The 57671-nt window shown below is 72.9% G+C and carries 45 protein-coding genes and 2 pseudogenes (1 of these 47 running past the window's edge); 28 read left to right on the forward strand and 19 right to left on the reverse strand.

The features are described 5' to 3' along the window. Positions 1–249: 249 nt before the first annotated feature. From I8N68_RS24720 to I8N68_RS24740, 5 genes are all read left to right on the forward strand, one after another. Positions 250–720, forward strand: a complete 471-nt coding sequence (locus tag I8N68_RS24720) for an FHA domain-containing protein (RefSeq protein WP_200214730.1) — start codon at positions 250–252, stop codon at positions 718–720. Positions 721–859: 139 nt separating this feature from the next. Beyond that, positions 860–1924, forward strand: a complete 1065-nt coding sequence (locus tag I8N68_RS24725) for an alpha/beta fold hydrolase (RefSeq protein WP_200214733.1) — start codon at positions 860–862, stop codon at positions 1922–1924. A 122-nt stretch (positions 1925–2046) separates the two neighbouring features. After that, entirely contained in the window at positions 2047–3837 is a 1791-nt protein-coding gene (locus I8N68_RS24730; protein WP_200214735.1) for a 3-hydroxyacyl-CoA dehydrogenase family protein, read from the forward strand. Positions 3838–3923: 86 nt separating this feature from the next. Beyond that, positions 3924–4250: an Rv1322 family protein gene (locus tag I8N68_RS24735; RefSeq protein ID WP_307812962.1), complete on the forward strand. Its 327-nt coding sequence runs from the start codon at positions 3924–3926 to the stop codon at positions 4248–4250. Positions 4251–4316: 66 nt separating this feature from the next. Then, positions 4317–5126 carry an alpha/beta hydrolase gene (locus I8N68_RS24740; protein ID WP_200214739.1) on the forward strand — a complete coding sequence of 270 codons (810 nt, stop codon included), beginning with the start codon at positions 4317–4319 and terminating at the stop codon, positions 5124–5126. Positions 5127–5325: 199 nt separating this feature from the next. Here the strand turns inward: I8N68_RS24740 and I8N68_RS24745 are convergent, their stop codons facing one another. The 5 genes from I8N68_RS24745 to mce all read right to left on the reverse strand — a co-directional run bounded on the left by I8N68_RS24745 (position 5326) and on the right by mce (position 12873). Next, a complete protein-coding gene (locus I8N68_RS24745; RefSeq protein WP_307812968.1) occupies positions 5326–6387 on the reverse strand; it encodes an AI-2E family transporter in 1062 nt (353 codons plus the stop codon). Between the two features lie 589 nt (positions 6388–6976). Further along, a complete protein-coding gene (locus I8N68_RS24750; RefSeq protein WP_200214742.1) occupies positions 6977–9082 on the reverse strand; it encodes a coiled-coil domain-containing protein in 2106 nt (701 codons plus the stop codon). Positions 9083–9249: 167 nt separating this feature from the next. After that, on the reverse strand, positions 9250–10503 hold the full coding sequence (locus tag I8N68_RS24755) for a DivIVA domain-containing protein (RefSeq protein WP_200214745.1): 1254 nt from the start codon (positions 10501–10503) through the stop codon (positions 9250–9252). A 277-nt stretch (positions 10504–10780) separates the two neighbouring features. Beyond that, positions 10781–12136, reverse strand: a complete 1356-nt coding sequence (gene ccrA, locus I8N68_RS24760; protein ID WP_200214928.1) for a crotonyl-CoA carboxylase/reductase — start codon at positions 12134–12136, stop codon at positions 10781–10783. A 263-nt stretch (positions 12137–12399) separates the two neighbouring features. Beyond that, positions 12400–12873, reverse strand: coding sequence for a methylmalonyl-CoA epimerase (gene mce, locus I8N68_RS24765; protein WP_200214757.1), 474 nt, complete (start codon positions 12871–12873; stop codon positions 12400–12402). Positions 12874–12935: 62 nt separating this feature from the next. Here mce and I8N68_RS24770 point away from each other — a divergent pair, with 62 nt between their 5' ends. The 3 genes from I8N68_RS24770 to I8N68_RS24780 all read left to right on the forward strand — a co-directional run bounded on the left by I8N68_RS24770 (position 12936) and on the right by I8N68_RS24780 (position 15741). Beyond that, positions 12936–14135: an acetyl-CoA C-acetyltransferase gene (locus I8N68_RS24770; RefSeq protein WP_200214760.1), complete on the forward strand. Its 1200-nt coding sequence runs from the start codon at positions 12936–12938 to the stop codon at positions 14133–14135. A gap of 47 nt (positions 14136–14182) precedes the next feature. Then, entirely contained in the window at positions 14183–15187 is a 1005-nt protein-coding gene (meaB, locus tag I8N68_RS24775) for a methylmalonyl Co-A mutase-associated GTPase MeaB (RefSeq protein ID WP_200214763.1), read from the forward strand. Between the two features lie 140 nt (positions 15188–15327). Further along, the gene (locus I8N68_RS24780) at positions 15328–15741 is read left to right on the forward strand and encodes an Asp23/Gls24 family envelope stress response protein (protein WP_200214765.1); all 414 of its coding nucleotides are present in this window, start codon (positions 15328–15330) and stop codon (positions 15739–15741) included. Between the two features lie 54 nt (positions 15742–15795). Here I8N68_RS24780 and I8N68_RS24785 read toward each other — a convergent pair whose 3' ends face one another. Beyond that, positions 15796–16416, reverse strand: a complete 621-nt coding sequence (locus I8N68_RS24785) for a TetR family transcriptional regulator C-terminal domain-containing protein (RefSeq protein ID WP_200214768.1) — start codon at positions 16414–16416, stop codon at positions 15796–15798. A gap of 106 nt (positions 16417–16522) precedes the next feature. Here I8N68_RS24785 and I8N68_RS24790 point away from each other — a divergent pair, with 106 nt between their 5' ends. The 5 genes and pseudogenes from I8N68_RS24790 to I8N68_RS24810 all read left to right on the forward strand — a co-directional run. Next, positions 16523–17236, forward strand: a complete 714-nt coding sequence (locus I8N68_RS24790) for an SDR family NAD(P)-dependent oxidoreductase (protein ID WP_234040539.1) — start codon at positions 16523–16525, stop codon at positions 17234–17236. Positions 17237–17268: 32 nt separating this feature from the next. After that, positions 17269–17508 carry a tautomerase family protein gene (locus I8N68_RS24795; RefSeq protein ID WP_200214772.1) on the forward strand — a complete coding sequence of 80 codons (240 nt, stop codon included), beginning with the start codon at positions 17269–17271 and terminating at the stop codon, positions 17506–17508. A 168-nt stretch (positions 17509–17676) separates the two neighbouring features. Further along, positions 17677–19365, forward strand: a complete 1689-nt coding sequence (icmA, locus tag I8N68_RS24800; RefSeq protein ID WP_200214774.1) for a coenzyme B12-dependent isobutyryl-CoA mutase large subunit — start codon at positions 17677–17679, stop codon at positions 19363–19365. A gap of 212 nt (positions 19366–19577) precedes the next feature. Further along, positions 19578–20495, forward strand: a complete 918-nt coding sequence (locus I8N68_RS24805; protein WP_200214776.1) for a tetratricopeptide repeat protein — start codon at positions 19578–19580, stop codon at positions 20493–20495. Positions 20496–20561: 66 nt separating this feature from the next. After that, positions 20562–21776: pseudogene (locus I8N68_RS24810) on the forward strand (arginase family protein); the annotation flags it as partial. Positions 21777–22002: 226 nt separating this feature from the next. Here I8N68_RS24810 and I8N68_RS24815 read toward each other — a convergent pair. Further along, the gene (locus I8N68_RS24815; protein ID WP_200214779.1) at positions 22003–23970 is read right to left on the reverse strand and encodes a penicillin-binding transpeptidase domain-containing protein; all 1968 of its coding nucleotides are present in this window, start codon (positions 23968–23970) and stop codon (positions 22003–22005) included. Between the two features lie 286 nt (positions 23971–24256). Here I8N68_RS24815 and I8N68_RS24820 point away from each other — a divergent pair, with 286 nt between their 5' ends. Next, positions 24257–29314, forward strand: coding sequence for an NAD-glutamate dehydrogenase (locus I8N68_RS24820; protein ID WP_200214782.1), 5058 nt, complete (start codon positions 24257–24259; stop codon positions 29312–29314). Positions 29315–29384: 70 nt separating this feature from the next. Here I8N68_RS24820 and I8N68_RS24825 read toward each other — a convergent pair whose 3' ends face one another. Together I8N68_RS24825 and I8N68_RS24830 are read right to left on the reverse strand one after the other, a co-directional pair. Continuing rightward, positions 29385–30134: a class F sortase gene (locus tag I8N68_RS24825; protein ID WP_200214785.1), complete on the reverse strand. Its 750-nt coding sequence runs from the start codon at positions 30132–30134 to the stop codon at positions 29385–29387. After that, on the reverse strand, positions 30121–30963 hold the full coding sequence (locus I8N68_RS24830) for a hypothetical protein (RefSeq protein ID WP_200214787.1): 843 nt from the start codon (positions 30961–30963) through the stop codon (positions 30121–30123). Before I8N68_RS24830 ends, I8N68_RS24825 begins: the two co-directional genes overlap by 14 nt. A gap of 399 nt (positions 30964–31362) precedes the next feature. On the opposite strand from I8N68_RS24830, the pseudogene I8N68_RS24835 reads away from it, so the two are divergent. Next, positions 31363–31908 (forward strand): annotated as a pseudogene (locus I8N68_RS24835) (glycoside hydrolase family 6 protein); the annotation flags it as partial. Between the two features lie 136 nt (positions 31909–32044). Here the strand turns inward: I8N68_RS24835 and I8N68_RS24840 are convergent. The 3 genes from I8N68_RS24840 to I8N68_RS24850 all read right to left on the reverse strand — a co-directional run bounded on the left by I8N68_RS24840 (position 32045) and on the right by I8N68_RS24850 (position 34195). After that, entirely contained in the window at positions 32045–32419 is a 375-nt protein-coding gene (locus I8N68_RS24840) for a hypothetical protein (protein ID WP_200214790.1), read from the reverse strand. Positions 32420–32622: 203 nt separating this feature from the next. After that, the gene (locus I8N68_RS34315) at positions 32623–33588 is read right to left on the reverse strand and encodes a hypothetical protein (RefSeq protein WP_200214792.1); all 966 of its coding nucleotides are present in this window, start codon (positions 33586–33588) and stop codon (positions 32623–32625) included. 13 nt (positions 33589–33601) lie between these two features. Beyond that, positions 33602–34195, reverse strand: a complete 594-nt coding sequence (locus tag I8N68_RS24850; RefSeq protein ID WP_200214794.1) for a hypothetical protein — start codon at positions 34193–34195, stop codon at positions 33602–33604. Positions 34196–34588: 393 nt separating this feature from the next. Here I8N68_RS24850 and I8N68_RS34320 point away from each other — a divergent pair, with 393 nt between their 5' ends. From I8N68_RS34320 to I8N68_RS24890, 8 genes are all read left to right on the forward strand, one after another. Next, positions 34589–34669, forward strand: a complete 81-nt coding sequence (locus tag I8N68_RS34320; RefSeq protein WP_200214929.1) for a hypothetical protein — start codon at positions 34589–34591, stop codon at positions 34667–34669. Positions 34670–34902: 233 nt separating this feature from the next. Next, complete coding sequence (locus I8N68_RS24860) at positions 34903–37230, forward strand: sensor histidine kinase (protein WP_200214796.1); 2328 nt, start codon at positions 34903–34905, stop codon at positions 37228–37230. Further along, on the forward strand, positions 37230–37652 hold the full coding sequence (locus I8N68_RS24865) for a roadblock/LC7 domain-containing protein (RefSeq protein ID WP_200214798.1): 423 nt from the start codon (positions 37230–37232) through the stop codon (positions 37650–37652). Before I8N68_RS24860 ends, I8N68_RS24865 begins: the two co-directional genes overlap by 1 nt. Continuing rightward, the gene (locus I8N68_RS24870) at positions 37642–38031 is read left to right on the forward strand and encodes a DUF742 domain-containing protein (protein WP_200214800.1); all 390 of its coding nucleotides are present in this window, start codon (positions 37642–37644) and stop codon (positions 38029–38031) included. Before I8N68_RS24865 ends, I8N68_RS24870 begins: the two co-directional genes overlap by 11 nt. Continuing rightward, positions 38012–38614, forward strand: a complete 603-nt coding sequence (locus tag I8N68_RS24875; RefSeq protein WP_200214802.1) for a GTP-binding protein — start codon at positions 38012–38014, stop codon at positions 38612–38614. The genes I8N68_RS24870 and I8N68_RS24875 overlap by 20 nt, the downstream gene beginning before the upstream one ends. A gap of 96 nt (positions 38615–38710) precedes the next feature. Next, positions 38711–39757 (forward strand): lactonase family protein, encoded by a 1047-nt coding sequence (locus tag I8N68_RS24880; protein WP_200214804.1) that lies wholly within the window; start codon positions 38711–38713, stop codon positions 39755–39757. Between the two features lie 187 nt (positions 39758–39944). After that, complete coding sequence (locus I8N68_RS24885; RefSeq protein ID WP_200214806.1) at positions 39945–41693, forward strand: VWA domain-containing protein; 1749 nt, start codon at positions 39945–39947, stop codon at positions 41691–41693. 212 nt (positions 41694–41905) lie between these two features. Continuing rightward, positions 41906–43390 (forward strand): sugar transferase, encoded by a 1485-nt coding sequence (locus I8N68_RS24890; RefSeq protein WP_200214808.1) that lies wholly within the window; start codon positions 41906–41908, stop codon positions 43388–43390. A 45-nt stretch (positions 43391–43435) separates the two neighbouring features. On the opposite strand, the gene I8N68_RS24895 is transcribed toward I8N68_RS24890, so the two are convergent. Then, the gene (locus I8N68_RS24895) at positions 43436–44566 is read right to left on the reverse strand and encodes a PP2C family protein-serine/threonine phosphatase (RefSeq protein ID WP_200214810.1); all 1131 of its coding nucleotides are present in this window, start codon (positions 44564–44566) and stop codon (positions 43436–43438) included. Between the two features lie 95 nt (positions 44567–44661). Between I8N68_RS24895 and I8N68_RS24900 the strand changes: the two genes are divergently transcribed. Then, on the forward strand, positions 44662–45213 hold the full coding sequence (locus I8N68_RS24900; protein WP_200214812.1) for a MarR family winged helix-turn-helix transcriptional regulator: 552 nt from the start codon (positions 44662–44664) through the stop codon (positions 45211–45213). Positions 45214–45539: 326 nt separating this feature from the next. On the opposite strand, the gene I8N68_RS24905 is transcribed toward I8N68_RS24900, so the two are convergent. Further along, positions 45540–46796, reverse strand: coding sequence for an ROK family protein (locus tag I8N68_RS24905; RefSeq protein ID WP_200214815.1), 1257 nt, complete (start codon positions 46794–46796; stop codon positions 45540–45542). A gap of 48 nt (positions 46797–46844) precedes the next feature. On the opposite strand from I8N68_RS24905, the gene xylA reads away from it, so the two are divergent. From xylA to I8N68_RS24920, 3 genes are read left to right on the forward strand one after another with little or no spacing between them, the layout of a single operon-like run. After that, positions 46845–48032 (forward strand): xylose isomerase, encoded by a 1188-nt coding sequence (gene xylA, locus I8N68_RS24910; protein ID WP_200214818.1) that lies wholly within the window; start codon positions 46845–46847, stop codon positions 48030–48032. Positions 48033–48044: 12 nt separating this feature from the next. Beyond that, complete coding sequence (gene xylB, locus I8N68_RS24915) at positions 48045–49496, forward strand: xylulokinase (protein WP_200214822.1); 1452 nt, start codon at positions 48045–48047, stop codon at positions 49494–49496. 24 nt (positions 49497–49520) lie between these two features. After that, positions 49521–50933 (forward strand): MFS transporter, encoded by a 1413-nt coding sequence (locus I8N68_RS24920; RefSeq protein ID WP_200214825.1) that lies wholly within the window; start codon positions 49521–49523, stop codon positions 50931–50933. A 105-nt stretch (positions 50934–51038) separates the two neighbouring features. On the opposite strand, the gene I8N68_RS24925 is transcribed toward I8N68_RS24920, so the two are convergent. From I8N68_RS24925 to I8N68_RS24945, 5 genes are all read right to left on the reverse strand, one after another. Then, positions 51039–52694, reverse strand: a complete 1656-nt coding sequence (locus I8N68_RS24925) for a glycoside hydrolase family 13 protein (protein ID WP_200214930.1) — start codon at positions 52692–52694, stop codon at positions 51039–51041. An 83-nt stretch (positions 52695–52777) separates the two neighbouring features. Further along, positions 52778–53851: a LacI family DNA-binding transcriptional regulator gene (locus I8N68_RS24930; protein WP_200214827.1), complete on the reverse strand. Its 1074-nt coding sequence runs from the start codon at positions 53849–53851 to the stop codon at positions 52778–52780. Positions 53852–53913: 62 nt separating this feature from the next. Further along, positions 53914–54876, reverse strand: a complete 963-nt coding sequence (locus I8N68_RS24935) for a carbohydrate ABC transporter permease (RefSeq protein ID WP_200214829.1) — start codon at positions 54874–54876, stop codon at positions 53914–53916. A 1-nt stretch (position 54877) separates the two neighbouring features. Beyond that, positions 54878–55927, reverse strand: a complete 1050-nt coding sequence (locus I8N68_RS24940; RefSeq protein WP_200214831.1) for a carbohydrate ABC transporter permease — start codon at positions 55925–55927, stop codon at positions 54878–54880. A 69-nt stretch (positions 55928–55996) separates the two neighbouring features. Beyond that, entirely contained in the window at positions 55997–57337 is a 1341-nt protein-coding gene (locus tag I8N68_RS24945) for an ABC transporter substrate-binding protein (RefSeq protein ID WP_200214834.1), read from the reverse strand. Between the two features lie 260 nt (positions 57338–57597). On the opposite strand from I8N68_RS24945, the gene I8N68_RS24950 reads away from it, so the two are divergent. Further along, a protein-coding gene (locus tag I8N68_RS24950; RefSeq protein WP_200214837.1) for a M23 family metallopeptidase crosses the window boundary here: on the forward strand, positions 57598–57671 show its start. It continues 700 nt past the right edge of the window; only the first 74 of its 774 coding nucleotides appear in the window; its start codon is at positions 57598–57600; its stop codon lies beyond the right edge, outside the window.

Genomic DNA, 57671 nt, shown 5'->3' on the forward strand with positions numbered 1-57671 from the left:
CACCCCCGGCACGGCCGCGCCGCCCGCCCCGGGTGCTCGGTATCGTGCCTTCGGCGTCGACGCCCGTCGGCCCCGTCGATGTCCGACATCGACGGAGACGTACCGTGGCGGGACGCTGCGTGGCCGCCGAACCGGCGAACGGGAGTTGACCGCGCGGGGTCGCGGAGGTGACCACCCGGTGGTGGGGCCGACTACGGTGAGGTGGCACGCTGACCCGCGGAGCGATGGTGGGGTGGAGGGCGACGGTCCATGGAGGATCATCCGGAACTGATGCCGCTGTTGACGGTGGCGGGCGGCACGACGCGGGGGTTGAGCTTCCGGGTCGGCCGTGACCCGCAGGTGATCGGCCGCGCGCCGACCGCCGGGATCGTCCTCGACGATCCGCACCTGAGCCGGCGGCACGCCGCGGTCCAGCTCATCGGCGAGGGGGTGTCGCTGGTGGACCTGGGCTCGACCAACGGCACCTGGCTCAACGACCGCCGGATCGCCGGCATCGAGCTGCTCTCCGACGGCGACGTGATCCGGCTGGGCCGTACCGAGCTGCGGTTCTTCGACCCCGGGGTGGCCCGGACCGACCCGGTCGGGCTGAGCTTCGCGGCGCCGCGCCGGGACCACCGGCCCACCCTGCCGCTGCCCGTCCCCCCGGCGCCGCGGGTGTCGGTGGAGCCGCGCGGCGGGGTCCTGCCGCTCCCGCCGGCCCCGGTCGACGCCCACCGCTGACAGCCCCCTGCGCAGCGCGGCCGCGGCTCGTGCCGCTGGGCCGCCGGTACGGGCGATGGCGTGCCGACACAACCGCCGGTGGCGGCGGGTGGGTGCCGGCCACATGGACCCGGGCGGCGGGACGTGCCAGCATGCGCCGATGGAGAGCGCACAGCGGATCGTGTCGGCGAACGGCGTCAGCCAGGCGGTGCGGGTGGCGGGGCCGCCGGACGGCGTGCCGCTGCTGCTGATCCACGGCAACGCCTCCTCCTCGGCCTTCTGGGAGCCGCTGCTCCGCCGGCTGCCGGCGACGCTCCGGGTCGTCGCCCCCGACCTGCGCGGGTACGGCGACACCCAGACCGCCCCGGTCGACGCGCGGCGCGGGCTGGGTGACTTCGCCGACGACCTGGCCGCCCTCCTCGACGTGCCGGGGCTCTTCGCCGCCGGGGCCCGGCCGGTGGTCGTCGGGCACTCGCTCGGCGGGGGCGTGGCGATGCGGCTGCTGGTCGACCGCCCCGAGCGGGTGGCCGCCCTGCTGCTGGAGGCGCCGGTCTCCCCGTACGGCTTCGGCGGCACCCGGGACGTCGCCGGCACGCCGACCACGCCCGACTTCGCCGGCACCGGAGCCGGCACGGCGAACCCCGACTTCGTCGCCCGGCTCGCCGCGAAGGACCGCGGCGCGGCCGGCCCGACCAGCCCGCGCAACGTGCTGCGGGCCACCTACGTCGCCGACCCGGCGTCGCTCGGCGAGGACGAGGAACTGCTGCTGGACAGCGTGCTGTCCACCGCCACCGGGGACGACAACTATCCGGGCACCGCGGTCGCCTCGCCGCACTGGCCGGGGACCGCACCGGGGGAGCGCGGCGTGCTCAACGCCCTGGCGCCGGCCCACTTCCGGGTCGCCGACGAGCTGGTCGCCGTCCCGGTCCGGCCGCCGATCACCTGGGTACGCGGCGACGCCGACGTGATCGTCTCGGACACCTCCCTGTTCGACCTGGCGTACCTGGGGTCGCTCGGCGCGGTGCCGGGCTGGCCGGGGGCGGCGGACTGCCCGCCGCAGCCGATGATCGGGCAGACCCGGGCGGTGCTCGATCGGTACGCGGCGGCCGGCGGGACGTACCGGGAGGTGGTCCTGGCCGGCTGCGGGCACACCCCGCACCTCGAACGGCCGGTCGAGTTCGTGGCGGAGCTGCTGGCGCTCACGGGGGTGCGGGCGACGGCCTGAGGCGTACTGCGTGAAATATCCCACGGCGTCTCGACAACGCAGCGTCACGTGGCAGACTCCGGCGCATAACCTTAGCGGCCGTTCATGTCGGCAACGGCGGAGTCAACCAGGGGAGGCCGGTCGTGGCGCGCGAGTTCACCAGTGTGGGTGTGGTGGGTCTGGGCACCATGGGTGCCGGCATCGTCGAGGTCTTCGCCCGCAACGGCATCGACGTGGTGGCGGTGGAGATCTCCGAGGCCGCCCTGGAGCGCGGCCGGGCCAACCTCACCGGCTCCACCGATCGCGCGGTCGCCAAGGGCAAGCTGGCCGCGGCCGACCGGGACGCCCTGCTGTCCCGGGTGCACTTCCAGGTCGGGCTGGACGCACTGCACGCGGTGGACCTGGTCATCGAGGCGGTGCCCGAGCACCTCGACCTCAAGCAGCGGATCTTCGCCGAGCTGGACCGGGTCTGCAAGCCCGAGGCCATTCTGGCCACCAACACCTCCTCGCTGAGCGTCACCGAGATCTCGGTCGCCACCACCCGGCCCAACCAGGTCATCGGCATCCACTTCTTCAACCCCGCGCCGGTGATGAAGCTGGTCGAGGTGGTCCGCACCGTGGTCACCTCCGCCGAGGTGGTGGCCGACGTGGAGGCGCTCTGCGAGCGGCTGGGCAAGGTCGACGTGACCATCAGCGACCGGGCCGGCTTCATCGCCAACGCGCTGCTCTTCGGCTACCTCAACCACGCCGTCAGCATGTTCGAGGGCCGGTACGCCACCCGCGAGGACATCGACGCCGCGATGAAGCTCGGCTGCGGCCTGCCGATGGGCCCGCTCGCCCTGATGGACCTGATCGGCCTGGACACCGCGTACGAGATCCTGGACACCATGTACCGGCGGGGTGGCCGGGACCGCCGGCACGCGCCGGTGCCGCTGATCAAGCAGATGGTCACCGCCGGGCTGCTCGGCCGGAAGTCCGGCCGCGGCTTCTACACCTACGAGCGGCCGGGCTCCCCGGTGGTCGTACCGGACGACCAGACGCCCGTGGCGGCGCAGGCCGCGCTCGCCGACGGCGCGCGCGCCATCGCGAAGGTCGGCGTGGTCGGCTCCGGGACGATGGCCACCGGGATCATCGAAGTCTTCGCCAAGGCCGGGTACGAGGTCGTCTCGGTGACCCGGGGCGCGGAGAAGTCCGCGAAGGTCTTCGAGGCGGTCAAGACCTCGCTGAACAAGGGCGTGGTCCGAGGCAAGCTCAGCGAGGCCGATCGGGACGCCGCGCTGGGCCGGATCAACTGGTCGGCGGTGCTGGAACACCTGGCCGACGTCGACCTGGTGGTCGAGGCCGTGGTCGAGGAGTTGAGCGTCAAGAAGGCCCTCTTCGCCAGCCTGGACGAGATCTGCAAGCCGGGCGTCTTGCTCGCCACCACCACCTCGTCGCTGCCGGTGATCGACGTCGCGATGGCCACCCAGCGACCCGCCGACGTGGTCGGGCTGCACTTCTTCAACCCGGCGCCGGTCATGCCGCTGGTCGAGGTGGTGCAGACCATCCGGACCTCGGGCGAGACCACCGCCACCGCCCGGGCGGTCTGCGCCACGTTGGGCAAGACCGGCGTGGTGTGCGGCGACCGGTCCGGCTTCATCGTCAACGCGCTGCTCTTCCCGTACCTGAACGACGCGGTGAAGATGCTGGAGGCCAGCTACTCCACCGCCGACGACATCGACTACGCGATGAAGCTGGGCTGCGGCTACCCGATGGGCCCGTTCGAGCTGCTGGACGTGGTCGGGCTGGACGTGTCGCTGGCCATCCAGCGGGAGCTCTACCTGGAGCTGCGCGAGCCGGGCTTCGCCCCCGCGCCGCTGCTGGAGCACCTGGTCACCGCCGGTTACCTGGGCCGCAAGAGCGGCCGCGGCTTCCGCGACCACACCAACCGCTGATCGGCGTCAACACCGGACGCCGGTGACGGCGTCGGGGCCGGCCCGTCCCCGGCCGGTCCCGGCGGCGGACCGTACGCTTGGTGACCGTGAGCCCCCGTCGCAACCGACCCCGCCGGGACGAGACCGTCCACCTGGACTCCGACCGGGCCCGGCAGGGCGTACCCACCGTGCAGCAGTGGCGCGACGGCGACTGGCAGGTACGCGCAATCAGCGGCGGGGCCTCGACCAAGACGTACCGCTGTCCGGGCTGCGACCAGGAGATCCGCCCGGGTGTGGCGCACGTGGTGGCCTGGCCGGCGGACGACCGGGGTGATCTCACCGACCGCCGGCACTGGCACAGCGGCTGCTGGCGGGCCCGGGACCGGCGCGGCCCGGTGATCCAGCGCGGCCGGAGCGCCCCCCGGCACGGCTGAGCGATCTGGATCACCCTGTTTCCGCCCCGGCGGGCGACGCAGGCGGCGGCGCGCCAGACTGGGACGGTGAGCACACCAATCCGCGCGTCGTCGATCCTGCCCGGTCGCCGGGAGGACATCGAGCTGCACACCGCCGACGGGCTGCGCCTGGTCGGTGAGCTGGCCCGGCCGCTGGACCGGGAGCCGGTGGGCACCCTGGTCTGCCTGCACCCGCTGCCCACCCACGGCGGGATGATGGACAGCCACGTGTTCCGCAAGGCGGCCTGGCGGCTGCCCGCGCTGGCCGACCTGGCGGTGCTCCGGTTCAACACCCGGGGCACCAGCAGCGTCCGGGGCACCAGCGAGGGAGCCTTCGACAACGCGGTCGGCGAGCGCTTCGACGTCGCGGCCGCCATCGAGTACGCCGAGTTCGCCGAGCTGCCGAACATCTGGCTGGTCGGCTGGTCGTTCGGCACCGATCTGATCCTGAAGTACGGGTGCGACCCGGCGGTGGCCGGGGCGATCCTGCTCTCCCCGCCGCTGCGCTACTCCACCGCCGACGACCTGACCCCGTGGGCCGAGAGCGGCAGGCCGCTGACCGCCCTGGTCCCCGAGTTCGACGACTACCTGCGCCCGGCGGAGGCCCGGGAGCGGTTCGCGGCGGTACCGCAGGCCGAGGTGGTCGGGGTGCCCGGCGCCAAGCACCTCTGGGTCGGTGACGCCGAGACCGTGCTCGATGAGATCGTCCGGCGGGTCAACCCGGCGACGCCGCTGCCGCTGCCGACCACCTGGGACGGCCCGGTGGAGACCGGCGACGTCAGCGCGTACGCCGACCGGACGGTGGCCTCGTTCGCCGACACCCCGGTCCCCGGGCCGCAACAGCGCCGGGCCGGCTGACGGGGGCCGCCGGTCCCACGGCGGCTACGGCGGCTACGGCGAACGCCCGGCCGGGCCCGGTTGTCCCCGCGAGCGAGATGACGGTGAGGCACAAATATGCCTGACAGTCATCTTGCTGCCGGCAGTGGTCGCGCCCGGCCTGACCGAGGCGGCACGCCGGGCGGCGGATTTTGCTCCGGGCCGGAGGTCCGACCGGGGATCAGCGGGACTCCTGCCGGGGGAGGACCACTTCCCGGAGGATCAGCTGGAGGGCGGCCACCATCGGGATCGCGATCAGCGCGCCGACGACGCCCAGCAGCGCGACCCCGAGCAGGGCACCCAGCAGGGCGGCCACCTCGTTGACCGCGACCGCCCGGCGCATGATCTTGGGATAGATCAGGTAGTTCTCCACCTGCTGGTAGATCAGGAAGAAGACCAGGCAGGCGATGCCCACCGGCAGGTCGGTGGCGAGGCCGACCAGGGTCACCACCACCGCGCCCAGGGTGGCCCCGATCTGCGGGATCAGGTCGGTTACCGCGACTACCACCGCCAGCGTGAACGGGTACGGCAGCCCGACCACCAGCGCGAAGACGAAAGTGCTCGCCCCGGCCAGCACCGCGATGCTGATCGCACCGACCATGTACGCGCCGACCCGGGTCAGGATCTCGTCGCCGATCAGCCGCACTCGCTCCCGCCGGGTGCGCGGCACCAGCGCGTACCCGAGGGCGCGCAGCTTGTCGAAGTAGGCCAGGAAGTAGATCGTCAGCACCAGCACGGTCAGCGCCCGGAAGATGGTGCCGAAGATCAGCTGGGCACCGCCCAGCACGCCGCCGAGGGCGCGGCCGATGGTGTCCGCGCTGGCGGCCGACTCGACCCGTGCCATGACGTCGTACCGCTCGATCAGGTCGTTCACCGTGGCATTGCCGCGCAGTTCGTCGACGTAGCTCGGCAACTGCTCGATGAACTGCCCGGACTGGGTCACCACCGGGGGCACCAGCGCCAGCAGTCCACCGATGATCAGCAGCACCACGGTCAGCGTCACCACCGCCACGGCCAGCCCGGGCGACAGCCCCCAGCCGCGCAGCCGGACCACCGCCGGGTGGAGGCCGACGGCGAGGAAGAGCGCGATGACCACCAGGACGAGGATGCCGGCCGAGTTGCGTACGCCGAGGAAGACCGCGTACGCCAGCAGCACGCCGAGCGCGCCGGTGAAGCCGATCAGGAAGCTGCTGCGCCGCAACGGCCGCCCGGGGGTGCCGAAGCGCCCACTCGGTCCGCCCACCTCGAACTCGGTGGGATCGGCGGCCGCCGCCTCGCCGACCGTGGTGCCGCCGGTGGACGGTGGTGTCCGCGGCCCGATCGCTCCGGCGGCGCCCGCGCCGCCCCCCTCACCGGCGGCGCCCGCGCCGCTCCCGTCACCGGCGGCGCCCGCGCCGCCCCCCTCACCGGCGGCGCCCGCGCCGCTCCCGTCACCGGCGGCCGTGGGCCGCGACCCCCGCGGGTCGGGGGCGGGATCGGTGGTCGCGGCCAGGTCGTCCTCGGGCCGCAGCGCGGCGAACGGATCGTCGTCGTCCGGTCGGGCGCTGCCCGACGGCTCGTCCTGCGACACCGGACCCCCGATCTGCCTCCGCACGGTCGGAGGAGCCTCGCCGGCCGGAATCGCGGCCGGGTCGGGCACTGCTTCGGTGGCCGGTATCCGGCCCGCCCGCAGGCCCTGCCCGGCAGGTTAGCGGCCGGCGGGCCTGCCGGCCATCCCGCTCGGCGCGCCGGTGTGGCACCCTGCCGGCTGGCACGGCCGCCCCGCGTCGGCGACCTGGGACGCTGGCCGACACCTGTGGCCGAGAGACCGTGCCGGGGCGCCGGGGGACCGGTCAGTCGGACTCGACGCTGACGGTGCTCGGCTTGGCGCTGCGCTCGTCAATGGTGGGCTTCGACGGCCGCTTGCCGTTCTCGCCGGTGCTGGTGATCTTCGTCGGGGTGGCGCCCCGGCCCCCCTCGCCCGGCACGGCGGCCACCGTCCGCTCGCCCTCCACCCCGGCGCTGGCGGCGTTGCCGTCCACCGTGGTCACCGGCTCGCCGACCGGACGGGCCCTCGAATCGCCGGCGTCTCCCGCCGCACCGGCGACCGGTTCCTTCGCGGGCTCTTTGGCGCCGCTGGCCGGACCCTTGGCCGCGCCGGCTGGCGCGCTGCCCTTAGCCGCGCCAGCTGGCGCGCTGCCCTTGGCCGTGACCGGCTCCCTGCTGTGGCCGGACTCACTGCCGTTGACCGGTGCCGTCCCCTTGGCCGGTGCGGCGGGCCCGCCCCCGTTCCCGGCGAGCGCGCCCGGGGAGACGGGCACGGCCGAGAGGCCGATGGCCGGCTTGCCCTTGGTCGCCGGGAGCCGGAGCTCGGCGAGCTTCCGCTCCAGGTCGTCGGACTCCTGCCGGGACTTCCACGTCTCCTGCCGCAGGTCGGCCAGCTCCTGCTGGGCCTGTGCGATCTCCAGCATCACCTGGGCGAGCTGTTGCCGGCCGGTGGCCACCTCCTGCTGGGTGGCGGCGAGGTGCTGCTGGGTGGTGGCCAGGTGCTGCTGGGTCGTGGCCGCGTACTCCTCGAACTGGCGCCGGGAGGCGGCGACGTGCTCGTCGGCCTTGCGGCGCTTCTCGGCGGCGTCGGCCTCAACCCGGCGCAGCAGCTCGGCGGCCTCGTCCTCGGCCCGGCGGCGCATGGTGAGCGCGTCCTGCTCGGCGGCCTGGCGGACCCCGGCGGCGCCCTGCTCGATCTCGTCACGCCGGGCCGTGTACGCCTGCTCCAGCTCGGCCTGCCGGGCCTTGTGCCGCGTCTCCAGCTCGGTGTGCCGGGCGGTGTGCTGCCGTTCCAGCTCGTCGCGGCGCTTGGCGTACTCCTGCTCGGCGGCGGCGTGGCGCTGGGCCAGCTCCTTGTCGGCCGCCTCCCGTCGGGAGTTGACCTCCTTCTCCACGCCGGCCCGCCAGGCGCCCAGCTCCTGCTGTGTCTGGGCGCGGGCGTGCCGGACGTACGCCTCGGTCTCGCTGCGCATCCGCTTGACGTACGCCTCGACCTCGGCCCGGTTGCGCTTGCCGGCCTCCGCGGCCTCGGTGGTCAGCCGGTTGGCCTCCTGCCGGGCCCGGCCGCGGGTCCCCTTCGCGGCCTCCTCGGCGTCGTCGACGATCTTCTTCGCCTCCTGGAGGGCCTTGGCGTGGGTGGCCCGGCCCGCCTCGGCTGCGGACTCGGTGAGGCGCTTGGCCTCCTGCTGGGCCTTGGCGTGCACCTCCTTGGCCGCCTCGCGGAGCTGGGTGGCCTCCTGCTGGGCCTTGGCCAGTGCCTCCTTGGCCGTCTCCCGCAGCCGGGTGGCCTCCTGCTGAGCCCGGGTGTGGATCTCCTTGGCGGTGTCCCGGAGCTGGGTGGCCTCCTGCTGCGCCTTGGCCAGCGCGTCCTGGGCCGTCCTGCGCAGCTTCTCCGACTCGTCCCTGGCGGCCTTCAGGTTGGCGTCGGCCTCGGCCTTGCGGGCGGCGGTGTGCCGCTCCTCCTCGGCCCGCCGGGCGGCGAGGGCGATCTCGAAGTCCCTGAGGGCCTGCGCGGCCTGCTCGCGGGCCTCGGTGATGATGTGCTCGGCGGCCGCCCGCCGCGCCTCCATTTCCTCGTTGGCGGAGGCGAGGATCTCGTCCGCCTGCTCCTCGGCCATCAGGAGGATCTGCTCGACCCGGGGACCGAGGTGCCGGAATGAGGCCCGGTCCACCACGCCGACCTGCTTGCGCACCTGGGCGAGGTCGCGCTGCAGCACCTCGACCTGGCCGGCCAGCTTGTGGATCTGGGTGTACGCCTGTTCCCGCTCGGTGGCCAGGGTGGCGATCTCGTGCTCCGCACGAGCGACGTACCGGTCGACCTGTCGTTTCTCGTACCCCCGCAGAGCGGACTCGAAGCTGGGCTCCGTGGTCACGTCCCCGCCGAGAGCGAACAGTTCCTCGCCGTGCGACATACCCCCATCCTCACACGCATCCGGCCCTGCTGGGGCGATACGGACGCCCCTGTTGGGAGGTACTTCACGGATGTGGCGGAACCGGCCGGAACGCATGACGGCGCGAGGATCCACCGGTTACCCGGTGTCACCTCGCGCCGTGGATCATGCCCCGATGCGGGTGGTGCTCAGCTGGCCGATTCGGCGGTGACCCGCTCCTCGGAGCCCTCCTTCTTGGCCGCTTCCGGCTTGGCCGGCGCCGCCGGCACGCCCGGCACGATGCCGGCGAGACCGGAGAGCATCTGACCGAGCTGGGAGGTGACGGCGTCCTTCTGCCGGGTGAGGTCCTCGACCTCGCGGCGGGCCGCCTGGGTGGTCAGCTCGGCCTCGGTGCGGGCCTCGCTGAGCAGGCGCTGCGACTCGGCCTTGGCCTCGCTGAGCGTCTTCTCGGCCAGCGCCTTGGCCTTCTCCACTGTGTCGTTGGCGGTGCGCTCGGACTCGACCCGACGGGCCTCGGCCCGCTGCTCGATCTCCTTGGCCCGATCCTGCGCGGCCCGGGCCCGCTGCTCGGCCTCGCCGACCAGCTTCTGGGTCTGCGCGACCTGGGCGGCGTGCCGCTCGGACTCCTCGCGCTCGGCCTTCTCCCGCCGCTCGGCGAGCTGGAGCTCCAGGGCCTGCAGGTCCTTGTCGCGCTTGTCGCGCGCGTCGGTGAGCAGCTTGGTCGCCTCGGCGCGCTTCTCCTCGGCCTCCCGCGCGGCCTTGGCCCGCTGCTGGGTGATCTCCCGCTCGGCGGTGGCCCGCAGGGTGGCGACCTCTCGCTCGACGGTGGACTTCAGCTCGGCCACCTCGTGCGCGGTGACCGTACGCAGCTGCTTGGTCTCCCGCTCGGCGTCGGCGCGCAGGGTGTCGGCCTCGCGACGGGCCTGGACCCGGACCTCGGCGGCCTCCCGCTCGGCGGTGGTGCGGACGCTGCCGGCCTCGCGCTCCGCGGTCGCCTTCATGGCGGCCGCCTCGGCGCGCGCCTTGTCGGTGATCTCGCGGGCCTCGAGGCGGGCGGCGGAGAGGATGCCCTCCGACTCGCGCTTGGCCTCGTTGCGGTGGTCGTTGGCCTGCTCCTCGGCCAGCCGGAGGATCTGCTCGACGCGGGTGCCGAGGCCGGAGAGGGTCGGCCGGCTGTTCTCCTCGAGCTGCTTGTTGGTGTCGGTGAGCTTCTGCTCCAGCGCGCTCTGGCGCTGCTCGGCCTGGCGGAGCCGGCGCTGGGCGTCGTTCATCCGCTGCTCGGCCTCGGCGCGGGCCTGCTCGGACTGGGTCAGCGCGGCGGTCAGCCGACCGATGAAGTCATCGACCTGACCGGTGTTGTATCCGCGCAGGCCAACGGTGAAATCGGGCTGCGAGTTCGCGTTATCGAAGAACGCAAGAGGGGAGGACTGCTGCTGGGGCATTGGGACATACTCGCAGACCCCCCGGGGTCGTTCGCAAGAGCGGTCCCGAGCTTTCGTGTCCTCATTACATGGTCAACTTCTGTGGACGGCGAGACCGGACCAAACGGCGATCTTGGCAGGTCCCGGGCGGGTCGGGCGTCACCCGAGGTGAGCGCGAAAAAGGGCCGCGGGCCGAAGCCCGCGACCCTTTGTCAGGTGGCCCGCGAATGGTGTGCCGGCCGGTGGAAAGGCAAAGCCCCGCTCGCCGCAATGGTCATCCGGCCGGCACCCGTACGGCTCAGTGGCCGCGGAACCGGTTGATCGCAGTTTCGTGCCGGGCGCGCAGCTCGGTGTCGCGGACGCCGAGGCCGTCCGTCGGCGCGAGGCAGCGCACCCCGACCTTGCCCTGGTGGGCGTTGCGGTGCACCTCGTACGCGGCCTGGCCGGTCTGCTCCAGCGGGTAGCTCCTCGACACCGTCGGGTGGATCTGGCCGAGCGCCACCAGTCGGTTGGCCTGCCAGGCCTCGTGGTAGTTGGCGAAGTGGCTGCCGACGATCCGCTTGAGGTGCATCCAGAGGTAGCGGTTGTCGTACTGGTGCTGGTAGCCGCTGGTGGAGGCGCAGGTGACGATGGTGCCGCCGCGCTTGGCCACGTAGACGCTGGCGCCGAAGGTCTCCCGGCCGGGGTGTTCGAAGACGATGTCCGGGTCCTCGCCGCCGGTCAGCTCGCGGATCCGCTCGCCGAAGCGCCGCCACTCGTCCGGGTCCTGGGTGTCCTCGTCCTTCCAGAAGCGGAAGCCCTCGGCGGCGCGGTCGATGACCAGTTCGGCGCCCATCTTCCGGCACAGCTCGGCCTTCTCCGGCGAGGAGACCACGCAGACCGGGATCGCGCCGCCGTTGAGCGCCATCTGCGTGGCGTAGCCGCCCAGGCCGCCGGAGGCGCCCCAGATCAGCACCACGTCGCCCTGCTTCATGTTGGCCCCGTGATGGGAGACCAGCTGCCGGTACGCGGTGGAGTTGACCAGCCCGGGGCTGGCCGCCTCCTCCCAGCTCAGGTGGCGCGGCTTGGGCATCAGCTGGTTGGCCTTGACCACGGCGAGCTCGGCGAGGCCACCGAAGTTGGTCTCGAAGCCCCAGATCCGCTGCTGCGGGTCGAGCATGGTGTCGTCGTGCCCGGCCGCGTCCTCCAGCTCGACCGACAGGCAGTGCGCGACCACCTCGTCGCCGGCCTTCCACTTGGTAACCCCGGGCCCGGTCCGCAGCACCACGCCGGCGGCGTCCGAACCGACCACGTGGTACGGCAGGTCGTGGCGGCGGGTCAGCTCGGAGAGCCGGCCGTAGCGCTGGAGGAACTTGAAGGTCGGCAGCGGCTCGAAGATGCTGGTCCAGACCGTGTTGTAGTTGATGGCGCTGGCCATCACCGCGACCAGGGCCTCACCCGGGCCGAGCTCGGGGGTGGGCACCTCCTGCAGGTGCAGCGCCTTGCGCGGGTCCTTGTCCCGGGTGGCCATCCCGTCGAACATCCGGGTGTCCTCCGCGCGGACCACCACACCCCGGTAGGTCTCCGGTACGGGCAGTCCGGCGAGGCCGCCGAGCTCCCGCTCGGGCTGCGCGGAGCCCTCCGCCGCCATGATCGCTTCGAGGATGTCCTGCACGGTGACCTCCCGTTCGTCCGCACCCAGGCCGGGGGGCAGGGGTGCTGCCATCGTCGGCGCCGGTGCGACCGACCGCCATGTCGGCAATCGACACATCCGGCACCGGCCGCGCTCCTGTGGGGCCGGACGTTACTGAACGGTAGCTAGGGCGGGAAGTCTTCTGTGAAAAACTGCATCGGCCGATGCGTGGAGGTGTCCGGCGCGGCGGCGAACCGCGCAGCGCCGCGCTCGGTGGGGCCCCGGCGCGGGGCCCCACCCGCGGCTCAGTGGCCGGCGGCCGGCTCCACCAGCTCGACCAGGACGCCGCCGGCGTCCTTGGGGTGGACGAAGTTGATCCGGGAGTCGGCGGTGCCCCGCTTCGGCTTGTCGTAGAGCAGCCGGACGCCCCGCTCACGCAGGGCAGCGCAGGCCGCGTCGATGTCCGCGACCGTGTACGCGACCTGCTGCACTCCGGGGCCGTTGCGGTCCAGGAACTTGGCGATGGTCGACTCCGGAGACAGCGGGGCGAGCAGTTGCACGCAGCCGCCCTCGGTGGTCGGGCCGACCGCCAGCATCGCCTCGCGGACGCCCTGCTCGGCGTTGGTCTCGGTGTGTACGCAGCGCATCCCGAAGGTGCGCTGGTAGAAGTCGATCGCGGCGTCCAGGTCGGCCACGGCGATCCCGACGTGGTCGATGCGGAGCAGCCCGATGTCTGTGACGTAGTCCGCAGCGGGCTCGACGGGGGAGTTCTCAGCCATGGCGCTAGTCTGACCGAACAATCGTTAAGGCGTACAGGTCGGCACCCCCCTCGGAGGCAGGCATGGCTTCGGTGATCGTCAGCGGCGCGCGGACCCCCATGGGGCGCCTGCTGGGCAACCTCAAGGACCTCCCGGCGACGAAGCTCGGCGGGGTGGCCATCAAGGCCGCACTGGAACGGGCCGGCGTCGCCCCCGACCAGGTGCAGTACGTGATCATGGGGCAGGTGCTCCAGGCCGGCGCCGGCCAGATCCCGGCCCGCCAGGCGGCCGTCGAGGCGGGCATCCCGATGTCCGTGCCGGCGCTGACCATCAACAAGGTCTGCCTCTCCGGCCTCGACGCGATCGCCCTGGCCGACCAGCTCATCCGGGCCGGCGAGTTCGACATCGTGGTGGCCGGCGGCATGGAGTCGATGACCAACGCCCCGCACCTGCTGCTCGGCCAGCGCGGCGGCTACAAGTACGGCGACGTGGTGGTCAAGGACCACATGGCGCTGGACGGGCTCACCGACGCCTGGGACTGCTGCTCGATGGGCGAGTCGACCGAGCGGCTCGGCACGAAGCACGGCATCAGCCGCGAGGAGCAGGACGCGTTCGCCGCGGCCAGCCACCAGCGGGCCGCCGCCGCCCAGAAGAACGGCCACTTCGCCGAGGAGATCACCCCCGTGGTCATCCCGCAGCGCAAGGGCGACCCGCTGGTGATCAGCGAGGACGAGGGAATCCGTCCGGACACCACCGCCGAGTCGCTGGGCAAGCTGCGCCCGGCGTTCACGAAGGACGGCACCATCACCGCCGGCAGCTCCTCGCCGATCTCCGACGGGGCCGCCGCCGTGGTCGTGATGAGCAAGGCCAAGGCCAAGGAGCTCGGGCTCACCTGGCTGGCCGAAATCGGCGCGCACGGCAACGTGGCGGGCCCGGACAACTCCCTGCACTCGCAGCCCTCGAACGCCATCCTGCACGCCCTGAAGAAGGGTGGCCTGAGCGTCGCCGATCTCGACCTGATCGAGATCAACGAGGCGTTCGCCCAGGTCGGCATCCAGTCCGTGCGGGACCTCGGGATCAGCACCGACAAGGTCAACGTCAACGGCGGCGCGATTGCGCTGGGCCACCCGATCGGCATGTCCGGTGCCCGGCTGGTGCTCACCCTGGCGCTGGAGCTCAAGCGGCGCGGCGGCGGCACCGGCGCGGCCGCGCTCTGCGGCGGCGGTGGGCAGGGCGACGCGCTGATCATCCACGTCCCGGACGGCGCCGAGACCGAGCAGTGAGCGCGCGGCGCCAGCCGGTTCTGCGAGCCCCGCAGTAAGGAAGCACAGTGAGCGACGTCGTCGAGAACGCCCCGGCCGCGGCCACCGGATCGGTGCGCCGCAGCCGGGACGTACCGATGCTGGTGGAGCGGGCCCGCGCGGGTGACCCCCGCGCGGTGGCCCGCCTGATCACCCTGGTCGAGTCCGGCGACGAGGTGCTCCCGCAGGTGGCGGCGGCCCTCGCGCCGTACGCCGGACAGGCCCAGGTGGTGGGTCTGACCGGGTCGCCCGGGGTGGGCAAGTCCACCACCACCAATGAGCTGGTCCGGGCGCTGCGGGCGCGCGGCCACCGGGTCGGCGTGCTGGCCATCGACCCGTCCAGCCCGTTCACCGGCGGGGCGATCCTCGGCGACCGGGTCCGGATGCAGGACCACGCCACCGACCCGGGCGTCTACATCCGCTCGATGTCCAGCCGGGGCCACCTCGGCGGGCTGTCCGCGGCGACCCCGCAGGCGGTCCGGGTGCTGGAGGGCGCCGGCTGCGACGTGGTGCTGGTGGAGACCGTCGGCGTCGGGCAGGCCGAGGTGGAGGTCGCCTCGCTGGCCGACACCACGCTGGTGCTGCTCGCCCCGGGCATGGGCGACGCGATCCAGGCGGTGAAAGCCGGCATCCTGGAGATCGCGGACGTCTTCGTGGTCAACAAGGCCGACCGTGACGGCGCCGACGCCACCGTTCGCGACATCCAGGGCATGATCGCCCTGGGTGAGCGCGGGCCGGGGGAGTGGCGCCCGCAGGTGGTCCGGTCGATCGCCGCCCGGGGCGAGGGGATCGACGACATCGCCGCCGCGATCGACAAGCACCGCGGCTGGCTGGAGCAGCACGACGAGCTGCGCCGCCGCCGGGAGGCGCGGGCCGCCGCCGAGGTCGAGGCCATCGCGCTCGGCGCCCTCCGCGCCCGCATCGGCTCGCTGCGCGACGGTACGGAGCTGGCCACGCTCGCCGCCAAGGTGGCCGAGGGCGCCCTGGACCCCTACGCCGCCGCCGACGAGCTCCTCGCCCAGCTCGGCGGCTGACCCGATCTCCCCTTCGGTCCGGGGATTGTCGTCGTCGGCTGATCTCCACCAGCGACGACAATCCCTCGATCGGCGCGGCGTACCCTCCACTGGGCGCGCCGCGGGGTGCGGGGTGCGGGATGGCGGGGCTGGGAGAGGGCATGGCTGACGAGGCGACTCAGGAGCTGTCGGTGACGCCGGACGCGGTGGCGGGCGGCACGACGCACGTCTCCGACGAGGTGGTGGAGAAGATCGCGGTGGCCGCCGCCAAGTCCGTGCCCGGGGTGGCGGAGCTGGGCGGGGACGTGGCCCGCTTCTTCAACTCGGTGCTCGACAAGGTCGGGCTGGACCAGGTGGGTGACGCCCGGCGCGGCTGCTCGGCGCATGTCACGAACGGCGCGGCGGTGGTCAACCTGGTGCTGGTGATCTCCGGCGGCCGGCCGGTCCCGGAGGTGACCGACGCGGTCCGCTCCGCGGTGACCTCGGCGGTCGAGGCGTACGGGCTGCGGGTCGACGAGATCAACATCCGGGTCGACGACGTGGCCCTGGGGGGTACGGCGGTCCCGTCGGCCTGAGGGGCCGTCCGCACCGGCAGGCCCGGTCGGGTACCCGCGCGGCGCCGGGTCTGCTCAGTCCAGCGCGGCCCGGACCTGCGGCGGCACCTGGAGCAGGTCCAGGCTGTTGCGCCACAGCGTCTCGAGCTGGGCTGGGTCGTTGAGCAGTTTCGCGAGCAGCGCGCGCCCCTCGATCTGGGCGACCATCGACCGCGCGACCTCGTGGGCGTCGACCGCCGGGCCGGCCTGGCCCTGATCCTTCGCCTCGACCACCACCCGCTCGATGAGGTCGATCTGGGCCTCGAAGATCTCCTGTAGCCGGCCACGGATCTCCTCGGCCTGGTTGCTCAGCTCCAGCGCGAGGTTGCCGAAGAGGCAGCCGACGACCAGGCCGCCCTTGCGCTGCCCGGCACGCTGCACCTCCTCGGTGGCCTCGAACAGGTCCCGCAGGCGCCGCAGCGGGTCGCGGTCGCTGCTGAGCAGCTCGACCCACCGCCGCCGCTGGCTCGCCCAGTGGTCGTCGATCACGGTGAGCGCGAGAGCCTGCTTGGACTCGAAGAAGTAGTAGAAGCTGCCCTTCGGCACGCCCGCCGTGGTGCAGATCTCCGCCACGCCCAGCGCGGAATAGCCGCGCTGCTCCAGCAGCATCGCGGCCGCGCCGAGGATCTTGTTCCGCGCGTCACTTGTCCGTCCCATGGCTTTGACGATACACGACCGGTCGGCTAGCTTTTTGTCGACCAGTCGTCTACTGGCCATCCCGGTCGGCGCCAACAAGGGCTCCGGCCAGTCAGGAAGAGGAATCATGAGCAGTCAGGGACAGAAGGTCGCAGTGATCACCGGTGCGTCTCAGGGCATCGGCGCCGGCCTCGTCGACGCGTACCGCAAGCTCGGGTACGGGGTCGTGGCGACCTCGCGCTCGATCGGCGCCGCCAACGATCCGGAGATCGTCACCGTCCAGGGCGACATCGCCGACGCCGACACCGCGGAGCGGGTGATCAGCGCTGCCCTTGAGCGCTTCGGCCGCGTCGACACGGTGGTCAACAACGCGGGCGTCTTCCTCGCCAAGCCGTTCACCGACTACACCGACGAGGACTACGCCCTGGCCACCGGGGTCAACCTCAGCGGCTTCTTCCAGCTCACCCGGCGCGCCCTGCCGCACCTGCTGGCCACCGGCGCAGGACACATCGTCACCATCACGACCGCCCTCGTGGACCAGCCCAACTCCAACGTCCCGTCCGTGCTCGCGTCGCTGACCAAGGGCGGCCTCAACTCCGCAACCAAGTCCCTGGCCATCGAGTACGCGAGCCGGGGCGTCCGGGTCAACGCCGTCGCGCCGGGCGTCATCAAGACCCCGATGCACCCGGTCGAGGCCCACGAGACCCTCGCCGGCCTGCACCCGGTCGGTCGGATGGGTGAGACCAGCGACATCGTCGACGCCGTCGTCTACCTCGAGTCCGCGCCCTTCGTCACCGGCGAGATCCTGCACGTCGACGGCGGCCAGAACGCCGGTCACTGACCCCTCCGCAAGCCGTAGCAAGGAGCACGACGATGCCGATCGTCAACATCCAGATCACCCGCGAGGGCAGCACGCCCGGTGCCGCCGCGGCGACCGCCGAGGAGAAGGCCGCGCTCATCAAGGGGGTGAGCCAGCTGCTGCTCGACGTCCTGAAGAAGCCGCTGAGCTCGACCTTCGTCGTGATCGACGAGGTCGACACCGAGAACTGGGGGCGGGGTGGCCTCCCGGTGGACCAGTTCCGGCAGCAGCAGGGCTCGGGCTCGCCGGAGTAACGCCCGGCACCTGGAGCGGCGCGGGGCCGGACAGCGCGCCGATCCGGGCAGTCGAAACGTGCGTACCGGCCGGTCAGGTTACCGGCCGGTACGAACTTCCTTAGCGATCGTTCAGGCACCCGTTCTACACTCGGTCTTCAGTCGAGGACTCGAGGAGGAGCTCCGCGGATGAACGCCGACGAGATCGCCGCCGGACGGGCACGCTGGCAGGCCCGCTACGACGCCGCGCGCAAGCGGGACGCGGACTTCACCACGCTCTCGGGAATGACCGTGGACCCGGTGTACGGGCCGCCGGAGGGCACCGCGTACCCGGGCTTCGACCGGATCGGCTGGCCGGGGGAGTTCCCGTACACCCGGGGGCTGCACCCGACCGGCTACCGCGGGCGGACCTGGACGATCCGGCAGTTCGCCGGGTTCGGCAACGCCCAGCAGACCAACGAGCGCTACAAGATGATCCTCGGCGCCGGCGGCGGCGGGCTCTCGGTCGCGTTCGACATGCCCACCCTGATGGGCCGCGACTCCGACGACCCGCAGGCGCTCGGCGAGGTCGGGCACTGCGGCGTCGCGATCGACACCGCCACCGACATGCAGGCGCTCTTCGACGGCATCGACCTGGCTGGCGTGACCACCTCGATGACCATCTCCGGCCCGGCCGTGCCGGTCTTCTGCATGTACCTGGTCGCCGCCGAGCGGCAGGGCGCCGACCCGTCCGCCCTGGACGGCACGCTCCAGACCGACATCTTCAAGGAGTACATCGCGCAGAAGGAGTGGCTCTTCGATCCCGAGCCGCACCTGCGCCTGATCGGCGACCTGATGGAGTACTGCGCCCGGGAGATCCCGCGGTACAAGCCGCTGTCGGTCTCCGGGTACCACATCCGTGAGGCCGGCTCGACCGCCGCCCAGGAGCTGGCGTACACCCTGGCCGACGGCTTCGGCTACGTCGAGCTGGGGCTGTCGCGCGGGCTGGACGTCAACGTCTTCGCCCCGGGCCTGAGCTTCTTCTTCGACTCCCACGTGGACTTCTTCGAGGAGATCGCCAAGTTCCGCGCCGCCCGCCGGATCTGGGCCCGCTGGCTGCGTGACGTCTACGGCGCCACCAGTGAAAAGGCGCTCTGGCTGCGGTTCCACACGCAGACCGCCGGGGTGTCGCTGACCGCCCAGCAGCCGGTCAACAACGTGGTGCGGACCGCCGTCGAGGCGCTGGCCGCGGTGCTCGGCGGGACCAACTCGCTGCACACCAACGCCCTCGACGAGACCCTCGCCCTGCCCACTGACGAGTCCGCCGAGATCGCCCTGCGTACCCAGCAGGTGCTGATGGAGGAGACCGGGGTGGTCAACGTCGCCGACCCGCTCGGCGGCTCCTGGTACGTCGAGGCGCTGACCGACAAGATCGAGGCCGAGGCGGAGGAGATCTTCGCCCGGATCCGGCAGCTCGGCGGCGAGGGCCCGCACCAGATCGGACCGATGACCTCGGGCATCCTGCGGGGCATCGAGGACGCCTGGTTCACCGGCCACATCGCCGAGTCGGCCTTCGTCTACCAGCAGGCGCTGGAGAAGGGCGACAAGAAGATCGTCGGGGTGAACTGCCACACCGGCACGGTCGCCAAGGACCTGGAGATCCTGCGCATCTCGCACGAGGTGGAGCTGGAGCAGCGCCGGGTCCTCGCCGAGCGCAAGACCGCCCGCGACGACGCGGCGGTCAAGGCCGCCGTCACCCGGATGGTCGAGGTCAGCCGTACCGACGGCAACATGATCCCCGCGATGCTCGACGCCGTCCGCGCCGAAGCCACTCTCGGCGAGATCTGCGACGCCCTCCGCGCCGAGTGGGGCACCTACCGCGAGCCCGCCCGCTTCTGACCCCCCACCCACCCCTCCCGCGATCTTGCAGTTGGTGCCCCGGCGAAAGCCGCGAATGCCGCAGAGCGGGGTCCCAAAGTGCAAGATCGCGCAGGGGTGGGGGGAGGGCGGGGGGCGGGGCGGGGGGAGGGGTGGGGGGCGGGGTGAGAACTGCAACTGTCGCGGTCGCGGTTGATCTGAGATTGGCGGGGGGCGTGCGAGACTAGGTAACCATGAGCGACCCACGGATCACCTCGTCGATCTTCACCCGCGGCGCGGTCGACCTCAGCGCGCTGCGCAGCACACCGGCCCCCTCCCGTCCCACCACACCGGCCCAGTCCGGGCCGCCCACCGGTCTTCCGGGCGCTTCCGCCGACGGCGGAGTGGCCGTGATCGACGTGACCGAGGCAACCCTCCAGTCCGAGGTGCTCGAGCGGTCGCTGTCCCAGCCCGTGGTGGTCTTCTTCGGCGCGGCCGGATACCCGGAAAGCGACCAGTTCGCCCCGGTGCTGGAGCGGCTGGCGGCCGAGGGCGAAGGCGCGTGGGTGCTGGCTCGGATCGACGTCCAGGAGAACCCACGCATCGCCCAGATGTTTCAGATCCAGGCGGTGCCGACCGTCTACGCGGTCGTTGGCGGGCGGCCAGTCGACGCCTTCCCCGGCGTGGTGCCGGAGGCCCAGCTCCGCCAGTGGCTGCAGGCGGTCCTCAAGGCCGGTGGCGTCGCCGTCGCCGAGCCGGAGGACCCGCGCCTCGACGAGGCCGACGACGCGCTGATGAGCGGCGACCTGGACGCCGCCGAGCAGGCGTACCGGAAGATCCTGGCCGAAACCCCGTCGGACGCCGCGGCCGAGGCCGGTCTGGCCCAGGTGGGCCTCGCCCGTCGGGTCGGCGGCGCCGACCCGCAGGCCGCGCTCACCGCCGCCGAGAACGCCCCCGACGACGTCGAGGCCCAGCTCCTCGCCGCCGACATCGAGGTGCTCAGCGGCCTGGCCGAGCAGGCGTACAAGCGGCTGGTCGGGCTGGTCCGCCGGACCGCCGGCGACGACCGGGAGAAGGTACGCCAGCACCTGGTCTCGCTCTTCGCCATCGCCGGCCCGGACGACCCCGCGGTCGCCTCGGCCCGCCGGGCCCTGGCCAGCGCCCTGTTCTGAGTTCCTAGCACGCCAGCGCGGGCCGGCGATCCGGCCGGCCCGCCCGACCACCGAGGACGGGAGCCCATGATGCGCCGAATCGCCGTCCTCGACGCGCCGACCAACCTGGGGCTGCGCCCACCCACCGCCACCTCCGTCCCCGGCTGCGGCAAGGCCCCCGGCGCGCTGCGCGACCACGGCCTGCTCGCCCGGCTGCGCGCCCGCGACGCCGGCTGCCTCACCCCGGCCCGGTACGACCCGGGCGACTGGCGACCCGGCGACGGCGTCTGCCACGCCCGGGAGATCTCCGACTATTCACTGGCACTCGCGGACCGGATCGGCGCGATCATCGACCGGGGTGAGTTCCCGCTGGTCCTGGGCGGGGACTGCTCGGTGCTGCTCGGCTCCGCGCTGGCCATGCACCGGCTGGGCGAGGCGGTCGGCGGCCGGATCGGGCTGGTCTTCGTGGACGGCCACTCCGACTTCCGGCACCCCGGCAACGCCTCGTACGTCGGCGCGGCGGCGGGGGAGGACCTCGCCCTGGTCACCGGCCGGGGGCAGGCCGACCTGGCCGCCATCGAGGGACGCCGGCCGTACTTCCGGGACATCGACGTGGTGGTGCTCGGCATCCGCGCGCAGGACGAGTACCGGCTGGACCTCCAGGCGGCCGGGATCACCACCCGGCCGGTGCCGGCGCTGCGCGCCGAGGGGGCCGCCCGGACCGCCCAGTGGGCGCACGATCAGCTCGCCGACTGCGCCGGCTACTGGGTGCACATCGACGTGGACGTGCTCGACCCGGCGGTGATGCCGGCGGTGGACGCGCCCGACCCGGGCGGGATCGCCTTCGCCGAGCTGGAGATCCTGCTCGCCGGGCTGGTCGACACCCCGCACTGCCTCGGCGTGGAGCTGACCGTCTTCGACCCGGACTACGACCCGGACGGCTCGTACGCCGCCGAGATCGTCAACACCGTCGTCTCCGGGCTGGCGCCGGTCTCGGCGCCGGCCGCGATGCCACCACGGCTGCTGCCGGCCGCCCCGCCCGCGCCATCGCCCCGGGCGGGCAACGGCCGTCCCGGAGACCGGGTCGCACTGTCGCGTCCGGTGGCCGCCCCGGCCCCCGCCCTCGCGGTGGAAACCCCCGACCCCACGTCGACCCCGCCCGCGCTCGCGGACGGCGGCCCCGCGGGACCCGGCTCGCCGGACGGCGGGGCTACCGCTGACGGCGCCCCGGACCAGCCGACGGCGTCGGTTGCCGCGCTGCTGCGCCGGGCGCCGGGGACGGAGCCCGGCGGGGGAGCGCCATCCGGGCCAGCGTCCGCCAGCGGTCGGGCGCCGGCGGTGGCCGCCGCACCGGGCCTGCTGCGCCGGGTGCCGCCGCCGGACGACGCCGGCGCACCCGAGCCGGTCGGTCCGCTCGCCACCGCCGGGCCGGGCCGGTTGCGGCAGGCGGGGATCGCCGAGGACGAGGAGGCGCCGCCGGTCGGCGACCCCGGCCCGCGGTCACCCGGGGCCGACATCGCCTGAGCGGTCAGCGGGCGGCGAGGGCGCGCAGGAAGCGCTCGCTGATCGGCACCGCGCTGGCCGTGCTCGACCCGCCCTGCTCCACGAAGACCGCGAACGCGACGTCGCCCTGCCAGCCGACGAACCAGGCGTGGGTGTGCGCCGGGTTGTTGTCGTACTCGGCGGTGCCGGTCTTGCCGTACACCGGCTCGCCGGGCACGTCGACGAGGGCCTTGCCCGTGCCGGCGGTGACCACCGCACGCATCATCGTCTTCAGCGCCGCCACGGACTCCGCCTTGAGGGGCGGACCCGCCGGGGCGGGCTGCCCGGGCGCCGGGTCCAGCACCAGCTTCGGCTGCTCCCAGCGCCCCCGGGCCACGGCGGCCGTCGCGCCGGCCATGGCGAGCGGGCTGACCACCGTGGTGCCCTGGCCGATCGCCGCGGCGGCCTGCTCGGTGGCCGAGCCGTTGGCCGAGACCTTCCCGGGGAAGACGTCCGCGCCGAGGTCCCACTTCGCCTCCAGGCCGAGGGCCCGGCCGGTGGTGGCCAGCCCGTCCGGGCCGAGCTTCGGGGCCAGCGAGACGAACGCGGTGTTGCAGGACTTCGCGAAGTCGGTGCCGAACGGGACCGATCCCAGCTCGAAGTTGTCGGAGTTCTTGAACGGCCGGCCGTCCACCACGCGGTTCTTCGGGCAGGCGACCGTCGCCTCCGGGGTCACCGCACCCTGGTCCAGCAGGGCGAGCGCGCTGACCATCTTGAACGTCGAGCCCGGCGGCACCTGGGCGGTGAAGGCCAGGTTCTCCCCGGCCGGGCCGGGGCCGTTGGCGGCGGCCAGCACCGCGCCGTCGCTGATCCGGACCGCCACCAGGGCGGAGCGGCGCCGCTCCCCGCGCAGCGCCGCGTCGGCGGCGTTCTGGGTGGCCACGTCGAGGGTGGTCTTCAGCGGCTGGCCGGTCTTCGGCTCGCTGCGGAACACCTCGGCGGCGGTGGTCGTCCCCGTCTCGCCGGGCTTGGCGCGCTCGATGACCACGGTGAGCCCGGGTACGCCCCGCAGGCGGTCGTCGTACCGGCCCTGGAGGCCGCCGTGGCCGACCAGGTCGCCGGCCACGTACCGGTCGGGGTGTGCCTTCAGGTCGTCGGCCTGTGCCGGGTCGACCGAGCCGAGCAGGGCCCTGGCGAACTCCCGCGTCGGTGCCAGATTGAGCGTGTCGGTCGGGAACCTGGTGCCCGGCAGGTCGTAGATCCGGGGCTTGATCTGCCGGTACGCCTCCTCGCGTAGGGTCACCACCTCGACCAGGGCGGTCGGCTCCGCCTCGGCCAGGCGTTTCGGCAGATCGGACAGGTCGACCGGCGGCACGAGCGCGGGCCGGATCGCCTTGAACGCGGCGTCGAGCCGCCGAACCAGCCCCGGCACGTCGGTGACCTCGCTGGGCTGCAGGCCGACCCGGACCACCCGGCGGGGCGCGACGATCGGGGCGCCGGCGCCGTCCAGCACGCCGGCCCGGGGCGCGGCCTCGCGGCGCAGCGCCAGCCGGTCACCCTCCTCCAACTTCTCCTGGATCAGCGTCGGTTCCCAGATCACCTGCCACTGGTCGTCACCGCCGCGCTTGAGGCGCACCGGCCGGTCGTACGCCCAGCGGACCTGCCCCGGCAGCGTCCAGTCGACCGTCACCTGGGCGGTGGCGGTGTCCGCCGTGATCTTGGCGTCGCCCTTGCGCTTCAGCGCCGGCGGGCTGTCCACCAGCTCGCCCGAGAGCGCGCGGATCTCCTTCGTCACGTCGGCGGCCGGGACCCGGGCGCCGGTCGGCTCGATGAAGCCGACCGTGTGCAGGTCCCCGGAGCGCCAGCCGGCCAGGAACGCGTCGACGGCGCGCTCCGGCCCGTCCTCGGTCGAGCAGCCGGCCAGCGCCCCGGCGGCGAGCACGGTGGCGGTCACCGCAGCCATGATCGGCCGGAGCGGGGATCGGCGGCGGGCAACGGGGTAGGAGATGGGCATGAAGGTGTCCCTCCGGTGTGAAACTGTCCTGCACGGTAGTACGGACGGGCTTCTCCCACCGCCCCGCCACGGCCCCGACGTGCGGAAAGAGGCCATTGGCAGTGTGATGAACATCGCGAGCCGGGGTACTCCGCGACCGGCCGACCACGTACCCGCAACGGGTGAAAGGACAGAGTCCCGATCCGGACGTCCGGCCACTGGTCCGCCGACGAATGGGCAGAGCGGCAGGGCCTAGGCTGGGCGGCAGAGTGACCCACAACGCGGTGGGTCGAGGGGAGTGGCACCGATGGACCGGCGTCCGGCGATCAAACCGGGACCCGACCTCCGGCAGGCTGACACCGGCCGGGACGACAGCTTCGATTCGGCAACCGACGGGGATGGTTTGGGCCACCTCGATACAGGAGTTACCGGGATGACCGGTTCGAGTATCGACACGCTCTACGAGCTGGGCCTGCCGACGCAGGGGCTGGCCGACGACGCGGAGGACGCCGAGCTCGACGAACCGGTACCCAACGCGGAGCGCCTGGTGGCCCAGGCGGTGGCGCTGGCCGGTGACGACCACGACGCGGCGACCCTGGTCAGCCGCTTCTGGCGGTTCGCGCCGGACGAGGAGCTGATCGGCTTCACGGCCGAGGAGATGCTCGACGCGGCCCGGGCGCACCGGGACCTCGCCCAGCAGCGGGTGCCGGGTGAGCTGAAGTTGCGCATCCACGAGCCGGATGCGGACCAGCACCACACCGTCATCGAGATCGTCACCGACGACATGCCGTTCCTGGTCGACTCGGTGACCGCGCTGCTCAACTCGCACCACCTCGACGTGCACCTGCTGGTCCACCCCTTGGTGGTGGTTCGCCGGGAGCCGCTGGGCCGGCTGACCGAGGTGTCCGCCGACGTCGAGCCGGACGACGCGATCGCCGGTGACCTGGTCGAGAGCTGGATGCGGATCGAGATCGATCCGGTGCGCGACGCGGGCGAGCGGGAGAAGCTCCGCCGGGAGCTGCAGCGGGTGCTCACCGACGTGCGGGAGGCCGTGGAGGACTGGCCCAAGATGCGGCAGCGGGCCCTCGCGCTCGCCGACGAACTGGCCTCCGCCCGGACCTCGGACAACCGGCCGCCGGTGCCGGAGAAGGACATCACCGACTCGGTCGAGCTGCTGCGCTGGCTGGCGCACGACCACTTCACCTTCCTCGGGTATCGCGAGTACCGGCTGGTCGACACCGACGGCGCGGACGGCGGTCAGGCGCTGGAGGCGGTACTCGGCACCGGGCTGGGCATCCTGCGCTCCGACTCCCCGGAGGCCCGGTCGCTGTCCTCGATGACCCCCGAGGCGCACGAGAAGGTGCTGGAGAAGCGGCTGCTGATCATCACCAAGGCCAACTCGCGGGCCACCGTGCACCGCTCGGCCTACCTCGACTACATCGGCTTCAAGATCTTCAATGACGCGGGCGAGGTGGTCGGCGAGCGGCGTTTCCTGGGCCTGTTCTCCACCGCGGCGTACCGGACCAGCGTGCGCGAGCTGCCGGTGGTCCGCCGCAAGGTGGCCGAGGTGCTGGACCGCTCCGGGCTGAGCCAGCGCAGCCACTCCGGCAAGGACCTGCTCCAGATCCTGGAGACCTACCCGCGCGACGAGCTGTTCCAGATCAAGACCGACGACCTGTACCACGCGGTGATCGGCGTACTGCGGATGGCGGGCCGCCGGCAGCTGAGGGTCTTCCTGCGCCGGGACGCGTACGGGCGGTTCATCTCCTGCCTGATCTACCTGCCGCGGGACCGGTTCACCACCCAGAACCGGCTACGCATGCAGGACATCCTGCTCCGCGAGCTGAACGGCGTCGGGGTGGACTACACCACCCGGGTCACCGAGTCGATGCTCGCCCGGGTGCACTTCATCGTCCGGACCGACCCGACCAACCCGCCGGGCGAGATCGACGCCGACCTGCTCGCCGAGGAACTGGCCGACGCGACCCGGCTCTGGGACGACGACTACCGGCTGGTGCTGGAGCGCAAGCTCGGCGACGAACAGGCCAAGCATCTGTTCAGCCGGTACGCCGACGCGTTCCCGGAGGGCTACAAGGACGGGCACACGCCGTACGAGGCGATGAAGGACCTGGCCAAGCTGGAGCTGCTGGAGGAGCCCGGCCAGCTCGAGATGCACCTGTTCCGCAAGCAGATCGCGCCGCGGCCGGGCCGGCCGGGCGCGGACGTCGACGAGACCATGGACGTGCGGTTCAAGGTCTACCGGTACGGCGAGCCGATGATGCTCTCCGCCGTGCTGCCGGTGCTGCACTCGCTCGGCGTCCGGGTGGTCGACGAGCACCCGTACGAGGTGGACCGGGTCGACGGCCGGGTCTTCCTCTACGACTTCGGGCTACGGCTGCCCGAGGCGCATCAGGAGCTGGCCGAGGTCCGCCCGCACGTGGAGAACGCCTTCGCGGCGGCCTGGCGGGGCGAGGCCGAGGTGGACGGCTTCAACGAGCTGGTGCTCCGGGCCGGGCTCACCTGGCGGCAGGTGGTGGTGCTGCGGGCGTACGCGAAGTACCTGCGCCAGGCCGGCACCGTCTTCTCCCAGGACTACATGGAGCAGACCTTCATCGCGTACCCGAAGATCGCCGCCCTGCTGGTGGAGCTCTTCGAGGCCCGGTTCGCCCCGGGCGCGACCACCCTCGACGAGCGGCGGCAGCGCAGCGGCGAGCTGGTCACCGCGATCGCCGAGGCGCTGGACGACGTGTCCAGCCTCGACCAGGACCGCATCCTGCGGTCGTACCTGACGCTGATCCAGGCGACCCTGCGGACCAGCTTCTACCAGCGCCCGGTCGGCGGGCGGCCCAAGCCGTACGTGGCGTTCAAGCTGGACCCGCAGGCCATTCCGGACCTGCCGGCGCCGCGGCCGAAGTTCGAGATCTTCGTCTACTCGCCGCGCTTCGAGGGCGTGCACCTGCGGTTCGGGCCGGTGGCCCGGGGCGGGCTGCGCTGGTCCGACCGGCGGGAGGACTTCCGCACCGAGGTGCTGGGCCTGGTCAAGGCGCAGATGGTGAAGAACACCGTGATCGTGCCGGTGGGCGCCAAGGGCGGCTTCGTGCTCAAGCAGAAGCCGGGCGACCGGGACGAGGCGGTGATCTGCTACAAGGAGTTCATCTCGGCGCTGCTCGACGTCACCGACAACATCGTCAGTGGCGAGATCGTCCCGCCCGAGGACGTGGTCCGGCACGACGCCGACGACCCGTACCTGGTGGTGGCGGCGGACAAGGGCACCGCGACCTTCTCCGACATCGCCAATGAGATCTCCACCGCGCACCAGTTCTGGCTGGGCGACGCGTTCGCCTCCGGCGGCTCGGCCGGCTACGACCACAAGAAGATGGGCATCACCGCCCGCGGCGCCTGGGAGTCGGTGAAGCGGCACTTCCGGGAAATGGGGCACGACACCCAGACGTCTGACTTCACGGTGGTCGGCGTCGGCGACATGTCCGGCGACGTGTTCGGCAACGGGATGCTGCTGTCCGAGCACATCCGGCTGGTGGCCGCCTTCGACCACCGGCACATCTTCCTGGACCCGGATCCGGACGCCGCCACCTCGTACGCCGAGCGGAAGCGGCTGTTCGACCTGCCCCGGTCGTCCTGGGAGGACTACAACCGCGAGCTGATCTCGGCCGGCGGCGGGGTGTACCCGCGTACCGCCAAGTCGATCCCGGTCAGCGCGCAGGTGCGCGCGGTGCTCGGCCTGGACGACGACGTCACCCAGTTGTCGCCGCAGGAGCTGATGAAGGCGATCCTGACCGCGCCGGTGGACCTGTTCTGGAACGGCGGCATCGGCACCTACGTGAAGGCGTCCAGCCAGACCAACGCCGAGGTGGGCGACAAGTCCAACGACGCGATCCGGGTCAACGGCAAGGACCTGCGCTGCCGGGTCGTCGGCGAGGGCGGCAACCTGGGCTGCACCCAGCTCGGCCGGATCGAGTACGCCCTGACCGGCGGCCGGATCTACACCGACTTCATCGACAACGCGGCGGGGGTGGACACCTCGGACCACGAGGTGAACATCAAGATCCTGCTCAACACGGCGGTCGCCGACGGCGAGCTGACCATGGACGAGCGGGACGGGCTGCTCGCCGAGATGACCGACGAGGTCGCCGAGCTGGTGCTGCGGGACAACTACGACCAGGCCCGGGCCATCAACAACGCCCAGGCTCAGGCCGCCTCGCTGCTCCCGGTGCACCGCCGCATGATCAATGAGCTGGAGCGGTCGGGTCAGCTCGACCGCGCGCTGGAGGCGCTCCCGCCGGACGAGGAGCTGGCGGTCCGGACCGAGTCCGGGCTGACCGCGCCGGAGTTCGCGGTGCTGCTGGCGTACGTCAAGATCGTGTTGGAGCGCGAGATCGTGGCCGACGGGCTGGCCGACGAGGAGTGGACGACCGACGTCCTGGTCAACTACTTCCCCACGCCCCTGCGGGAGCGGTTCACCGACCGGATGGGCCGGCACCGGCTGCGCCGGGACATCGTCACCACCGTGCTGGTCAACGAGGCGATCAACCGGGGCGGCATCTCGTCCGTCTTCCGGGTCGTCGAGGAGACCGCCGCGTCGGCGGCCGACGTGATCCGGGCGTACGTGGTGGTCCGCGAGGTGTTCGGACTGCGGGACCTCTGGGACGCGGTGGAGGCGCTGGACAACAAGGTCTCGCCCGAGCTGCAGACCAGCGTCTACCTGGACACCCGCCGGCTGCTCGACCGGGCGGTGCGCTGGCTGGTCACCAACCGGCGCTCGCCGATCGACGTGCCGGCGGAGATCGCCCGGCTGCGGGACGGCGTGGCCCGGCTGCTGCCCGGCCTGGAGAACCTCTTCTACGGCAGCGAGCGGGACGCCATCGCGGCGCACATCGACTCGCTGACCTCGCGGGGACTGCCGCGCGACCTGGCCGAGCAGGCCACCCGGCTGATGTACAGCTTCGGTCTGCTCGACGTGGTGGAGACCGCCCGGTCGACCGGCCGGGACGTGGGCGAGGTGGCCTCGATCTACTTCGTCCTGTCCGACCGGTTCCGGGTGGACGCCCTGCTGTCGAAGATCTCCCTGCTGCCGCGGGAGGACCGCTGGCAGACGCTGGCCCGGATGGCGCTGCGCTACGACCTGTACGCCGCGCTGGCCGCGCTCACCGCGGAGGTCCTCGGGTCCACCCCGGACAACCTCCCGCCGCACGAGCGGGTGCTCCAGTGGGAGCAGGCGAACGCCACCTCCATCCACCGGGCGCATCGGGCGATGGGGGAGTTCGACGAGTCCCGGGCGGATCTGTCCGCGCTGTCGGTGCTGCTGCGGCAGATCCGGACCCTGGTGCGGACCTCGGCCGCGGCCTGACCCGGACGCCCACGCGGGCGCGGCCCGGCGGTCGGTGATCCGACCGCCGGGCCGCGCTCTGGTTTCAGCGTCACGCCGCCATGGTGGCGAAGGCGATGATGTTGTTCAGGTAGCTGCCGGCGCTGGAGTCGAAGACGCCGCCGCAGGTCACCACCCGCAGGCTCGGCTTGTCACTGGGCCCGTAGACCAGCTCCGTGGGGAACGCCGACTTCGGGTACGACTTCACCTCGTTGACCGTGAAGGTGGCCTGCGAGCCGTCCTCCCGGGCGACCGTGATGGTGTCCCCCGACCGGAGCGAGCCGAGGTTGAAGAAGACGGCCGGCCCGAGCTTGGCCGAGTCGACGTGGCCGACGATGACCGCGTTGCCGACCTCACCGGGGCTGGCGCCGGGCGAGTACCAGCCGGCCCGCTGGGCCTGGTCCAGCGGGGGCACCTGGACCGTGCCGTCGGGGTTGGTGCCGAGCGACATGATCTCGGCGTTCACCCCGATCCGCGGGATCGAGATGGTCGTCGGGTTCGACCGGCCCAGGCCGACGGGGGCGATGTCCGGGTGCGGCGCGGCCGTTCCCTCCTCGGCGGCGGACGGCTGGTCGGCGGACTGGGTCCCGTCGACGGCGGCGGGGGCGGTCGTGGTCGGGCCGCCCGGCCCGGCCTGGGCCAGCGGCTGGGGCGGGCGGGGCGGCGGCACGGTCCGCACGGACGCCCCGATCATGCCGGCGCCCACCATGGCGAGGAGGACGACGACGGCCGTGCCGGCGGCGCGCCACGGTCTCCCGTGACGGCCGCCGGCCGGTGTCGCCGTCGTGTCAGCCGAGGTCATTGGCCCGACGCCGACGCAGCAGGACCATGCCACCCAGGGCGGCGGCGCCGATCACGCCCACCCCGCTGGCGGCCATGCCGCGGTCGAGGCTGGTGGTGGTCATGCCACCGTCACCCCCGTCGACGTGGCCACGCGGCGTGCAGTGGTCCCGGTCGTCGTGGTCCCGACGGTCCTGGTCCTTGTTGTCCCAGTCCCTGTGGTCGCGGTCCTTGCCGTCGTGGTCCTTGTTGTCCCAGTCCTTGTGGTCGCGGTCCTTGCCGTCGTGGTCCTTGTTGTCTCGGTCCTCGTCCTTGCCGTCGTCGTGCTTGTTGTTCTCGTCCTTGCGGTCCTCGTCCTTGCGGTCGCGGTCCTTGCCGTCGTCGTGCTTGTTGTCCCAGTCCTTGCGGTCCTCGTCCTTGCCGTCGCGGTCCTTGCCGTCGTGGTCCTTGTTGTCTCGGTTGTTGCGGTCCTCGTTCGACTGGTCGTCGGCCATGCCCCCCTGGCCGCCCGACTGCCAGGTCTCGTCGTGCTTGTTGTTCTCGTCCTTGCGGTCCTCGTCCTTGCGGTCGCGGTCCTTGCCGTCGTGGTCCTTGTTGTCCCAGTCCTTGCGGTCCTCGTCCTTGCGGTCGCGGTCCTTGTTGTCCCAGTCCTTGCGGTCCCAGTCCTTGTGGTCCCAGTCCCCGTGGTGGTCCCCAGAGCAGAACTCAGAAAGACTGACCTGCGGCTTGGCCACGACGTTGCCCGTGTACGCCTGTCCGGCCGCGTACGCCGCCCCGGGCGAGAACAGCAGCAGGGACGCGCCGCCGAGAGCGGCACCCGCAACGACCTTCCCGAGCATCTTCTTTCCCATGACCTGCGTCACTCCATCCCTGTTTGTCCTGAGCCCGACGACAGTCGAGCTACGACCGACGTTAGACCGTTTCGTGACTTATCCGGGGAAAGATTCGTGTTCTAGAGTTTACTGACGGTACGGGGCATACGAGTGCTAAGAGGCTTATGCTGAGGTTACGGACGCGGGGCGGCCTTCCGTGCCGCGCGGGCGGCTGCGGCCTCACTGGGTGCGGAGGTTCCTCAATCCGCCGGGCCCTGTCCCGCTCGGTCGAACTGCGGCGATCCGCCCCCGCCGTGCCGCCCCGTCCCCGCAGGGTGGTTCGCCCCTTACGGTTACGGCGATCCCGGCATCGAATGATTGCTATGAAAGCGCTCCCATTCAGCGTGAGCGTCCTGGTCGCGGGCGGGCTGGTGACCTTCCCTGGCCAAGCTGGGCGCGATCGGCAACGTCTACAACTGCATCGACGCCGCGCACCGCGGCTGGATCGGCTGGGACAGCAACTTCGGCCCGACCGCCAACCAGCTCCTCGCTGCGGCCACCGCCGCCGGCAGCACGTGCACAACGTGCCGGGCTTCATCACCAGCACGGCGAACTACGCGGCGCTCAAGGAGCCGTACTTCAAGATCACTGATGCGGTGAACGGCCAGACTGTGCGGCAGTCCAAGGGGGATCGACTGGAACCAATACTTCGGCGAGGTCTCGTTCGCCCAGACGTTCCGCAACAGGCTGGTCTCGGGGAGCCGGGCGTCGCCGCGTACGTCTGGGTGAAGCCGAGTCGGACGGCTCCCTCATCCCGAACGACGAGGGCAACGGCTTCGACCGGATGTGCGACCCCACCTACACCGGCAACGCGCGCAACGGCAACGGCCTGAGCGGCGCGCTGCCGAACGCGCCGATTTCGGCGCCTGGTTCTCCGCGCAGTTCCAGGAGCTCATGCGCAACGGCTACCCGCCGCTGTCCTGAGGCCGGCCAACCCGCCGCGGCGGGAGTGCGCCACCGCCGCGGCAGGTTGCCTCGGGCCCCTGATCCCACCGGGCACCGGGTCGGACCAGGGGTCCCGCAGCCCGCCCCGCCCCGCTCCGTCGCCCCGGCGACGTGCTCAGGGCACCGTCCGCTCGATCGCGGCCCGGCCGAACTCGGCCAGGTCCCGGCGGGCCCGCTCGATGTTCTCCGGCGTGAGGTCCTGGCCCCGCGCCATCACCAGATCCTCCGGCTCCCACGGCTGCTCGGCGCCGGTACGGATGTTGTCGCCACCCGCGCCGGTGCCGGTCCCGGTCGCCCCGGTGCCGGCCGCGTACGGGTCGCCGAGGATGTCCGGGGAGCCGGTGTCGGGCACCGCGCCCTCGGGCTCGGTGAAGACGGGAGTGTCCCGGTCGGTGCCGCCACCGGTCCGCAACTGCGGCACGGTGCTGTCGTCGTCCACCGCGGCAGCCACCTCGGGGCTCTCCTCCAGCGGTCGGTCACGATCGGTCATGCTGCTGCCCTCCTGTCCCCAGACGCGTTCCCTCGTCTCGCGTACCCCGTGCGGACCGGGCCATGCCGGGCAGGTCAGACCTCCCGGGCCTGCGCGGCGGTCGGCCGCTCGACCGGGCCCGGCCACCGTCAGCGGAGCATCGGCAGGCCGATGGGAAGCGACGGAGCCCCGACCGTTCACCGGCCGGGGCTCCGCGAACCGGGTCAGCGACCGAGGACGCGGTCCAGGAAGTCCCGGTAGCCGCGTACGGCGATCCGAAGCTGCTCGGTGTCGGCCGAGCCGGCGTCCTGCCAGCCGCCCAGCTTGCTCTTCTGCGCGCCCAGCGCGGCGGAGAGCGCCTCGATCGCCTCCTCGACCAGGGACTGCGCCTCGCCGACCGCGGCCCGTGGGTCGTCCACGAAGCGGAGCTGGACGTCGCGCCAGCGGTCCCGGAAGCCCTGGGCGGTCGCCGGCTCGAACAGCGTGGCGGCGTCCGCGGGCACCGCGCCCGGGGTCGGCCGCGCCGCCCCGGCCAGGCCCGCGGCGGCGCCGACCCCCCCGGCCCCGGCCGCCGCGGTGCTGGTGTCCGGGTCCACCATCGCCGGCTCGGCGCTGCCGTAGCCGGCGGCCCCGGCGGCCGGCGCGTCGTCGCCCCGGTCGCCGGGCTGCCCGGCGGCCCACCGATCGGGGTCGTGCAGCCGGTCGCCGGCCGTCGGGTCGGCCCGCTCGTCGTCGAACGCATCGGTGCGGCCGGGAGCGCCGTCACCCGGTCGGGCGGTGTCCTCCAGGCGGGGATCACGTTCGTCCTCCGGGCGTCCGCTGGCCAGCGCGGAGGCGGCCACCGCACCGCCCACGGTGGTCGCGCCGAAGGTGGTCGGCAGCGGTCCCGGCTCGTGGAACTCGGGCCGGGCGTCCCGGTCCCCGTCCGCCGCCTCGGCGTTTCGGACGTCGTACGGGCGGGTGTCGTCCGGGTCGGCGGCGTCCCGCCGGGCGTCGGCACCCTCGCCGGCGACCGCCGGGTCGTCGAAGGTGCCCCGGTCGTCCAGCGCGTCCTCGGGTACGTCGGCCCGGCCGGTCCGGTCGTGGCGGGAGCCGTCGCCGTCGGGGAGGTCGTTCGGCGGTGGCACCGAAACCGGCGCCGACCGGACGGACTCGGGGTGCTCGTTCACCTGCTGCTCTTCCTGGCGCATCGCGGCAGCCTCCTCAGCGGCTCGTGGCGTCGTGCGGGTGGTCGGGGCGGCGCTGCTCCGGCGGCTGGTGGCCGACCGGGTCCGCACCGAGCAGATCGGCGAACAGGGCCCGGTAGTGCACGACCGCCTGGCGGAGCTCCTCGGTGCTGGCCTCGCCGCGCTCGTTGCGCAGCCGGATCTCGTGGGCGTCCCGGTAGTGGGTCAGGGTGCGGGCGTGCTCGACGGAGAGCCGGGCGATCTGGTCGGAAAAGTCCCCGGTGGGGTACCCACGCTCGGCGATCAGCCGGCTGACCAGTTCGTCGGCGTCACCGACGGTCTCGGCGGGGGAGTCGACGAAACGGACCTGAAGTTCCTCCCAGGCGGCGGCGTACCGGTCCCGGGACTCGGGGGCGAGCGGGGTGAGTTCGAGTTCGGCGTGCTGGCGTTCGCGCTCCCGCAGCTCCCGCTCGGCGGCGCTGCGACTGTCCCGTTCGGCGACGACCCGGTCGTACTCGGGGCCGAAGCGCTGCTTGAGTGAGCGGCGGCGGCTCGCCACCACGGCGACCGCGGCCAGCGCCGCGAGCACCAGCACGACGATGACTATGACGACTACCTGCGTGGGCGACATGGCTCCTCCTTCGCCGCTGGTATTCCCTCCGCCCACTGATCGCCAATCCCGATCGCGCGTACTTTCCTGGTCGATCTCGGTCCGTAATCCCGGATGGGGCATGGCGGCGCCCACACGACCCACCGCGAAAACTTGACTCATCCCAGAAAACGAGCTGGTTGGGGTGATGCCGGTCGAGTGCGACGCCGAACGCCTGCGGGGCGGCCGGGCTGCGCGTGACGCGCTGGACGACACCAGGATCTGGCCGGAGGAGGACTTTCCCTACCTGCCGGTCGGCATGATGACGCTGAACCGCAACATCATCACCCCACCCGCACATCAACTTCGGACCGTCCGCTGTGTCCGGACTGGCCGGAGGCCGACGAGTCCTACCGGGAGCACATCCAGGAGACGATGGTTCGGCACTTCAGCCAGTGCGACGAGCAGTACGGCCGCCGGGTCGCCGAGGGCCTCGTCAGCTCGGTCAACGCCTGATCCCGTACCCCGCCACGAGCGCCCCGACGGTCCCTTCGGCGGGGCGCTCGCGCGTAATGGTGTCCACAGCGGAACATCCCGGACCGTAGTGACCAGCGAGACGGCCGGTAGTGCATCGGCCCGGGATTACGTATTCTGCCCAAGGTGCCCGAGCCGGGGCCCGGCGCCATGGCCGGGACGTTGTCCGGCCGGTGCCGGCGCCACCCCTGCCACACCTTTCGGGCGAGGTCTGATTGAACACCCGCGACTGGCCGATCCGCGCCAAGCTGACCGCGCTGGTCATCGGCCCGGTGACCGCGCTGCTGGCGCTCTGGATCTTCGCCACCACGCTGACCTTCGGCCCCGCCCTCGACCTGCTTGCCGCCCGAACCCTGCTCTACGACCTCGGCCGCCCCGGCGAGGCCGTCGTCGCCGAGCTGCAACGGGAACGGCGGCTCTCGGTCGTCCAGCTCGCCGGGGACACCACCCGGCCGACCCTGGCCGAGCAGCGGGCCCGCACCGACCGGGCCGTAGCCGAGCTCCGCCGCCGGGTCGCCGGGGACGACCTGCGCGACGCCGCCGACGACCTGCTCGACACCCGCCTCGACCAGCTGGTCGCCGCGCTGGACGCGCTCCCCGCCGGCCGCGGCTTCATCGACGGCCGGCAGGTGGACCGGTCCGGCGCCGTCGGCCTCTACAGCGGGATGATCTCCTCGGCCTTCCAGGCGTTTTCCGCGATGGCCAACCTTCCCGACGTCGAACTCAACCGGGAGGCGCTGGCGCTCACCGCGCTCGGCCGCTCCCGGGAGCTGCTCGGGCAGGCCGACGCGCTGCTGGCCGGCGCGGTGACCGCCGGCCGGTTCGCCGAGGGCGAGCACGACCAGGTCGTGCAGACCATCAACAACCAGCGGTTTCTGGCCGAAACCGCGGTGGCCGACCTGCCGCCGCCGGAACGGGCGGCGTACCAGCGGCTGACCGAGGGGGAGGCCTTCGTCCGGCTGCGCGCGCTCCAGGACACCCTGGTCCGCGCCGACGGCCTGCCGGCCGGTCTCGACCTGCGCGCCTGGGAGAGCAGCCAGGCCGCGGTCCAGCAGGGGCTGCGGGAGTTCGAGCTGAGCGGGGCCGACGGACTGGCCGAACGCTCGGTGCCGATGGCGGTGCGGATCCTCGTCCGGCTCGCCGCCGCCGGGGTGCTCGGCCTGCTCGCCGTCGTGGTCTGCGTGCTGGTGGCGCTCCGGGTCGGCCGGTCGCTGGCCGGGCGGCTGACCAACGTCCGGACCGCCGCCCTGGAGATGGCCGAGCACCGGCTGCCCGACGTGGTCGCCCGGCTGCGCCGGGGCGAGGAGGTCGACGTCGCCCGGGAGGCACCCGAGCTGGACCACGGCGCGGACGAGATCGGCCAGGTGGGGCGCGCCTTCAACGAGGTACGGCGGACCGCCGTTCAGGCCGCCGTCGACGAGGTCACCCTGCGCCGCGGCCTCAACGAGGTCTTCCTCAACATCGCCCGGCGCGGGCAGAGCCTGGTGCACCGGCAGCTCGCGCTGCTGGATCGGCTGGAGCGGCGCACCGAGGACCCGGACGAGCTGGCCGGCCTCTTCCAGGTCGACCACCTCGCCACCCGACTCCGGCGGCACGCCGAGGACCTGGTCATCCTCGCCGGCGCGGCGCCGGGCCGGGGCTGGCGCAACCCGGTCGCCGCGGTCGACGTGATCCGCGGCGCGATCTCCGAGGTCGAGGCGTACCACCGGGTCGACGTGGGCGTGGTGCAGCCGGCCGGCGTGCTGGGCCGGGCCGTCGGCGACGTGATCCACCTCCTTGCCGAGCTGGTCGAGAACGCCACCGTGTTCTCCCCGCCCGGCACCCGGGTCGACGTCTCGGGCCAGGCCGTGCCGAACGGGTACGCCGTCGAGATCACCGACCGGGGGCTCGGCATGTCAGCAAAGGCGCTGGCGGACGCCAACCGCCGGCTGGCCCGGGCGCCGGAGTTCGACCTGGCCGACAGCGCCCGGCTGGGCCACTTCGTGGTGGCCCGGCTGGCCGCTCGGCACGGCGTACGGGTGCAGCTGCGACCGGCCACCCCGACCGGGACCACCGCCGTCGTGCTGATCCCCGCCGACCTGATCACCGACGAGCCGCCGGTGGGGCCGACCGCCCCGGCGGGCGGGGCGACGGGCGACGACCGCCGGATGGCAAAGGTGACCCGGCTCAACGCGCTGCCCCGGCCGCGGGCCACCCGGCCAGGGCGGGAACGGCCCGAGTCGACCACCCCGGTGGTCCCCTTCGCCGCCGGCCGCGGCTCATCGGTCGAGGCCGCCCCGGACGGCGACGGCCTGCCCCGCCGGGTCCGCCGGCGCGGATCGGTGGCGCGACCCCGGCCCCCGGTCGCCGACGCCCCGGCCCACCGGCCACCCGAGGAGGTCCGGCGGACGATGTCGGCGCTCCAGGCCGGCACCGCGCGCGGTCGTCGGGACGGGGCACGGGCGGCCGGCACCTCGTCGGCGCCGGCCGCGGACGCCGCCCCGGTGACCGAGCCCGCCCCGCCGGCTCCGGAACCCCTGACCGCAACTGAGAGGGACGCCTAGTGGTGCACACGACGAGGCAGAACGTCGATCTCGACTGGTTGCTCGATGACCTGGTGGAGCGGGTGCCAGCCGCCCGCCAGGCGGTGGTGCTGTCGGCGGACGGGCTCCTGCTCGGCGCGTCCGCCGAGCTGAGCCGCACCGACGCGGAGCACCTTTGCGCGCTGGCCTCCGGCTTCTCCAGCCTCGCCAAGGGGGCCACCCGGCACCTGGCCGGCGGCGCGGTCCGCCAGACCGTCGTGGAGATGGAGGCCGCCTACCTCTTCGTCACCGCCGCCGGACAGGGTGCCTGCCTGGCGGTGGTCAGCGACGCCGACGCCGACATCGGCCTGGTGGCGTACGAGATGGCGATGCTGGTCATCCGGGTCGGCGAGAACCTGAGCGCCCCGGCCCGAACGGCGTCGGGAGCCGCCGATGCGGGCTGAATCGCCGGGGCCGCAGCACGAGTGGCTGGACGCCGCCGCCGGCCCGGTCGTCCGCCCGTACACCCTCACCGGCGGCCGGGTCCGGCCGGCCGTCGACGGCTTCGACCTGGTCGCCTTCGTGCTGGCCGCGCCGGCGGCGGACGCCAGCGGTCAGCCCGGGCTCCAGCCGGAGCACCGGCAGTTGGTGGAACTGGCCCGGCGGCCGGTCGCGGTCGCCGACCTCGCCGCGGACCTCGACCTCGCCGTCGGCGTGGTCCGGGTGCTGCTCGGCGACCTCCTCGCCCGTGGGCTGGTCGCGGTGCACCAACCGCCGACCGCCGCACACCTGCCCGACGACAACATCCTCAAGGCGGTGGTCAATGGACTCCGTGCGCTCTGACCGGGAGGGGTCCGGTCAGCGGGTCCCCCTGGCCCTGAAGATCCTCATCGCGGGCGGTTTCGGGGCCGGCAAGACGACGCTGGTGAGCGCGTTGAGCGAGGTCCGGCCGTTGCAGACCGAGGAGATCCTGACCGGGGCCGGGGTCGGCACCGACGACCTCTCCGGCGTGGAGCAGAAGTCGACCACGACGGTGGCGATGGACTTCGGCCGGATCACCATCAACGACGATCTCCAGGTCTACCTCTTCGGCACCCCCGGGCAGGACCGGTTCTGGTTTCTCTGGGACGAGCTGGCCTTCGGGGCGCTCGGCGCGGTGGTGCTGGCGGACACCCGTCGGCTGGCGGACTGCTTCCCCTCGATCGACTACTTCGAGCAGCGCGGCATCCCCTTCGTGGTGGGGGTGAACTGCTTCGACGGGGCGCGCCGGTTCGGCCTGGAGTCGGTGCGCGACGCGCTCGACCTGGACCCGGGCGTGCCCCTGGTGCTCTGCGACGCCCGGGACCGGCAGTCCGCGAAGTTGGTGCTGATCTCGCTGGTCGAGCACGTCGCCCGGCAGCGTGGCGAGCCGGTGCCGGTGGCCTGACCGCCGACCGCACGCCGGATCCGCCCCGGAAAAGACGGCTGAACCGCCGGCTTCCGGGGAAGCCTCTGGTTGGATCAACGGAGGAATCGGCGGAAGGTGGGTCCGGTGACCGCGCAGGCAGCGATCGTCCACATCGGTGGCTACACGGCGGAGAGCGGTGGGCGGGCCGCCGGAATCGTCGCCGCGCGACGCGACCCGACGTCCGGGGAGCTCACCCCGCTGGGCACGGCCGCCGTTACCCCGTCGCCGTCGTTCCTGGTCCGGCATCCGGCGCTGCCCGTGCTGTACGCCGTCAACGAGCTGCCGGAGGGGCAGGTCAGCGCGTTCCGGGCCGCCCCGGACGGTGACCTGAGCCCGCTCGGTGTCCGGTCGACCGGGGGCGCCGAACCCTGCCACCTGGCGGTCGCCCCGGACGGGCGGTACCTCTTCGTGGCCAACTACGGCGGTGGCAGCGTCGCGGTCTTCCCACTGGACGCCGACGGCGTGCCGGGGGAGCGCAGCGACCTGGTCCACCACGAGGGGCGCGGGCCGGACCCGGACCGGCAGGCGGGGGCCCACTGCCACATGGTCTCGCCCGACCCGGGCGCCGGGCCGCTGCTCGCCGTCGACCTGGGCACCGACTCGGTCTACCGGTACGACCTCGACGCCGCCTCGGGGCGGCTGGTGCCGCGGGCTCCCCGGGTCCGTACGCCGGCCGGGACCGGGCCCCGGCACCTGGCCCGGCACCCGGACGGGCGGCGCTGCTGGCTGGTCGGCGAGCTGGACGGCACGGTCACCGCCTACGACGTCGCCGCCGACGGTGCGCTGCACCAGCGCGAGCGGGTGGAGGCCAGCGGGCGGGCCGGGCACGTACAGCCCTCCGAGATCGCCGTGGGGCCGGACGGCCGCTTCCTCTACGTCGGCAACCGGGGGGTCGGCACGGTCGCGGTGTTCGCGGTAGCGGACGGGACGCCCCGGCTGGTGGCCGAGGTCGACACGGGCGGGGAGTGGCCCCGGCACTTCGCGCTGACCGGCGCGCACCTCTACCTGGCCGACGAACGGGCCGACATGATCAGGATCTTCCGGGTCGACCCGGACACGGGGGTGCCGACGGCGGTGGGCGAGCCGGTCCCGCTGGCCAGTCCGACCTGTGTCTGTCCGTAGTCGGCTGGTCGCACGGGCGGCCCGACCGACCGTCCCGAGTGGATCACTGCCACGCCGGATGACTGACCACTCACTCAGTGTCACGATTATGCGATCAACTGTTTCTCCTGCGTAACTTTCAACCGAACGGTTGTGGCAGTAACCCCACGAGATACGCAAGATGGTCACCGTGTCTGGCCGCCATCGCATGCGTACAAGCCTTCGTGGGGCAGGTGCCGCCGCGGCGGCCACCCTGCTCGTCGTCGTCGCCGGCTCCTGGTTCGGTTACCAGCAGCTCGCGGGGCCGTCCTGCTCGGGGCGGATCCAACTGTCCGTCGCGGCCGCTCCGGAGATCGCCCCCGCCGTCAAGGGGGCGGCCGACCAGTGGGTCGCGGACGGGGCGGCGGTCGGGGGCACCTGCATCGCGGTGAACGTCGCCTCCTCCGAGCCGGTCGACGTGGCCGCCGCCGTGGCGAGCAAGCACGGCGCGACGCTGGCCGGCGTCGGGCAGGCCAGCGGCACGGCGGTGACCCCCGACGTCTGGGTGCCGGACTCCTCCACCTGGCTGCTGCGGCTCAAGAACGGCGGTGCCACCGCCTTCGCCCCGGCCAACGGCGCCTCGATCGCCCGCAGCCCGGTGGTGGTCGCCATGCCGGAGCCGGTGGCCTCCCGGGTCGGCTGGCCGGACGCAAAGCTCACCTGGACGGCGCTGCTGGAGAAGGTCACCGCTGGCAAGTCGCCACTGAAGGCCGGCATCGTGGAGCCGACCCAGGACGCGGCCGGCCTCTCCGGCCTGCTCTCGCTGGCCGCCGCCGCCAGCTCCACCGGCAGCTCGACGGAGGCGGCGCAGGAGGCGATGATCGGCGCCCTGCGGGCACTGGCCACCAACCGGTCGTCGATCAGGCAGGACCTCCTCGCGCGCTTCCCGCGCTCGTCGGACCCGACCGCCATCGCGAACGGGCTGGGCGCCGCGGCGCTGTCCGAAGAGGACGTCATCGCGTACAACCAGACCAAGCCGCCGATCCCGCTGGCCGCCCTCTACCTGGACCCGTCCCCGATGCCGCTGGACTACCCGTTCGCGGTGCTGCCCGGCATCGAGCCGGCCAAGGCGTCGGCCGCGAAGGTGCTCTTCGAGCTGCTGACCACCCCGGGCTTCCGCAACCGGCTGGCCACGCAGGCGCTGCGCTCGCCGGACGGCAACTGGGGTGACGGGTTCAAGGCGCCGCAGGGCGCGCCGAGCCCGGCGGGCGGCGGGGCCAAGGTCCCCTCGACCGGTCAGGGGGGGGTCGCTGGCCTGGACCCGGCCGCCATCGCGAAGGCCACCACCACCTGGTCGGTCGCCACCCAGTCGGGCCGGATGCTCGCCGTCATCGACGTCTCCGGATCGATGAAGGCGAAGGTGCCCAGCGCCAGGGGCGCCACCCGGGAGCAGGTCACCGTGGAGGCCGCGAGCCAGGGTCTGAACCTCTTCGACGACTCCTGGGCGATCGGGCTGTGGACGTTCTCCACCGAGCTGGTCGGTACGCAGGACTGGCGCCCGGTGGTCCCGATAAGGCCGTTGTCGAGCAACCGGGGCGCGCTGCAGCGGGGGCTGGCCGGCATCAAGCCGTCGAGCGGCGACACCGGCCTCTTCGACACCATCCTGGCCGCCTACCAGGAGGTCCAGAAGGAGTGGGAGCCGGGCAAGGTCAACTCCGTGGTCCTCTTCACCGACGGTACGAACGACGACAAGCACGGCCTTACCCAGGCGAAGCTGCTCGCCGAGCTGCAGAAGGTCAAGGACGAGGAACAGCCGGTGCAGGTGATCATCATCGGGATCGGCAACGACGTCGACCGGAAGGAGCTGAAGTCGATCACCGAGGTCACCGGAGGCTCCCCCTTCGTCACCGCCGACCCGACCAAGATCGGCGAGATCTTCCTGCAGGCGATCGCGCTGCGGCCGCCCGCGCCCCGCTGATCTGTCACTCAGCGACAGCGTTCCGCCGTACCGGAGAACCGGTGCGGCGGAACGCTTCCCGGCCCACGCGGGCCAGGAAAAACTGACGGCAATACGTCCGAAGCAATCGGCGTACATAATTTTCCAGGCAAGATGTCGAAGTGCTCCGACCGCCGCTGGTCCCGATCGGGACCGTCCGGTCGGGGCCGTCCTGAGCGTATTGGGGAGGGCCGGTGACCTCGGCGACACTGTTGACCCCCGCCAGGACCCCGTCGGGGCCGAGGGGCGACCGCCCCGGGCCGGCGGCGCGTGCCGACGAGCGGGCCTACATCCGGCTGCTGGCGGTGCTGGACACCGGCGTCCTCGCGGTGGCCATCCTCGTCGGGTACGTCGCCCGCTTCGGTGACGAGGAGCCGAGCGGTTCGGAGATCCCGTACGTCCTGGTCGCCCCCGGCCTGCTGCTGGCCTGGCTGATCTCGCTGCGGGCGCTGCGCTGCTATGACGACCGGGTGCTCGGCTACGGTGCCGACGAGTACCGGCGGGTCAGCTCGGCCAGCCTGCGGCTCGCCGGTGGCATCGCCATCGCCGGCTACATCGCCGACGTCGGCGTCTCCCGCGGTTTCCTGGCGATCTCCTTCGCGGTCGGCACGGTCGGGCTCGAGGTGGCCCGCTTCGCCGCCCGCAAGCGGCTGCACCGCGCCCGGGACCGCGGCGCCGGTTGGTCCCGCAAGGTGCTGGTGGTCGGCGACACCGCGCACGTGCTGGAGCTGGTGCACACGCTGCGCCGCGAGCCGTACGCCGGCTATCAGGTGGTCGGTGCGTGCATACCCGACGCGCTGCTCGCCCCGGTGCCGCAGCGGCTGGGTGACGTGCCGGTGGTCGGTTCGTTCCGCGGCATCCCCGAGGCGGCCACCGCCATCGGGGCGGACACCGTGGCGGTCACCGCCTCCGGCGAACTCACCGCGACCCGGCTGCGTCGGCTCGGCTGGCAGCTCGAGGGGACCGGGGTGGACCTGGTCGTCGCTCCCGCGCTGACCGACGTCGCCGGCCCACGCATCCACACCCGTCCGGTCGCCGGCCTGCCGCTGATCCACGTCGAGGCGCCCGAGTTCCGCGGCGCCCGCAAGCTGGTCAAGGGCTTCGTCGACCGGTCCCTGTCGTTCGTCGCGCTGACCCTGCTGCTGCCGCTGCTGGTGGTCATCGCCCTCGCCATCAAGCTGGACAGCCGGGGGCCGGTGCTGTTCCGCCAGACCCGGGTCGGTCAGGGCGGCGAGGAGTTCGGCGTCTTCAAGTTCCGCACGATGGTGGTCAACGCCGACGCCCTGCTCGCCGAGCTGGCCGCGCGGAACGAGACCGACGGCCTGATGTTCAAGATGCGCGACGACCCCCGGGTCACCCGGATCGGCCGGCTGCTGCGCAAGTGGTCCCTGGACGAGCTGCCGCAGCTGGTGAACGTGCTGCTCGGCCAGATGAGCCTGGTCGGCCCGCGCCCGCCGCTCCCCTCCGAGGTGGCCCGGTACGACGGCGACGTGGCCCGGCGACTGCTGGTGAAGCCCGGCATGACCGGTCTCTGGCAGGTCAGCGGCCGGTCCGACCTGAGCTGGGAGGACGGCATCCGGCTCGACCTCTACTACGTAGAGAACTGGTCGCTCGCCGCCGACCTGACCATCCTGTGGAAGACCTTCGGCGCGGTGCTCAACAGCCGCGGCGCGTACTGAGCCGCCGGCCCCCGCGGGTGGTGCGCCGCGGGGCCGGCGGCCCGGTCAGGGCTGCGGCCCCAGCCAGTCGAGGCAGACCACCACGGCGTCGTCGACCAGGTCGCCGGCGACGAACGCCCGCAGGTCACCGATGAGGGAGCGGACCGCGTCCAGCGGCTCCATCGGCCCGGTACGCCGCAGGAAGCGGTCCAGCGCCGTCTCGCCGTACCGGATGTTCTGCCCGGTGGCGTCGATCACGCCGTCGCTGACCACGAAGAGCCGGTCCCCGCGGCGCAGCTGGAAATGCTGCTCCCGGTAGTCCGTGCCCTCGAACATGCCCAGCGGGAACTGCTTCTCCAGGACCTGCTCGGCGACCTCGCCGTCGCGCAGCCGCACCAGCCGCGGGGAGCCGGCGTCGACCACGGTCAACGTGCCGGTTTCCAGGTCCAGTGCCAGCAACAGTGCGGAGAGGTGCTGCTCGCCCCGGTGCAGGGCGTAGATCGCCTGGTCGGCAAGCGCGGCCTGGTCGGCCAGGCCCAGCTCGGCCCGGCGGGCGTTGCGCAGCGCGTGGGTGGCCAGCGAGGTGAGCATGGACGCGGCCACCCCCTCGCCCGAGCCGTTGACCACGGACAGCCACAGCCGGTGGCCGTCGTCGGACCAGTCGAAGCCGTCGCCGCGGACCGCGTACGCCGGCTCCAGCTGCCCGGCCAGGCTGAACGAGGGGCGGATTCGGCTGCGCCCGGGCAGCAGCTCCCACTGCATTTCGGCGGCGAGGGTGAGGCGCCGGGTGCGCCGGGCGGTCAGGTAGATGTCGGTGCTGGCGGAGACGGCAGCCAGCTCGTGACCGAGCGCGGTGGCGATCGCGCCGAGCTCCCCGACGGTGGTCGGGTCGTCCGGCACCGGTGAGAGCCGCAGCACACCCCGGCGTTCCCCGCGCATGCCCACCGGGAACCAGCCGGTCCCGTCGGTGACGATCGGCTCCTGGTGGTCGAAGCACCGCCAGGCCGGGTGCCCCGGCCCGGTGATCGACTCGCCGCCGTTCAGCGGCAGCAGTTCCGCCAGCCGGTAGTCAACCTGGTACAGCTCGGCCCCGGTGATCTGGTACGCCTCCTTCAGCTCGCCGGCCAGCCGGTCGAGCAGGAGGTCGGCCGGTGCCTCGGTGAGGGTCCGGCGGGCCTGATCCTCCGGTCCGCTCATCTTTGCTCCTTTGCACAGGTCGATGGCCTGGTGGGGCGGGTAGTCTCGGGCCCACCATGGCCGAAGAACCCGGTCCGTACGGACCCGATGCGAGTATGACCGCCGCCCTGGATGAGGCGGCGGGCACCCTGCTGGCCGTCTGGGAGGCGGCCCGGGAACGGACGACGAGCCGGCTCTCCAGTGCCCAGTTGCGGGCGGTCATGGTCGTGGATCAGCACGACGGGATCAATCTCCGCCGGCTCGCCACGTTGACGGACATGCTGCTCTCCTCCGCCAGCCGGCTCTGTGACCGGCTGGTCGCGGCCGGGATGCTGGAGCGGGAACCGGGTCGGTTCGACCGGCGGGAGATCTCGCTGCACCTCACCCCGGAGGCGGTCCGGCTCCTCGCCGAGCTGCGGGCCGACCGCCGGCAGCGGCTGGACCGGGTCCTCGCCGGGATGACTCCGGAGGGGCGGGAGGCGCTGCTGCGCGGCATGCGGGAGTTCGACGAGGCGGCCCGGCGCCGCGAGGCCACGGCGGCGCCGGAGGCCGGCTGGCCGGTGGCGCAGGCGTCGCGGGAGCGCTCGGGGGAGTCGGCGGAGTGGGCGGACGGCGCGACCGGGCCGTCGCGCCCGGCGGATGAGCCACCGGTGGCGCGCACCGCCTGAGACCGCCGTACCGGCCGACGGCCCGGGAGCCCTGCCGGCGGCCGGGGGTGCGAAGGTGACGATCCCACGGTCAGGGACCGGCGATCCCGGTCACGCGAGCGCCGCCGCCACGGCGAGCAGGGCGATGTCGTCGTGGGCCTCGCCGAGCCACTCGTCGACGAGCTGGAGCAGCCGGTCGACCAGGGCGTTCCATCAGCGCCAACGGCCGCTGTTCGACCAGCCGGAGGGTCTGCGGCGACTGGCGTACCCGGCCGGTCAGCACGGCCGGTTGCCTGGCGGCAAGCGTACCGAGGGACGCAGGCGATCGCCCATCGAGGAAGCTGCCCTCACCCCGCGCGGGTAAGCCAGCCGGCCGGCCGGTCCACGATCCGGCGGACCACCGAGGCGGCCCCGCCGACGGCCGCGGACCGCGCGCCCAGAGCGGCCGGCCGCACGGTCACCGGCGACCAGGCGGCGGTGAGCACCCGCCCGGTGATCTCCGCGAGCATCGGCGGGCGCAGCCAGCGGGCGAGCGGGGCGTACCCGCCGCCGAGCACCACGGTGTCCAGATCGAGCAGGTTCACCACGCCCGCGACGGTCACCCCGAGCGCGGTCCCGGCGTCCGCCAGCGCGGCGCGGGTGGCCGGGTCGCCCGCCTCGGCCAGCTCCGCCAGCCGGGCCGCGGCGGTGTCCGCCGGGAGGTCGGCGCCGGCCAGCCCGGCCGCGGCCAGGACGGCCTCCTGGCCCGCGTACCGCTCCAGGCAGCCGCGGCCGCCGCAGCGGCACGGGCGCCCCTCGGGGTGTACCGGGATGTGACCGATCTCGCCGCTCCAGCCGCGGGTGCCCCGGTACAGCGCGCCGTCGAGGACGATCCCGGCACCGATGCCGATCTCGCCGGTCAGGTGCAGGAAGCTCGCCGTGCCGGGCGGTCCGGCGTGCAGTTCGCCCAGGGCGGCGAGGTTGGCCTCGTTCTCCACCACCAGCGCCGGTACCCCGTCGACCGGCTCGGTCAGCCGGTGCCCGGCGAGCAGCGCGGGGACGTCCACGTCCCGCCAGCCCAGGTTGGGGGCGAGCCGGACCAGGCCGCCGTCGGAGACCAGGCCGGGGACCGCGAGCGCCGCGCCGGCCAGGGTCAGTCCTTCGCGTACGGCGGCGGCGCGCGCGTCGGCGGCGAGCGCGGCGAGTCGGGTCAGCGCGTCGGCGGGGGAGACCGGGCGAAGGTCGGCGCGGTGGACGACGTGATGCCGGACCGTGCCGGCCAGGTCGACCACGCAGGCGGCCAGGTAGTCGACGTTGACCTCCAGGCCGAGCCCGGCCGGCCCGTGGTCGGCGAGCACCAGGCCCCGGGCGGGGCGGCCGGCGCCGGTGCGCGGGGCGTAGTCGGCCTCGGCCACCAACCGGCCGCCGAGCAGGTCGTCGACGACCGCCGAGACGGTCGCCCGGGTGAGGCCGGTGTCGGCGGCGAGCTCGGCGCGGGAGGGCGGTCGGTCCGCGGCGGCGATCCGCCGGAGCACGACCGCGAGGTTGAGCTCACGGAGGCTGCCCTGCCGGACCGCGCCGGTCGGGCTGCTGGTCACCTCTTGACACTGCCACACCGCGGTCATTTAATTCAACCACTGAACAAATTGCGGCGACACCACCGGAGGTCTGCCATGGCACCCCGTCCCACGCCCGCCGACAAGTTCTCCTTCGGTCTCTGGACGGTGGGCTGGCAGGCCCGTGACCCGTTCGGCGACGCCACCCGTCCCGAGCTGGACGCGGTCGAGGCGGTCCACCGCCTCGCCGAACTCGGCGCGTACGGGATCACCTTCCACGACGACGACCTGGTGCCCTTCGGCGCGGACGCGGCCACCCGCGACGCCCGCCTGACCCGGTTCCGCAAGGCCCTCGACGAGACCGGCCTGGTGGTGCCGATGGTCACCACCAACCTGTTCACCCACCCGGTCTTCAAGGATGGCGGCTTCACCAGCAACGACCGCGACGTGCGCCGGTACGCGCTGCGCAAGGTGCTGCGCAACGTCGACCTCGCCGCCGAGCTGGGCGCCCGCACCTTCGTCATGTGGGGCGGCCGGGAGGGCGCCGAGTACGACCTGGCCAAGGACGTCCGCGCCGCGCTGGACCGGTACCGCGAGGCCGTCGACCTGCTCTGCCAGTACGTGCTCGACCAGGGCTACGACCTGCGTTTCGCCCTCGAACCCAAGCCGAACGAGCCGCGCGGCGACATCCTGCTGCCCACCGTCGGGCACGCGCTGGCATTCATCTCCACCCTGGCCCACCCCGAGCGGGTCGGGCTCAACCCCGAGGTCGGGCACGAGCAGATGGCCGGGCTGAACTTCGCCCACGGCATCGCCCAGGCGCTCTGGCAGGGCAAGCTGTTCCACATCGACCTCAACGGCCAGCGCGGCATCAAGTACGACCAGGACCTGGTCTTCGGCCACGGCGACCTGCTCAACGCGTTCGCCCTGGTCGACCTGCTGGAGCACGGGGGCCCGGACGGCGGTCCCGCGTACGACGGGCCGCGGCACTTCGACTACAAGCCCTCCCGCACCGAGGACATGACCGGGGTGTGGGCCTCGGCCGAGGCGAACATGCGGACGTACCTGCTGCTGAAGGAGCGGGCCGCGGCGTTCCGGGCCGACCCGGAGGTCGCCGAGGCCCTGACCGCGAGCCGGGTCGGCGAGCTGGCCACGCCGACGCTGGCCGCGGGAGAGAGCTACGCCGACCTGCTCGCCGACCGCGCCGCGTTCGAGGAGTTCGACCCGGACGCGGCCGGGGCGCGCGGCTTCGGCTTCGTCCGGCTCAACCAGCTCGCCGTCGAGCACCTGCTCGGCGCGCGCTGAGGCGGGGCCGCCATGCCGCTCGTCGCGGGGGTCGACTCGTCCACCCAGTCCTGCAAGGTCGTTGTCCGGGACGCGGAGACCGGCGCGCTGGTCCGCCAGGGCCGCGCGCCGCACCCCGACGGCACCGAGGTCGACCCGCGCGCCTGGTGGGACGCCCTGCTGACGGCCGTCGACGCGGCCGGCGGCCTGGCCGACGTCGCGGCCGTGTCGGTCGCCGGCCAGCAGCACGGCATGGTCTGCCTGGACGCGGCGGGGCAGGTGGTCCGGCCGGCGCTGCTCTGGAACGACACCCGGTCCGCCGAGGCGGCTCGGGAACTGGTCGAGGAGGCCGGCGGGGACGCGACCGGCCGCCGGTTCTGGGCCGGGGCGACCGGCAGCGTGCCGGTGGCCAGCTTCACCGCGACCAAGCTGCGCTGGCTGGCCCGGCACGAGCCGGCGAACGCCGACCGGGTGGCGGCGGTCTGCCTGCCGCACGACTGGCTGACCTGGCGCCTGGCGGGCGCCCCCGGCCTCGACGCGCTGCGCACCGACCGGGGCGACGCCAGCGGCACCGGCTACTGGTCGCCACGGACCGGCGAGTACCGCCTCGACCTGCTGGACCGGGCCTTCGGCCGGCGCCTGCGGGTGCCGGCGGTGCTCGGTCCGGCGGAACCGGCGGGCGTCCTCGACCCGGCGGTGCTCGGCGGCCGGGCCGGGGACGTCCTGCTCGGGCCGGGGACCGGGGACAACGCCGCCGCCGCCCTGGGCGTCGGGGCCGGGCCCGGCGACGTGGTCGTCTCGATCGGCACCTCGGGCACGGTCTTCGCGGTGGCGGACGCCCCGGCCGCCGACGCGGCCGGTGCGGTGGCCGGCTTCGCCGACGCCACCGGCCGGTACCTGCCGCTGGTCTGCACGCTCAACGCGGCCCGCGTGCTGGACGCCGCGGCGGCGCTGCTCCGGGTCGGGCTGGACGAGGTGGCGGAGCTGGCGCTGGCCGTCCCGCCCGGCGCGGACGGGCTGGTCATGGTGCCGTACCTGGAGGGGGAGCGGACCCCGAACCGGCCGCTCGCCACCGGCTCCGTGCACGGCCTGACCCTGTCCAACGCCACCGCCGGCCACCTGGCCCGGGCCGCCGTGGAGGGGATGCTCTGCGCGCTCGCCGACGGGCTCGACGCGCTGATCGCGCAGGGCGCGACCGCCGACCGGGTCATCCTGGTCGGCGGCGGGGCCCGCTCGGCGGCGGTCCGCCGGATCGCGCCGCAGGTCTTCGGCTGCCCGGTGGTGGTGCCGCCGCCCGGGGAGTACGTCGCCGATGGCGCCGCCCGGCAGGCCGCCTGGGTCGCCCTGGGCGGCGCGACCCCGCCGCCGTGGACGCTCGGCGCCACCGAGCGGTACGCCGCGGAAGCCGTGCCCGCCATCCGCGAGCGGTACGCACAGGCCCGGGACCGGATCGTCGACCGACCGGGGGTCGTCACCGGGCCGTGATCTCGTCCTGGTTTGCTGCCGGACATGACCGGCACCAGGATCTCCCGGCACGGGACCGCGGCGCACCGCCTCTACAGCGTCGTGGTGTTCGTGGTGCTCGCCTCGCTGGACAACGTGGCGATCGGCCTGGTCCCGCCGCTGTACGGGCCGATCTCCGGCGCGCTGGGCGTCTCGCAACGGTTGCTCGGCCTGGTCACCGCGGTGAGTTTCCTGGTCAGCGCGGTGGCCGCGGTCGCCTGGGCGTACGTCGGTGACCGGACCAACCGCAAGCCACTGCTGATGGTCGGCACGCTGATCTGGGCGGCCGGCACCGGCGGCAGCGCGCTCGCGCAGAACTACCCGACGTTCCTGGTCGCCCAGCTGGTCGCCGCGGTGGGGCTCGGGGCGGTCGGCTCGGTCGGTTTCTCCGTCGTCACCGACCTGATCTCACCCCGCCGCCGGGGGCTGGTGATGAGCTTCTGGGGCCTGTCCCAGGGTGTCGGCACCCTCGCCGGGACGCTGACCGGCGGGCTCCTCGGCGCCACCGACTGGCGGCGGCCGTTCCTACTCCTCACCGGGGTCGGGCTGACCGCCACGGTGGCCTACCTCTTCACGTACGACATCCGGCGCGGGCAGAGCGAGCCGGAGCTGGCCGAGGCGATCGACGCCGGGGCCGACTACGACTACCGGATCAGCAGATCCGACCTGCCCCGGATCCTGGCCCGGCGGACCAACCGCTGGCTGATCCTCCAGGGGCTCACCGCGCAGGCCGCGTTCGGCTCGCTGGTCTGGCTGCCGGTGCTCTTCGCCCAGCGGGCCGAGGCGCAGGGCTACTCGGCGGCGACGGCCGTGGTGGTGGGCAGCGTCTTCGCCACCCTGTTTCAGCTCGGCGGGGTGCTCTCCATCGTGGGCGGCCTGGTCGGCGACGCGCTGCAACGGCGTACGCCGAGCGGGCGGGCCCTGGTCGCGGCGGTGGGCATCCTCGCGGCCGTGCCGTTCTACCTGGTCCTGTTCTTCGTGCCGATCCGAATCGACGTGCCGGACGGCGGTGGCTCGGGCGCGGTGGTCGCCGCCGTGCTGGCCAGCGTGGTCACCGAGCCCACCGTCGGGCTGAGCCTGCTCGCCGCCGTGCTGGCGCTGGCCCTCACCTCGGCGAACTCGCCGAACTGGTTCGCGCTGATCGCCGACGTCAACCCGCCTGAGCACCGGGGCACCGTCTACAGCCTCGGCAACCTCGTCAACGGGGTGGGTCGGGCCGCCGGCAACGGGCTGGTCGGAGTGGCCTTCGCCGGGCTGCGCGCGGCCTTCCCGCCGCCGCTGAACTACGCGGTCGGGCTGGCCGCCTTCCAGCTCTTCTTCCTGCCCACCGGGGTCATGTACTGGCTCGCCGCCCGCACCTCGCCCGGTGACATCGAGTCCGTGCACGAGCTCCTGCACGCCCGCGCCGACCGCCTCTGACCGGGTCGGACGCCCGGCCGGGCGCGGTGGCGCTGAGGTCGAAGACGAGAAGAGTCCGGCCCGCCGACGCCGCCCTCGGGCGGTGGCCGGCGGGCCGGACGGTGCTCAGGCGCGGACCCAGACCGTCACGTCGGTCGGGACCCGGCCGTCCTCGTCGAGCGGGGCGCTGCTCTGCACCACCTCGCCGGCCGGTGCCGAGACGGCGGCCTGGCCGAAGTTGGTCAGCACGGTCAGGCCGCCGTTGCGGAAGGCGATCACCTCGTCGCCGGTGGAGAGCCACTCCAGCGGCCCCCGGGCCAGCCCGTGCTCGCGGCGCAGCCGCAACGCGGTGCGGTACAGCTCGTACGTCGAGCCCGGCACCCCGCGCTGCCGGTCCAGGGCGTACTCGGCCCAGGACGGGGGCTGCGGCAGCCAGCTCGCGTCGGTGGGCCCGAAGCCGTACGACGGGGCGTCGGCCTCCCACGGGATCGGCACCCGGCAGCCGTCCCGGCCGCGCTCGGTGTGCCCGCTGCGCTCCCAGGTCGGGTCCTGCCGGGCCTCGTCGGGCAGCGTGGTGTGTTCCGGCAGCCCCAGCTCCTCGCCCTGGTAGAGGTAGGCGGAGCCGGGCAGGGCGAGCATCAGCAGACTGGCCGCCCGGGCCCGGCGCAGGCCGAGCGCCGCGTCCGGCTGCGGGTCGCCGATGCCGATGCCGTTCGGCCGCGGCGCGCCGATCGGCAGCGCGAGCCGGGAGGCGTGCCGCACCACGTCGTGGTTGGAGAGCACCCAGGTGGTGGGGGCGCCGACCGCGTCGGTGGCCTCCAGCGAGCGGGTGATCACCGCGTACTGGGCCGGGGCGGTCCAGGCGGCGAGCAGGTACTCGAAGTTGAACGCCTGGTGCATTTCGTCCGGCCGGACGTAGTGGGCCAGCCGCTCGGCCGGCTCCACCCACGCCTCGGCAACCAGGATCCGCTCCCCGCCGTACGAGTCGAGCAGCCTCCGCCACTCGCGGTAGATCTCGTGCACGCCGTCCTGGTCCCACATCGGCGGGCGCGGCTTGTCCACCTCCTGGCCGGAGAGGATCTCGTGCGGCTCCTGCCAGTCGGCCAGGTCGGCCTGCTTGATCAGCCCGTGTGCCACGTCCACCCGGAACCCGTCGACGCCCCGGTCCAGCCAGAACCGGAGGATGTCCAGGAACTCGGCGCGAACCTCGGGGCTGTCCCAGTTGAGGTCGGGCTGGCCGGTGTCGAAGAGGTGCAGGTACCACTGCCCGTCGGGCACCCGGGTCCACGCCGGCCCGCCGAAGACGCTCTGCCAGTCGTTCGGCGGCGCGGCGCCCTGCGGTCCCTTGCCGTCCCGGAAGACGTACCGCTGCCGCTCCGGGCTGCCCGGCGCGGCAGCCAGCGCCGCCTGGAACCAGCGGTGCGCGGACGAGGTGTGGTTCGGCACCAGGTCGACGATGACCCGTAGGCCGCGCGCCTTGGCCTCGGCGATCATCTTGTCGGCGTCCCCGAGCCGGCCGAACAGCGGGTCGACGTCCCGGTAGTCGGCCACGTCGTACCCGGCGTCGGCCTGCGGCGACGGGTAGAACGGCGACAGCCAGACCGCGTCGACGCCGAGCTCGGCGAGGTGATCGAGGCGGGCGGTGATGCCGGGGAGGTCCCCGATGCCATCGCCGTCGGAGTCGGCGAAGGAGCGCGGGTAGATCTGGTAGATGACGGCCTCGGTCCACCAGCCGGTGGCCGGGGCGCCGGCCGTTTCCTGCTGCGTCACGTCGGTGTTCAGAGCCTTCTCCCCTTGTTTCGTGCCGTGCCGTCCGAGACCGGACGGAGGTGCGGTGCGGCCGCCGCGCGGACGGCCGAATCTGTTCAGTGTGCCCGGGGCGGTGCGGTCGACTCCCGCACGACCAGCCGAGTGGGCAGGATCACCGGTGGCATCGGCGTGTCGCCGGGGGCGTCCCCGCCCCGCTGTGCCGGGAGATGCCCGGCGTACGGCTCGGCGGTGCGGACGCCGAGCGGGTCGAGCAGGATCCGCGCGGCGAGCAGCCCCTGCTCCGTCGCCGGCTGGGCGATGGTGCTCAGCCCGAGCACCTTGGCCAGGTCGTGGTCGTCGATGCCGATCACGCTGACGTCCTGCGGCACCCGGAGCCCGGCGTCCCGCAGCGCGGTCATCGCGCCCATCGCCATCTCGTCGCACGCCGCGAAGATGGCGGTGGGCGGTTCGCCCCGGGCCAGCAGCTCGGCGGTGGCCCGGTTGCCGCCGTCGATGGTGAACTGCGACTCCACGTCAAGGCTGGGGTCGGGGCGGATCCCGGCCGCGCGGAGCGCCGCCTGGTAGCCCCGCCGCCGGTCCAGGTGGGTGGTGAAGGCCAGCTCGTCGTCCGGGTCGCCGGAGATGTGCGCGATCCGGGTGTGGCCGAGGTCGAGCAGGTGCCGGGTGGCGGTCCGCGCGGCGGCCACGTCGTCGATCCGGACGCACGGCCAACCGGGCACGTCCGTGCCGGAGCTGATGGTGACGCCGGGCAGGTCCAGCGCGGTCAGCGCGGTCACCTCCGGCGGGCGCAATGGCGTGGCGACCAGGATGACCGCGTCCACCCGCTTGTGCAGGCTGGCGGTGCGCAGCACCCGCTGGCGGGTCTGCTCCCGGCCGCCGAGGTTGTAGAGCAGCAGGTCGTAGCCGGACTCGTGGAGGAACTCCTCGACCGCCTCGACGACCGTGCCGAAAAACCAGCGGGTGATCCGGGGGACCACCACGGCGACCGTGCCGGTCTTTCCGCCGGCCAGCCGGGACGCGCTCGGGGAGACCGCGTACTCGAGCTGCTCCGCGGCGGCGAGGACCCGGCGCCGGGTCGCGGCCGAGACGGTGGGGAGGCCGCGCAGCGCCCGCGAGACGGTGGCCGTGGAGACCCCGGCCAGGCGGGCGACATCGTCAATCTTGGTCATCGTTCCCCCCGCTCCACCCGCGCCCGCCGCCGCCGGGGGACCGGCGGCGGCGGACCGACGGGTCAGCCCTTGACGCTGCCGGCGAGCAGGCCGCGGACGAAGTAACGCTGGAGGGACAGGAACACGATCAGCGGTACGACGATCGACACGAACGCGCCGGCGGTCAGCCGCTGCCATTCGTTGCCCCGGGTGCCGGCCATCTGGGCCAGCCGGACGGTGAGCGGGGCGGTCTCGTCGCCGCCCCCGGCGAAGATCAGCGCGACCAGCAGGTCGTTCCAGACCCAGAGGAACTGGAAGATGCCGAAGGCCGCCAGGGCCGGGGTGATCAGTGGCAGGACGATGGTGCGGAAGATCTTCGGATGGGTGGCCCCGTCGACCCGGGCCGCCTCCATCAGGTCCTTGGGCAGCTGCGAGATGAAGTTGTGCAGCAGGAAGACGGCGAACGGGAGCGCGAAACAGGTGTGCGCGAACCACACCTGGGCGAACTTCTGCTCGTCGACCAGGTCCCAGGCCGGCATCAGGGTGACGCCGCCAAGGGTGACGCCGGTGGAGAAGAACTTCAGCAGCGGCACCAGGGCCATCTGCAGCGGCACGATCTGCAACGAGAAGATCGCGATGTACAGCCAGTCCCGGCCCTTGAAGTTGATCCAGGCCAGCGCGTACGCGGCCAGCGACGCGAAGGCGAGCGGGAAGAGCACCGACGGGATGGTGATCGCCAGCGAGTTGATGAAGTAGCTGGCGAGCTGGCCGGACGAGGAGGAGGTGCTGAAGAGCACCTGCTGGTAGTTGTCCAGGGTGAACTGCGGGTTGGTGAAGAACGTCCACCAGCCCGTGGTCTTGATCTCGTTCTCGGGCCGGATGGAGGAGACCAGCAGGCCGAAGGTGGGGATGGTCCAGACCAGCGCGATGACGATCGAGGCCAGCGTCGCGGTACGGCTGTTCAGCCGCTTGCGGACGCGGGCGACGCGCGTGGTCTTCCCGGTGGCCTGGGTGCCGGCGGGGATGGTGGGCGTGGCGGTGGTCATCTCAGCCCTCCCGCTGCTGACGCAGGTTGCGGATCTGGTAGATCACGATCGGGATGACCAGGACGAAGAGGAAGACCGCCAGGGCCGAGCCCTGCCCGTTCTCTTGGTACCGGAACGCCTGGTTGTACATCTCGTTCGCGATGACGCTGGTGTCGTAGTTGCCGTTGGTCGCGGTCCGGACGATGTCGAAGACCTTGAGCGTGGCGATCGACAGCGTCACGACCACCACGATCAGCGCCGGCCGGATGCTCGGCATGGTGATCTGCCAGAACATCTGCCACGGGCTGACCCCGTCCAGACGGGCCGCCTCGACGATGTCGGCCGGGATGGCCTTGATCGCGGCGGAGAGCACCACCATGGCGAAGCCGGCCTGGATCCAGATCATGATCACGATGAGCAGGAAGGTGTTCAGCGGCGATTCGAGCAGCCACTGCTTCGGCTCGCCGCCGAGGCCGACCACGATCTGGTTGAGCAGACCGATCTGCTCCTGACCGTCGCCCCGGTAGGCGTAGACGAACTTCCAGATGATGGTGGCACCGACGAACGAGATGGCCATCGGCAGGAAGATCAGCGACTTGGCGACCGCCTCGAACCGGGCCTTGTCCACCAGCACGGCGTAGAGCAGGCCGAACGAGGTGGCCACCAGCGGGACCAGGATCACCCACACCAGCGTGTTGATCAGCACCCGGATGATCGAGCCTTCGGAGAACATCCAGCCGTAGTTGCGCAGGCCCACCCAGCCGCTGCTGTCGGCGTTCATGAAGGAGAGCAGCGTGGTGCGGATCGCCGGCACCACCAGCCCGATCGTGAGCAGCAGCAGCGTCGGCAGCAGGAAGAAGAGCGCGAAGAGCCCCTCCCGCTGCTTGCGCCGGCGGGGCAGCGGGGCGCCGCTCGCCGAGGCGGCGATCAACTGCGCCTCGCGACGGCGGGCGAACCAGGCCGGCACCACGTCGAGGAGCAGGAGCAGGCCGCCCACCACCACGACGAAAGCGATAAGCCCGTACATCAGCATGAGGAACTTCGGCTGTTCCTCCGCGAAGTCGAACTCCATCGACCCTCCTTCAAGGGTTCGGTCGAGGGTGGCCCGGCCCGCGGATGCGGACCGGGCCACCGCCTCAGATCACTTCCAGCTGGCCTCGATGCCGTTGAGCACCGTGGTGGTGTCCTTGCCGTTGATCCAGTCGACCATGCCCTTCCAGAAGGTGCCCGCGCCGACCGCGGCCGGCATCAGGTCCGAGCCGTCGAAGCGGAAGACGGTCTTCTGGTCCTGCAGGATCTGGACGGAGAGCTTGTCCACCGGGTTCGGGACGTTGTTGATGTCGAGCTTCTTGTTCGCCGACAGCCAGTCGCCGATCTTGGCGCGGCTGTTGACGTACTCGCCGGAGGCCAGGTAGGTCTGCACCGCCTGGACCTCGGGACGGTCCGCGAAGGCCGAGACGAACTCGCCGGCACCCAGCACCGGCTTGCCCTTGGCCGGGTCGATGGCCGGGAAGTAGAACGCGAAGACGTCGCCGTCCTCGGCCACCTTGGTGCCCTCCGGCCACTGGTTGGCGTAGAAGGACGCCTGGCGGTGCATGGCGCACTTGCCGGTGGTGATCGGCGTGCCGGCCTCCTGGAAGGAGGTGGTGGCGATGCTCTTCACGCCGCCGAAGCCGCCGTTGACGTACTTCTCGTTCTTGAGGATGGTGCCGGCCTTGTTGACCGCGTCGGCGACCTTCGGGTCGTTGAACGGGATGCCGTGCGTGGTCCACTGGTCGTAGACCTCGGGACCCTGGGTCCGCAGCATCACGTCTTCGATCCAGTCGGTGGCCGGCCAGCCGGTGGCGTCACCGGACTCGATGCCGGCGCACCACGGCTTGGTGCCGCTCCCCGCGATCTTGTCGCTCAGGGCGATGAGCTCGTCCCAGGTGGTCGGGACGGTCCAGCCCTTCTCCTTGAAGGTCTTCGGCGAGTACCACACGTACGACTTGACGTTGGAGCCGAGCGGAACGCCGTAGAGCTTGCCGTCGACGGTGCTGTACTTCAGCCAGTCGGGGGTGAAGTTCTGCTCGGCCAGCGCCTTGGTGTCGGCGCCGACCGTCTTGATCTTGCCCGAGTCGACGAACCGCTTGAGCAGACCCGGCTGCGGGATGAAGGCCAGGTCGGGGGCGTTGCCGCCGTCGACCCGGACACCCAGCTGGGCCTCGAACTCGCCGCTGCCCTCGTGGTCGATATCGATGCCGGTGCAGTCCTCGAACTGCTTCCAGGACTGATCAAGGCGGTCGGCCTCGATGTCCCGGATCGACGAGTAGATCGTCACCTTCTTGCCGTCGTGGCCCTGGTACTTGTCATATGCGGCGCACTCCGGGGAGCTCGCCTTCTCGCTCTTCTTGTCGTTGCCGGTGCCGCAGGCGGTGGCGCCGAGCGCCAGCCCCAGTACGCCGGCGATCGCGAGAGCCTGGCGTGATCTGGCAAACGCCATGCCGATCTCCTTCCTTGCCGGCGCGTGGGGGAACCGAACCCGCGCCGGTCCGATGGTCGTCCCCACATGTAAGCGCTTGCATCAGTCCGAGTCCACCCCCTGCCGGACACGGCCCGGTAACAATCCCGAAACCCGCTCACCGGCCGTGGGCGCGCTCCCACGCACCGCACTTTCCGGCCCGCTCCGACCCTTCCCATCGATGGAACTTTCTGTCACGCTGGATCGATCGAATCGAAGGATTTCGACATAGGAGGTGCTGGATGCGTAGACGGTGGTTCAGCCTCGTGGCGGCCGGCCTGTTGGTCGCGGCGACCCTGCTGCCCGCGGCACCGGC

This window comes from Micromonospora coerulea (assembly GCF_016598485.1).
Taxonomy (GTDB): Bacteria; Actinomycetota; Actinomycetes; order Mycobacteriales; family Micromonosporaceae; genus Micromonospora; species Micromonospora coerulea.

What these genes read in the sequence shown, in the direction of transcription:
- I8N68_RS24720 (WP_200214730.1), top strand. Translation starts at nt 250, where the DNA reads ATGGAGGATCATCCGGAACTGATGCCGCTGTTGACGGTGGCGGGCGGC.
- I8N68_RS24725 (WP_200214733.1), top strand. Translation starts at nt 860, where the DNA reads ATGGAGAGCGCACAGCGGATCGTGTCGGCGAACGGCGTCAGCCAGGCG.
- I8N68_RS24750 (WP_200214742.1), bottom strand. Translation starts at nt 9,082, where the DNA reads ATGTCGCACGGCGAGGAACTGTTCGCTCTCGGCGGGGACGTGACCACG.
- I8N68_RS24755 (WP_200214745.1), bottom strand. Translation starts at nt 10,503, where the DNA reads ATGCCCCAGCAGCAGTCCTCCCCTCTTGCGTTCTTCGATAACGCGAAC.
- mce (WP_200214757.1), bottom strand. Translation starts at nt 12,873, where the DNA reads ATGGCTGAGAACTCCCCCGTCGAGCCCGCTGCGGACTACGTCACAGAC.
- I8N68_RS24770 (WP_200214760.1), top strand. Translation starts at nt 12,936, where the DNA reads ATGGCTTCGGTGATCGTCAGCGGCGCGCGGACCCCCATGGGGCGCCTG.
- I8N68_RS24780 (WP_200214765.1), top strand. Translation starts at nt 15,328, where the DNA reads ATGGCTGACGAGGCGACTCAGGAGCTGTCGGTGACGCCGGACGCGGTG.
- I8N68_RS24785 (WP_200214768.1), bottom strand. Translation starts at nt 16,416, where the DNA reads ATGGGACGGACAAGTGACGCGCGGAACAAGATCCTCGGCGCGGCCGCG.
- I8N68_RS24790 (WP_234040539.1), top strand. Translation starts at nt 16,523, where the DNA reads ATGAGCAGTCAGGGACAGAAGGTCGCAGTGATCACCGGTGCGTCTCAG.
- I8N68_RS24795 (WP_200214772.1), top strand. Translation starts at nt 17,269, where the DNA reads ATGCCGATCGTCAACATCCAGATCACCCGCGAGGGCAGCACGCCCGGT.
- icmA (WP_200214774.1), top strand. Translation starts at nt 17,677, where the DNA reads ATGAACGCCGACGAGATCGCCGCCGGACGGGCACGCTGGCAGGCCCGC.
- I8N68_RS24805 (WP_200214776.1), top strand. Translation starts at nt 19,578, where the DNA reads ATGAGCGACCCACGGATCACCTCGTCGATCTTCACCCGCGGCGCGGTC.
- I8N68_RS24815 (WP_200214779.1), bottom strand. Translation starts at nt 23,970, where the DNA reads ATGCCCATCTCCTACCCCGTTGCCCGCCGCCGATCCCCGCTCCGGCCG.
- I8N68_RS24820 (WP_200214782.1), top strand. Translation starts at nt 24,257, where the DNA reads ATGGACCGGCGTCCGGCGATCAAACCGGGACCCGACCTCCGGCAGGCT.
- I8N68_RS24825 (WP_200214785.1), bottom strand. Translation starts at nt 30,134, where the DNA reads ATGACCTCGGCTGACACGACGGCGACACCGGCCGGCGGCCGTCACGGG.
- I8N68_RS24830 (WP_200214787.1), bottom strand. Translation starts at nt 30,963, where the DNA reads ATGGGAAAGAAGATGCTCGGGAAGGTCGTTGCGGGTGCCGCTCTCGGC.
- I8N68_RS24840 (WP_200214790.1), bottom strand. Translation starts at nt 32,419, where the DNA reads ATGACCGATCGTGACCGACCGCTGGAGGAGAGCCCCGAGGTGGCTGCC.
- I8N68_RS34315 (WP_200214792.1), bottom strand. Translation starts at nt 33,588, where the DNA reads ATGCGCCAGGAAGAGCAGCAGGTGAACGAGCACCCCGAGTCCGTCCGG.
- I8N68_RS24850 (WP_200214794.1), bottom strand. Translation starts at nt 34,195, where the DNA reads ATGTCGCCCACGCAGGTAGTCGTCATAGTCATCGTCGTGCTGGTGCTC.
- I8N68_RS34320 (WP_200214929.1), top strand. Translation starts at nt 34,589, where the DNA reads ATGGTTCGGCACTTCAGCCAGTGCGACGAGCAGTACGGCCGCCGGGTC.
- I8N68_RS24870 (WP_200214800.1), top strand. Translation starts at nt 37,642, where the DNA reads ATGCGGGCTGAATCGCCGGGGCCGCAGCACGAGTGGCTGGACGCCGCC.
- I8N68_RS24875 (WP_200214802.1), top strand. Translation starts at nt 38,012, where the DNA reads ATGGACTCCGTGCGCTCTGACCGGGAGGGGTCCGGTCAGCGGGTCCCC.
- I8N68_RS24885 (WP_200214806.1), top strand. Translation starts at nt 39,945, where the DNA reads ATGCGTACAAGCCTTCGTGGGGCAGGTGCCGCCGCGGCGGCCACCCTG.
- I8N68_RS24895 (WP_200214810.1), bottom strand. Translation starts at nt 44,566, where the DNA reads ATGAGCGGACCGGAGGATCAGGCCCGCCGGACCCTCACCGAGGCACCG.
- I8N68_RS24900 (WP_200214812.1), top strand. Translation starts at nt 44,662, where the DNA reads ATGACCGCCGCCCTGGATGAGGCGGCGGGCACCCTGCTGGCCGTCTGG.
- I8N68_RS24905 (WP_200214815.1), bottom strand. Translation starts at nt 46,796, where the DNA reads ATGACCGCGGTGTGGCAGTGTCAAGAGGTGACCAGCAGCCCGACCGGC.
- xylA (WP_200214818.1), top strand. Translation starts at nt 46,845, where the DNA reads ATGGCACCCCGTCCCACGCCCGCCGACAAGTTCTCCTTCGGTCTCTGG.
- xylB (WP_200214822.1), top strand. Translation starts at nt 48,045, where the DNA reads ATGCCGCTCGTCGCGGGGGTCGACTCGTCCACCCAGTCCTGCAAGGTC.
- I8N68_RS24920 (WP_200214825.1), top strand. Translation starts at nt 49,521, where the DNA reads ATGACCGGCACCAGGATCTCCCGGCACGGGACCGCGGCGCACCGCCTC.
- I8N68_RS24930 (WP_200214827.1), bottom strand. Translation starts at nt 53,851, where the DNA reads ATGACCAAGATTGACGATGTCGCCCGCCTGGCCGGGGTCTCCACGGCC.
- I8N68_RS24935 (WP_200214829.1), bottom strand. Translation starts at nt 54,876, where the DNA reads ATGACCACCGCCACGCCCACCATCCCCGCCGGCACCCAGGCCACCGGG.
- I8N68_RS24940 (WP_200214831.1), bottom strand. Translation starts at nt 55,927, where the DNA reads ATGGAGTTCGACTTCGCGGAGGAACAGCCGAAGTTCCTCATGCTGATG.
- I8N68_RS24945 (WP_200214834.1), bottom strand. Translation starts at nt 57,337, where the DNA reads ATGGCGTTTGCCAGATCACGCCAGGCTCTCGCGATCGCCGGCGTACTG.